Origin of the sequence: Rhizobium sp. AN73 (assembly GCF_030757975.1) — a bacterium.
Lineage (GTDB): Bacteria > Pseudomonadota > Alphaproteobacteria > Rhizobiales > Rhizobiaceae > Agrobacterium > Agrobacterium arsenijevicii.
The window spans coordinates 626143-680842 of sequence record NZ_JARWME010000002.1 but is presented as its reverse complement, the minus strand read 5'-3'; the positions used below and the strand labels follow the sequence as shown (position 1 = coordinate 680842).

Below are 54700 nucleotides of genomic sequence, written 5' to 3'. Positions count from 1 at the left end.
CGTCACAGCGGCACCACGCAGAGAAGACAACAGAACGCGACGCAGCGCGTTGCCGAGGGTGAGGCCGAAACCACGTTCCAGCGGCTCGGCAACGAGCGTTGCCTTGGTGCGGCTGGACGAGGTGAACTCGACCTTGTTCGGCTTGATAAGTTCCTGCCAGTTCTTCTGAATCATCTTTAAACCTTCCGTTCGCCGCCACCATCCAATCGTGACGGACCGAGCATGAAAACACCGAGAGGAACCCAATTCAGTGGTTCATCGGTGGGTTCTTGAGCGCAAGTCCGTCGATCGAAATCGACGCGCACACGCCAGATACACGAAAATTCCGCCTGACCGAGGGAAAGGCGGAATTTCCGAACCACGGTCGCGTCAGACGCGGCGCTTCTTGCGCGGACGGCAACCGTTGTGCGGGATCGGCGTCACGTCGCGAATGGAGGTGATCATGAAACCGGCAGCCTGCAGAGCGCGAAGTGCAGATTCACGACCCGAACCCGGACCGCAAACTTCAACCTCAAGCGACTTCATGCCGTGTTCCTGAGCCTTCTTCGCGCAATCTTCAGCAGCGATCTGGGCAGCAAACGGGGTCGACTTACGCGAACCCTTGAAGCCCTTGGCACCAGCAGACGACCAGGCAATAGCATTGCCCTGTGCGTCGGTGATGGTGATCATCGTGTTGTTGAAGGTCGAGTTGACGTGCGCGACGCCCGACGTGATATTTTTACGTTCGCGACGGCGAACGCGTGCGGCTTCCTTGGCCATTTTATACCTTTCATTGATCTCTTCACCGCCGTAACACCAGCGGCTACACCGGCGATCGACCCGTTTCCGAGCTTCACGCCAAACTCAGAAAGGCTGGCGCAGACCGCACCAGCCTCCCCTTTCCGGAGAACCGGAAAATTACTTCTTCTTACCAGCGATAGCCTTCGCCGGACCCTTGCGGGTACGGGCGTTGGTGTGCGTGCGCTGACCGCGGACCGGAAGGCCACGACGGTGACGCAGGCCGCGGTAGCAGCCGAGGTCCATCAAACGCTTGATGTTCATCGACGTGTCGCGACGAAGGTCGCCTTCGACCTGATAGTCGCGGTCGATGGCTTCGCGGATCTGAAGAACTTCAGCATCCGTCAGCTGATGAACGCGCTTGTCAGCCGGAAGACCGACCTTGTCCATGATTTCCTGCGCGAATTTCGGACCAATCCCGTGAATATAGGTCAGCGCAATAACAACGCGCTTTGCAGTCGGGATGTTGACGCCAGCGATACGTGCCACGTCTTTTCTCCTTGGTTCCAGTTGCCATCCGGCAAGTGGTGATTCCATTCGAGCGGCCGAAACCGCCAGTTCAAAATTGATGTCCGCGACAAGTCAAAACGACTGAACCCGGATCTCCCTTCCCTCAGGGAAATCCGCGCCAGTCGCTTGGGATGTCGCGAGTTGGCGCGGTGTTTAACGGAATCAGCGCAAAAAAGCAACCGGCTCCGCCAAGATTCTTTTGCGATCCAAAGGATCTGTTAAACCAGAAGAGCGGACATCCAGCGAAAACCGTTTAAAGCTTCCGCCACCCCGCTCCAGCCGTCAGGCCGAGGCTTTCTCGAGAATGCCTTCAATGGCCGCGGTAACGGCATCGACATCCGCCATGCCGTCCAGCGTCACAAGCTCGCCCTGCTCGCTGTAATAGTGCGACAACGGTGCGGTCTTCTCGCGATATTCCGTCAGCCGCTTGCGGAAGGCTTCCGGATTGTCGTCAGAGCGAACCGTGCCACCGGCAGCGATGGTCTCTGCGACGCGGTTTTCGATTCGGCGAATCAACGCCTCTTCGTCGACCTTGAGTTCAATGACGGCATCAAGGGCAATATTCTTCTTGCGCATGTTCTCGGCAAGCGCCTTGGCTTGCGGAACGGTGCGTGGATAGCCGTCGAGAATAAAGCCCTTGGCACAGTTCGGTGCTTCGATGCTTTCAGAAACGATCTGATTGACGATATCGTCGGAAACAAGCCCACCGGCGTCCATGACGGCCTTGGCGCGCTTGCCGATTTCGGTGCCCGCGCTAACCGCAGCGCGAAGCATGTCACCGGTGGAAAGCTGCGGGATCCCGTACTTGTCAGTCAGGCGCTTGGCCTGGGTTCCCTTGCCCGCACCCGGCGGACCCAAAAATATCAGTCTCATCGTCCCCTCTTTCCTCCACGCAACTTCGACTTCTTGATCAGCCCTTCATACTGCTGAGCGATCAGGTGACCCTGGATCTGCGCAACCGTGTCCAGAGTTACACTGACAACGATCAAAAGCGAAGTACCACCAAGGGCTAATGGAATGCCCGTACGTGCGATAAGTGTCTCAGGAAGGATACACACGAAGACCAGATAAACGGCGCCGACCACGGTGATGCGGGTCAGAACGTAATCGATGTACTCCGCGGTGCGCTCGCCCGGACGAATGCCCGGAATGAAGCCGCCGTGCTTCTTGAGGTTATCGGCCGTGTCCTTCGGATTGAAGACGATAGCCGTGTAGAAAAACGCGAAGAACGCGATGAGCAGGCCGTAGAGAGCCATGAACAGCGGCTGCCCATGCTGCAGCGACGCGATGATCGAGGTTGCCCAGCCCGGCAGATTGGTGTTTCCGGCAAAACCGGCAGCCGTCGCGGGCAAAAGCAGCAGCGAGGATGCGAAGATCGCGGGAATGACACCGGCCGTGTTGAGCTTCAGAGGCAGATGCGAGGTATCGCCCTGGAACATCCGGTTGCCGACCTGGCGCTTCGGATATTGTATCAGCAGACGGCGCTGGGCGCGTTCCACAAAGACGATGAGGGCGATGACGCCGATTGCCACGATGACGACCATGAGGATGAGCGTCGTCGACAGCGCACCGGTGCGGCCGAGTTCCAGCGTACCCGCAAGCGCCTTGGGCAGACCTGCTGCAATGCCAGCGAAGATGATGAGCGAAATACCGTTGCCGATACCGCGCGACGTGATCTGTTCGCCGAGCCACATCAGGAACATCGTGCCGCCGAGCAGCGTGATGACGGTGGAAATACGGAAGAACAGGCCCGGATCGACCACAAGGCCGTTGCCGCTTTCAAGACCGACAGCGATGCCGTAGGCCTGAAGCGTGCCGAGCAGTACCGTGCCGTAGCGCGTGTACTGGTTGATGATCTTGCGACCGGCTTCGCCTTCCTTCTTCAACGCTTCGAGCGATGGCACGACCGAGGTCATGAGCTGCACGATGATCGAAGCGGAGATGTAAGGCATGATGCCGAGGGCGAAGATCGCCATACGCTCGACAGCGCCACCCGCAAACATGTTGAAAAGACCGAGAATACCGTTGGCCTGGCCACGGAAGGCCTGCGCATAGGCTTCTGGGTTCAGACCCGGAAGCGGAATGTGGGTGCCAAGACGGTAAACGAGAAGTGCGGCAAGAGTAAACCAGAGACGCTTTTTCAGATCCTCCGCCTTAGCGAAGGTCGAAAAATTCAGGTTCGAAGCCAGTTGTTCCGCTGCTGAAGCCATAAATTTCTCCGAATGACCCTTGCCGGCCAGTGAAAACCGGCCAATGCGGAAAGGTCTAAAAATACCGGTTCAAAAACGGGCTTCGGACGAACACGGCTTTGCGCCGCCATCATGCCTCACCCTGTTTTTTTATGTCCTATCCCCTCCCCTACGGAAGTTCAAGAACTGTGAGGCTCTCCCTGCAGCACTTTGTGCCGCATGTGGCGCGCATAACAGCTGCACCGCGAAGAGTTTGCCATGATGCCTCCATAAATCGATTTAAATCGAGAGCACCATAAGCCAGGGAGCGCAAACGCCCGGAGCGACTATGCCCCGGGCGTCTGAAGTCTATATATTACTCGGAAGCTTCAGCTGCAACCGCGAGAAGCTTGATAGTGCTACCAGCCTTCTCAATCTTTTCGAGTGCGGGCTTGGAAGCGCCGGCAACTTCGAAAGCGACCTTGGTCGTCAGTTCGCCGTCAGCGAGAATGCGAACGCCGTCCTTGGTGCGACGGATAACGCCAGCAGCCTTGAGGGCGGCAGCATCGATCGTTGCGGAAGCGTCGAGCTTCTTGGCGTCGATGGCGACCTGAATGCGGCCGAGCGATACAACAGCAAATTCGGAAGCGAAAATGTTGTTGAAACCGCGCTTCGGCAGACGACGGTAGATTGGCATCTGACCGCCTTCAAAACCGTTGATGGCGACGCCCGAACGAGCCTTCTGACCCTTCACACCGCGACCACCGGTCTTGCCCTTGCCAGAACCGATACCGCGACCTACGCGGATACGGTCCTTGGAGGAGCCTTCGTTGTCTCTGATTTCATTGAGTTTCATGATAGGTTACTCCGTCTCACTTCTCGTCAACGACGCGAACGAGATGCTGGACCGCACGGATCATGCCGCGAACCGCAGGAGTATCTTCCAGGGTGCGCTGACGGTGCATCTTGTTGAGACCCAGACCGACCAGCGTCTGACGCTGGATTGCCGGGCGGCGGATAGGGCTGCCGATCTGTTCGACCGTAACAGTCTTATTGGCTTCAGTAGTCTTCTTGGCCATGATCCAGCTCCTTATTCTTCAGAAGCGTTGCCGGAAGCGGCACGGCGAGACTGAAGGGTAGCATACTTCAGACCGCGCTGTGCAGCGATGTCCTTCGGATGAACCTGATGCTTCAGAGCGTCGAACGTTGCGCGAACCATGTTGTACGGGTTCGAAGAACCGGTCGACTTGGCAACAACGTCATGAACGCCCAGCGTTTCGAAAACAGCGCGCATCGGACCACCGGCGATGATACCGGTACCGGCCTTGGCCGAACGCAGCAGAACCTTGCCTGCGCCGTGACGGCCGTTGACGTCGTGATGCAGCGTGCGACCATCGCGCAGCGGAACGAAGATCAGATCGCGCTTTGCGCTCTCGGTTGCCTTACGGATGGCTTCCGGAACTTCGCGAGCCTTGCCGTGACCGAAGCCAACGCGACCCTTCTGGTCGCCAACGACGACGAGAGCGGCGAAGCCGAAGCGACGACCACCCTTAACAACCTTTGCAACGCGGTTGATCGCGACCAGCTTGTCGACGAATTCGCTATCGCGTTCTTCACGGTTCTGGCGATCGTCGCGAGAACCTCTTTTTTCCTGTGCCATTGTCCTTGTCCTTTTTCTTTTACGGGTGGAACGGCAAACGAAAAGACCACCGGCCTCGATGAAGAGACCCGCATGGCCCGGTGAAATTCCGCCCGGATCATTGTCCGGGCGGAAAAAAATCAGAAGTTCAGACCGCCTTCGCGGGCAGCTTCTGCCACAGCCTTGATACGGCCGTGATAGATGAACGCGCCACGGTCGAATACGACATCCTTGACGCCAGCCTTGACGCCACGCTCAGCGACGAGCTTGCCTACGACAGCTGCTGCTGCAACGTCGGCGCCGGTCTTGAGCGAGCCGCGCAGATCGGCTTCGAGCGTGGAGGCAGACGCAAGCGTCTTGCCAGCAACGTCATCGATGATCTGAGCGTAGATGTTCTTCGACGAGCGATGAACCGACAGGCGCGGGCGGCCATTGGCAACCGCCTTGATCTGGCGGCGCACACGGCTCGCGCGACGTGCAAGTGCTTCTTTCCTGCTAGCCATTTCGCGTGATCCTTACTTCTTCTTGCCTTCTTTGCGGACGATACGCTCTTCAGCGTACTTCACGCCCTTGCCCTTGTAGGGCTCGGGACCACGGTATTCGCGGATTTCCGCGGCAACCTGGCCAACCTGCTGCTTGTTGATGCCGGAAACGATGATTTCCGTCGGCTTCGGAACGGCAATGGTGATGCCGACCGGAGGCTCGTAAACAACATCGTGGCTGAAACCGAGAGCCAGCTGCAGGTTCTTGCCCTGCAGGGCTGCACGATAACCAACGCCGTTGATTTCGAGCTTGCGTTCGTAGCCGTCCTTAACACCCTTGAAGATGTTCTCGATCATCGTGCGGGACATGCCCCACTTGGAACGAGCTTCCTTGGTGTTGTTGGCCGGCGTTACGGAAACGCCATTATCTTCGAGTTTCAGCTGAATATCGTCATTAGCGACGAAAAACAGTTCACCCTTCGGGCCCTTAGCAGTGACCTTCTGGCCGTCGACGTTGGCCGTAACACCTGCTGGAACCTGAACGGGCTTTTTACCGATACGAGACATTGTTCAATCCTGTCTGTTCGTTATGGAGATCCGTGCTCGGGCCTTAGAAGACCGAGCAAAGAACCTCGCCACCAACGTTCTGTTCGCGAGCTTGGTGATCGGCCATCACGCCCTTCGGGGTCGAAAGGATGGTGATGCCGAGGCCGTTCGCGACCTGCGGAATGGACTTTACCGAGACATAAACTCGGCGGCCCGGCTTGGAAACGCGGCCGATCTCACGGATCACGGACGCGCCTTCGTAGTACTTCAGTTCGATCGTGAATTCGGCCTTGCCGTTTTCGAAATCGACCTTGGAATAACCGCGAATGTAGCCTTCAGCCTGCAGCACGTCGAGAACGCGTGCGCGGAGGCTGGAAGCAGGCGTGCTTACCGAAGACTTACGGCGAGCAGCACCATTGCGGATGCGGGTGAGCATATCACCCAAAGGATCAGTCATGGTCATGTGCCCGTCTCCTTACCAGCTCGACTTGACAATGCCCGGCACCTTGCCGGAATTGCCCAGCTCACGAAGCGCGATACGCGACATCTTGAGTTTGCGATAGAACGCGCGCGGACGGCCCGTTACTTCGCAGCGGTTGCGGATACGCGTCTTCGAGCCGTCACGCGGCAGCGAAGCGAGCTTCAGAGTGGCCTTGAACCGGTCTTCAATCGGAAGAGACTGGTTCATCACGATCGCCTTGAGTGCAGCACGCTTGGTAGCCTGCTGGGCGACCGACTTGCGGCGGCGCTTGTTCTTTTCAACTGCGCTTGTTTTCGCCATATCGGAGTTCCTTTTCTACGCTCGTCGTTACGGTTAGTGACGGAACGGGAAGTTGAACTCTGTAAGCAGAGCCCGAGCTTCGTCGTCCGACGTCGCCGTCGTGCAAACGATGATGTCCATGCCCCACATCTGATCAACCTTATCGTAGTTGATCTCAGGGAACACAATGTGTTCCTTGATGCCCATGGCGAAGTTGCCACGGCCGTCAAAGCTCTTCGGGTTCAGACCCCGGAAGTCGCGAACGCGCGGCAGCGCGATGTTGACCAGGCGATCAAGGAATTCATACATGCGTGCGCCACGAAGGGTAACCTTCGCACCGATCGGCATGCCTTCGCGAACCTTGAAACCAGCGATCGAGTTGCGAGCGCGGGTAACAACCGGCTTCTGGCCGGCAATCGCAGCCAGGTCACCGGCAGCGATGGTTGGCTTCTTGGAGTCGGCAGTTGCCTCGCCAACACCCATGTTGATCACGATCTTTTCAAGCTTCGGGATCATCATCACGTTGGCGTAGGAGAACTTCTCCTGCATGGCGCCACGGATACGGGAAACGTACTCCGTCTTGAGACGCGGCTCGTACTTATCAGCCATCGATCACTTCTCCCGAACGCTTGGCCACGCGGACCTTCTTGCCGTCTACAACAGTGAAGCCAACGCGGGTCGGCTTGCCATCCTTATCGACGATGGCAATGTTGGAGATGTGCAAGGACGCTTCCTTGTTGATGATGCCAGCTTCCTGAGCCTGGGTCTGGCGCTGGTGACGCTTCACCATGTTAACGCCACGCACAACGGCCCGATCTTCTTTCGGCATAACCTGGATTACTTCGCCGGTACGGCCCTTGTCCTTACCGGTCAATACGACAACGTTGTCGCCTTTACGAATTTTCTGCATCGCATACGCTCCTTACAGTACTTCCGGAGCCAGCGAGATGATCTTCATGTGGTTCTTGGCGCGAAGTTCGCGCGGAACCGGTCCGAAGATACGGGTGCCGATGGGCTCTTTTTTGTTGTCGATAAGAACGGCTGCGTTGTTATCGAAACGGATGACGCTGCCGTCAGCGCGACGGATGTCCTTGGCGGTGCGAACGACAACCGCCTTCATCACATCGCCCTTCTTGACGCGGCCGCGCGGAATAGCTTCCTTGATGGAAACGACAATAATGTCGCCAACAGAAGCATACTTGCGCTTCGAGCCGCCCAGCACCTTGATGCACATGACACGACGTGCGCCGGAATTATCCGCCACGTCGAGGTTTGTTTGCATCTGAATCATGTCAGGTCGCCTTCTTGTTGTTACCAGAACGGTTGGGCAAACTCTCCCGAGTGAGCCCCCTGCCCCAGCTTATGAATGTCTCTTTTTTTGCGCGGAAATGTCGTGACAGGGTGGTTTCCCGAAGGACCTTCCGTGCGCATCAAAGCAAAAGACGCTCGATTCACGAGCGTCCTTGCGGTGCTTCATACAGGATTTCGCGCCAAGTACAAGAGACCTGGCGCGATTCTGATGAAATTAAGCCTGGGCGGAAACGACCGTCCAGCGCTTGTCCTTGGAGATCGGTGCGCATTCCTCGATGGAAACGACATCGCCGACCTTATACTGATTGTTTTCGTCGTGTGCCTTGTACTTCTTCGAACGGCGAACGGTCTTCTGGAGCAGCGGGTGAGCGAATCGGCGCTCAACCCGGACTACAACAGTCTTCTCGTTCTTGTCGGACACTACGACGCCCTGCAGAATGCGTTTCGGCATATTATTTTTCCTTAGGCCTTGGCTTCTGCCGCCTTCTGGCGGGCAATGGTTTTAACGCGGGCGATGTCCTTGCGGACTTCGTTGATGCGCGAGGACTTCTCCAGCTGGCCAGTCGCCTTCTGGAAGCGCAGGTTGAACTGCTCCTTCTTCAGATCGGCGAGCTTGTCCTTGAGCTGGTCGGCGCTGAGGCCGCGAACTTCATCGGCTTTCATGTGCCTTGCTCCTTACTCTGCGATGCGCTGTACGAAGCGCGTCTTGACCGAGAGCTTGGCAGCGCCGAGACGAAGCGCCTCGCGGGCGATCTCCTCGGACACACCGTCGATCTCGAACATCATACGACCGGGCTTGACCTTGCATGCCCAGTATTCGACCGAACCCTTGCCCTTACCCATACGAACTTCGGTCGGCTTTGCCGTTACCGGAACGTCAGGGAATACGCGGATCCACACACGACCTGCGCGCTTCATGTAACGCGTGATCGCGCGGCGGGCCGCTTCGATCTCGCGTGCGTTCACGCGGTTCGGTTCCTGCGACTTCAAGCCGAATTCACCGAATGCCAGGTCAAAGCCGCCCTTGGCGACGCCCTTGATGCGTCCCTTGAACTGCTTACGGTACTTAGTACGCTTTGGCTGCAACATTTTCTTACTTCTCCGAGCTTATCTTTCGCCAGCGTCAATCAAGCGTTTTCGCGACGACGATCGGGACGATCGCCACGCTCACGGCTTGCAGGGCCCTGAGCATCGCCTTCGAGACCACGACGTTCAGAAGCCATCGGATCGTGCTCAAGGATTTCGCCCTTGAAGATCCAGACCTTGATGCCGCAAATGCCGAAAGCCGTTTCCGCTTCAGCCGTGCCGTAGTCGATGTCCGCACGCAGAGTGTGCAGCGGAACGCGGCCTTCGCGGTACCATTCGGTACGAGCGATTTCTGCGCCACCGAGACGGCCACCGCAGGTGATCTTGATGCCTTCGGCGCCAAGACGCATTGCGGACTGTACCGAACGCTTCATCGCACGGCGGAAAGCCACGCGGCGCTCGAGCTGCTGGGCGATCGACTGAGCGACGAGAGTCGCGTCGATTTCCGGCTTGCGCACTTCAACGATGTTGAGGTGCGTTTCGGAGTTGGTCATCTCGGAAAGCTTCTTGCGAAGCTTCTCGATGTCCGCGCCCTTCTTGCCGATGATCAGACCCGGACGAGCCGAATGGATCGTAACGCGGCACTTCTTGTGCGGACGCTCGATGACCACCTTGGCGATACCGGCCTGCTTGAGTTCCTTGATCAGGTAAGCCCGGATCTTCAGGTCTTCATGCAGAAGCTTGCCGTATTCAGCGGTGTCAGCGTACCAGCGGCTATCCCAGGTACGGTTGATGCCGAGGCGGAAGCCGATCGGATTGATTTTCTGACCCATTATGCGGCCTCCCCTTTTTCCTCAACTTCACGAACAACGATCGTGAGGTGAGAGAACGGCTTTTCAATGCGGGATGCACGACCACGGCCACGAGCGTGGAAACGCTTCATGGTGATGGACTTGCCAACATAGGCCTCGGCGACGACGAGAGCGTCGACGTCGAGGTCATGGTTGTTTTCCGCATTGGCAATCGCAGATTCGAGCGTCTTCTTGACGGTCCCTGCGATGCGCTTGCGGGAGAATTCGAGCTCGGCGAGAGCGCGATCCACCTTCTTGCCACGGATAAGAGCGGCAACCAGGTTCAGTTTCTGGGGGCTGACGCGGAGCGTACGGGCAATGGCCTGAGCCTCATTGTCCTTCAGCCGGCGTTCGGTCTTAGCCTTCGCCATGATTACTTCCTCTTTGCCTTCTTGTCCGCGCCGTGACCGTAATAGGTACGGGTGGGAGAGAATTCACCGAACTTGTGTCCGACCATGTCTTCATTGACAGAGACGGGCACATGCTTGCTGCCGTTGTACACGCCAAACGTCAGTCCGACGAACTGCGGCAGGATCGTGGAGCGACGGCTCCAGATCTTGATTACTTCATTGCGTCCGCTTTCGCGCACCTTCTCAGCCTTAGTGAGAAGATAGCCGTCAACAAACGGACCTTTCCAAACTGAACGAGCCACTTGAGACTTCTCCTCTTACTTCTTGCGCTGATGGCGCGAACGCATGATGAACTTGTCGGTCGACTTGTTCGAACGGGTGCGCTTGCCCTTCGTGGGTTTACCCCACGGAGTAACCGGGTGACGACCACCCGACGTGCGACCTTCACCACCACCGTGCGGGTGGTCGACCGGGTTCATGACGACGCCGCGAACGTGCGGACGCTTGCCACGCCAACGCGAACGACCGGCCTTGCCGTCGTTGGTGTTGCCGTGATCCGAGTTCGAAACAGCGCCGATCGATGCGAGGCAGGAGCCGTGCACCAGACGCTGTTCGCCCGAGTTGAGACGCAGGATAGCCATACCGGCATCGCGGCCGACGAGCTGGACGTACGTACCGGCGGAGCGGGCAATCTGACCGCCTTTACCCGGCTTCATCTCGACGTTGTGGATGATCGAACCAACCGGAATGTACTGAAGCGGCATGGTGTTGCCGGGCTTCACGTCCACTGCCTTGTCGGAGGCGATTACCTTGTCACCGGCAGCAAGACGCTGTGGCGCGAGAATGTAAGCCTGTTCGCCGTCGGTATACGTAACCAGCGCGATGAACGCGGTGCGGTTGGGGTCGTATTCCAGACGCTCAACGGTGCCTTCCACGTCGAACTTGCGACGCTTGAAGTCCACCAAACGGTAGGTCCGCTTGTGACCACCACCCTGGAACCGGACGGTGATCCGGCCCTGGTTGTTGCGGCCACCCTTGGAGCTGAGGCCCTGGGTGAGAGCCTTTACCGGCTTGCCCTTGTAGAGCGAAGCGCGGTCCACGATAACCAGCTGACGCTGGCTCGGCGTGGTCGGATTGAAACTTTTCAATGCCATATTCTTGTTCCCTTTTGGGTCTTTGCCCGCTTGGGCCTAACCTTTAGAGTCCGGTGGACACGTCGATGGATTGACCTTCGGCGAGCGTAACGACGGCTTTCTTGACGTCTTTCAGCTTACCGGCGAACCCACGGAAACGACGGGTCTTACCCTTGCGGATAAGCGTGTTCACAGCCGTGACTTTGACGCCGAAGAGAGCTTCCACGGCAGCCTTGATTTCAGGCTTGGAAGCGCTTTTGGCGACGTTGAATACGACCTGGTTCTGTTCGGATACCAGCGTCGACTTTTCCGTGATCGAAGGAGATACGATCACATCGTAGTGGCGAAGATCCGTCATTTGAACCGCTCCTCCAGAGCCTCTACAGCAGCCTTGGAAAGCACGAGCTTGCCACGACGCAGGATGTCGTAAACATTGATGCCCTGAACCGGCAGAACGTCCACATTCGGGATGTTCTGAGCTGCGAGCTTGAAGTTGCCATCAAGTTCTGCGCCACCGATAACGAGAGCGTTGGTCAGGCCAAGCGAAGCGAAGCTGCCCAGCAGAGCCTTGGTCTTTGCTTCGGACGCGACGAGCTGATCGACGATGATCAGTTCTTCAGCCTTCAGCTTTGCAGACAGGGCGTGACGCAGAGCAAGCGCGCGAACCTTCTTGGGAAGGTCGTGTGCGTGGCTGCGAACGACCGGGCCGTGGGCCTTGCCGCCGCCGCGGAACTGCGGTGCGCGAGCCGAATGGTGACGAGCGCGGCCCGTACCCTTCTGCTTGTACATCTTCGCACCGGTACGGGAAACTTCCGCACGGGTCTTGGTTTTGTGAGTTCCCTGCTGCTTCTTAGCAAGCTGCCAGCGAACCATACGGGCCAGGATATCCTGACGGGGATCGAGGCCGAAAATCTCGTCCGACAGAGAAACCTTGCCGGCGTCTTTTCCCTCGAGGGTCTTGACGTTCAATTCCATGATAAGGCTCCCTTACTTCGCGGCCGACTTGACGGCGTCGCGGACGATGATCCAGGCGCCCTTGGAACCGGGAACTGCACCCTTGACAAGGATCAGGCCACGGTCTTCATCGGTCGAAACGACTTCGAGGTTCTGGGTCGTAACGCGCGTCTGGCCCATATGACCAGCCATGCGCTTGCCCTTCCACACGCGGCCCGGATCCTGGTTGTTACCAGTCGAACCGTGCGCACGGTGCGATACGGAGTTACCGTGCGAAGCGCGGCCACCACCGAAGTTGTGACGCTTCATAGCACCGGCAAAACCTTTACCGATCGTGGTACCTGTCACGTCGACCAGCTGGCCGGCCTGAAAATGAGTTGCGGTCAGTGTTGCACCGATATCGATCAGGTTCTCGGGGGAAACCCGGAACTCGACGAGCTTTGCTTTCGGTTCGACATTGGCAGCGGCAAAATGACCGCGGAGTGCCTTCGTCGTGTTTTTGACCTTGGACTGGCCGGCACCGAGCTGAACTGCGGTGTAGCCATTCTTGTCTTCCGTGCGCTGGGAAACGACTTGTACGTTATCCATCCGCAATACTGTTACGGGAATATGTTCACCAGCGTCGTTGTAGACGCGGGTCATACCCACTTTCTGTGCAATCACACCTGAACGCATTGGTTCATCCTCTTGCGAGCCTTGAAGGGAGAACCCTTTTTGGCCTTTGTTAAGGAGTGCCCTTCGACATCTCACGATGTTTCCGGTCTCCGGATTGGAAGCCGTTGGATTTCTCCACGTACCTTCCTTGTTATATGGCCCTCACTTGGATGAGGTCAGGCCAGTCTTAGAGCTTGATTTCCACGTCAACGCCGGCAGCGAGGTCGAGCTTCATCAAAGCATCAACAGTCTGCGGGGTGGGGTCAACGATATCGAGAAGACGCTTGTGCGTCCGCATTTCGAACTGTTCACGGCTCTTCTTGTCAACGTGAGGAGAGCGGTTGACGGTAAACTTTTCGATGCGGGTAGGCAGCGGAACCGGGCCGCGAACGCTGGCGCCGGTGCGCTTTGCGGTCGACACGATTTCACGGGTAGAGGCATCGAGGATCCGGTGATCGAACGCCTTGAGGCGGATACGGATATTCTGGCCGTTCATTCGTCTTGTCCTTGTTCTTTGTTATTCGTTTCCGCACGCGGAAACACATGAACTTCTATTGATCGTGGCGCCGCAGATTTTCAAAAATCGAGAGGGATGCGCGTCACACCCCAATCATTTCAGTAGTCTGTATTGCTAAAACACCGCGCTCCGCAATTGCTTGCGAATCCAGCGGGTGAGTGTGAGTGCGCGTTTACGCGCTTTCACCGAATTTTTCAAGCACTAAAAATGCAACGCCGCCAGGCTTTTTTACGAAAAGCCCGGCGGCGGTGTCTGTAACACCGCCGCCGGTCTGAATTTTAACGTCGCGAAATTACTCGACGATCGAGGCCACGATGCCGGCGCCGACGGTACGGCCGCCTTCGCGGATAGCGAAACGCAGCTTTTCTTCCATCGCGATCGGAACGATCAGCTCGACTTCAACCGTGACGTTGTCGCCAGGCATAACCATTTCCGTGCCTTCAGGAAGCGACACGATGCCGGTCACGTCAGTCGTACGGAAGTAGAACTGCGGACGGTAGTTCGTGAAGAACGGCGTATGACGGCCGCCTTCTTCCTTCGTCAGGATGTAGGCTTCTGCCATGAACTTCTTGTGCGGCTTGACCGAACCCGGCTTGCACAGGATCTGACCACGCTCAACGCCGTCACGGGTAACGCCGCGAACGAGTGCACCGATGTTGTCGCCAGCCTGGCCCTGATCGAGCAGCTTGCGGAACATTTCAACGCCGGTAACCGTCGTCTTCGAGGTCGGACGAATGCCGACGATTTCGACTTCTTCACCAACCTTGACGATACCGCGCTCAACGCGACCCGTCACAACCGTACCACGGCCGGAGATCGAGAACACGTCTTCGATCGGCATCAGGAACGGCTGGTCGATCGGACGCTCAGGCGTCGGGATGTAGGCGTCAACAGCGGCCATCAGCTCGCGGATTGCGTCTTCACCGATCTTCTTGTCAGAATCTTCAAGAGCGGCAAGTGCCGAACCCTTGACGATCGGAATGTCGTCGCCCGGGAAGTCGTAGGACGACAGAAGTTCGCGAACTTCCAGTTCGACGAGCTCGAGAAGCTCGGCGTCGTCAACCTGGTCGACCTTGTTGAGGAACACGACGATTGCCGGAACGCCAACCTGGCGAGCGAGCAGGATGTGCTCGCGGGTCTGCGGCATCGGGCCGTCAGCAGCGGAGCAAACCAGGATCGCGCCGTCCATCTGGGCAGCACCGGTGATCATGTTCTTCACGTAGTCGGCGTGGCCGGGGCAGTCGACGTGCGCGTAGTGACGGGCAGGCGTTTCGTATTCGACGTGAGCCGTCGAGATCGTGATGCCGCGAGCCTTTTCTTCGGGTGCAGCGTCGATCTGGTCATACGCCTTGAACTCGCCGAAATACTTCGTGATCGCAGCAGTCAACGACGTCTTGCCGTGGTCGACGTGACCGATCGTGCCAATGTTGACGTGCGGCTTATTGCGCTCAAATTTGCTCTTTGCCATTAGTGGCTCTCCATTCTTGTCCCTTGACGGGAATAATCTTCAAATCTCTGATGGGGCGTACCCCGATCACTTCTGACCGGAGTACTTTGCCTGGATTTCCTGCGCCACGTTAGACGGAACCGGCGAATAGTGATCGAACGTCATCGAGTACTGTGCGCGGCCCTGCGACATGGAGCGCAGGTTGTCGACGTACTTGAACATGTTCGCGAGCGGAACGTGTGCGCTGATCACGATGGTGATGCCACGCGATTCCTGACCCTGGATCTGACCGCGACGCGAGTTCAGATCGCCGATCACGTCACCGACGTAATCTTCAGGGGTCACGACTTCGACCTTCATCATCGGCTCGAGAAGCTGTGCACCAGCCTTCTTTGCTGCTTCACGGAAGCAGGCACGCGATGCGATTTCGAACGCCAGAACCGAGGAGTCAACGTCGTGGTATGCGCCGTCGATCAGCGTCGCCTTGACACCAAGCATCGGGAAGCCAGCGAGCGGACCGGAAGACAGAACGCTTTCGATACCCTTCTGAACGCCCGGGATGTATTCCTTCGGAACAGCACCACCGACGATCTTGGATTCGAACTTGAATTCTTCGCCTTCAGGGTTCGGTTCGAAGATGATCTTCACGCGAGCGAACTGACCGGTACCACCGGACTGCTTCTTGTGCGTGTAGTCTTCTTCGTGCTGACGCGTGATGGTTTCGCGGTAGGCAACCTGCGGAGCACCGACGGTAGCTTCAACCTTGAACTCGCGACGCATACGGTCAACGAGGATGTCGAGGTGAAGTTCACCCATGCCTGCGATGATCGTCTGACCAGACTCTTCATCCGTCTTGACGCGGAACGAAGGATCTTCAGCAGCCAGACGGTTGAGCGCGAGGCCCATCTTTTCCTGGTCGCCCTTGGTCTTCGGCTCGATCGCGATCTGGATGACCGGCTCGGGGAATTCCATGCGCTCGAGGATAACCGGCTTCAGCGGATCGCAGAGCGTATCGCCAGTGGTGGTTTCCTTGAGGCCAGCCAGAGCAACGATGTCGCCGGCAAAGGCTTCTTCGATGTCTTCACGGCTGTTGGAATGCATCTGCAGCATACGGCCGACGCGCTCGCGCTTGTCCTTGACCGTGTTGATGACCGACGTACCCTTTTCGAGCTTGCCGGAGTAGATGCGGGCGAAGGTCAGCGAACCAACGAAGGGGTCGTTCATGATCTTGAACGCGAGCATGGAAAGCGGCTCGCTGTCGTCGGCATGACGCTCGATCTCGGCTTCGGTCTTGAAGTCGATGCCCTTGATCGCCGGAATGTCCAGCGGCGAAGGCAGGTAGTCGACGACGGCGTCGAGAAGCGGCTGAACGCCCTTGTTCTTGAACGCGGTACCGCAGAACATCGGGTGGAACTTCACGTCGATGGTGCCGCGGCGAACGAGCGCACGGATCTTGTCGTTGTCGGGCATGATGCCGTTCAGGTAGTCTTCCATCGCCTGTTCGTCGACTTCAACAACCGTCTCGATCAGCTTTTCGCGATATTCGTCAGCCTTGGCCTTCATATCTTCCGGAATTTCAACGACGTCCCACTGAGCGCCGAGCGATTCGTCGCGCCAGATGAGAGCATTCATCTCGATCAGGTCGATAACGCCCTTGAACTCGGTCTCAGCGCCGATCGGCAGCTGCATGACAACGGCGATGGCGCCGAGACGGGTCTTGATCATTTCTACCGAGCGGTAGAAGTCAGCACCGGTCTTGTCCATCTTGTTGCAGAAGATCATACGCGGAACGTTGTACTTCTCAGCCTGGCGCCAGACGGTTTCCGTCTGCGGCTCTACACCGGCGTTGGCGTCGAGCAGAGCGATGGCACCATCGAGAACGCGCAGCGAACGCTCGACTTCAATGGTGAAGTCGACGTGGCCGGGGGTGTCGATGATGTTGAAACGGCGCATCTTGCCGTCGCGACCCTTCCAGAAGGTCGTGGTTGCAGCGGAGGTGATAGTGATACCACGCTCCTGCTCCTGCTCCATCCAGTCCATCGTGGCAGCGCCATCATGGACTTCACCGATCTTGTGCGACTTACCGGTGTAATAAAGAATACGCTCGGTGGTCGTGGTCTTGCCGGCGTCGATGTGCGCCATGATACCGAAATTGCGGTAGTCTTCGATTTTATATTCGCGAGCCATAATGGACTGCCTTTCGATATGCGACCGTTTAAGATTACCAGCGGTAATGCGAGAATGCGCGGTTTGCGTCGGCCATCTTGTGCGTGTCTTCACGCTTCTTGACAGCAGAACCGCGGTTGTTCGCAGCGTCCATGAGTTCGCCGGAAAGGCGATCGACCATGGTCGTTTCGTTGCGCTTGCGAGCAGCAGTGATCAGCCAGCGGATGGCGAGAGCCTGGCGGCGCTCCGGACGAACGTCGACCGGGACCTGATACGTGGCACCGCCAACGCGACGCGAACGTACTTCAACGTGCGGAGCAACGTTGTCGAGGGCGGAGTGGAACACGCCGAGCGGCTCCTGCTTCGTCTTGCCCTGAACGACGTCGAACGCGCCGTAAACGATGCTTTCCGCAACAGACTTCTTGCCGTGAAGCATGATGGCATTCATGAACTTGGTGACGACCAGATCGCCGAACTTCGGGTCCGGGTTGATCTCACGCTTTTCTGCACTATGGCGACGGGACATATTCTTTGTCTCTCAATGTTATTGACGCTAAACCACGCGGAGAACCTCGCGCAGCGCCTGATTGTTGTTGCCGAAAATTACTTCGGACGCTTCGCACCGTACTTCGAACGGCGCTGCTTGCGGTTCTTGACGCCCTGGGTATCGAGAACACCGCGGATGATGTGGTAACGCACGCCCGGCAAGTCCTTTACGCGGCCGCCGCGGATCATGACCACGGAGTGTTCCTGAAGGTTGTGACCTTCGCCCGGAATGTAGCCGATGACTTCGAAGCCGTTGGTGAGGCGGATCTTGGCAACCTTACGCAGAGCCGAGTTCGGCTTCTTCGGGGTCGTCGTGTAAACGCGGGTGCAAACGCCACGCTTCTGCGGGTTTTCCTGAAGTGCAGGAACCTTGTTGCGCTTTACCTGTGCCTGGCGAGGCTTGCGGATCAGCTGGTTTACGGTAGGCATATAACCATCCCTTGCAAAAACTACTTTAGCCACCCTCACGGGTGGCGGCTATGCCGTTTCCGGCGACGAAGCACGCATATATCCTCATGCGCAAAACGTGGCCCGATCCGTTTTCACGGATGGACCACCAAGAGCAGAGGACGCCGGATGAGGCGTCTTGCGTGCAACATTCGTGTCTTCTACGTGCAATGAAGCTTCAATTGAGATGATGTTCGGGAAAAACGTTTCCGAACGGCCAGCACAGATAGAGGCTCCGATGGCGGGCGTACTACTGTTTTAGCCAGCTTTCGTCAAGGGCGAATTCACATTTTGCGCTGGCACCCGCGGCCACAAAGCCTGCGCACGGGCCATTTCCCCCTCCTTCTAACATAAGTCATCGCCGACAGCAGCAATTTTGACCTCCGACCTTTGGCTTTTCACAAAATCCGTCTATTGATTCCCTCAAGCGGGCCGGAGCTGGCCCCGCCGCGCGCAAGACCGATTCCGGCCGGCCCGCATACTCCACAACGACATATCAAGGAACCGCGTCATGACCACCCTCCCCGACAACGACAACGGACGCGACGAGCCGATGGTCTTCATCGTCATCGGCAAGGCTTACGAGCACGACAATTCCGAAGGCATCGACATCCACGTCATCCTGCGGGCGCCGGATGACGACACCGCCGTGCGCGAAACGCTGAACGCGCTTTCCGAGGAAGGCTTCATCGAAGCCGACCTCGACCAGATCGGCATGCTGACCGAAGTTCCGGATGAAGAACCGCATGCTTCCGCCTATCAGGGCGCGCTCGAAGGCGAAGTCGCCATCATCCGTTTCGCCTGAGGCATGGCCCTCCAAGGCGGCGAAGCGCATCGTCGCCGACATAATGACACCCGACCTCGCAAGGGCGGGTGTCTTCCCTGGCTCGATCCCACTACAGAAACCCGCTGTATCGGTCGCCCGTTCGCGCCTGACCCCTTTGGCGAAACTTTCAATATATTAAGTCACTCATAGAATATATACTTTGGATACAATAGTATTATTTGCATTTCCATTGAATAACTCAAAGATATAATATTATAGTAGTCCAGACGCATGATTCCGGTGGCGGGTTGGATAATATATCTTCGGCAGACATTATCGATGACATCTACGAGGCAGCGCTTTTCCCTGACCGTTGGGCGAAGGTCATAGCCGCAATCGGCCACCGGCTCGATTTCTGGGGCGGTGCCCTTACCTGGGGCAAGGGCGCGGATGAAGCCTGGCTCTATACGGCCAATTTCCAGGAGTTGATGCAAGCCTTCATGAAGGGTGGCTGGAACCACCGCAATGACCGCCTCACCCGCGCTGTCCGCGAGGGGCAGTTTTCCTTCGTGCACGATTTCGATGTTTTCACCCATAACGAATGGGCCGGGCTGCCGATCGTGCGTGATTTCCTCATGCCGCGCGGACTGGGATATGGGGTGGCGACGCAGGTCGCGCCACCGGACCACCCTGAGATGACGGTGTTGTTCGAACGCAAGCTCGACAGCGGCATCATCGGACCGGAGACGATGGCGGCGCTCGCCTGGCTGAGGCCGCATATCGCCCGTAGCCTCACCCTCGCGACAGGGCTGCAACGCCAGAAGGCCAATGCCATGACACTTGGCCTCAACGCCATCGGCGCGCCGGCGGCAGTGCTCCAGGCGAGCGGACGTGTTCTTTCCACCAACACTCTGTTTGAGACGACCAGAAAGTGTATTTCCACCAGCGCCCGCGACAGGATCTTGATCTTTGACGAGAGACTAAACCGGCTGCTCTACAAGGCGCTCGCCGGGGGCGGCGTCAGTTCCTTCCCCCTGCCGCCCTGCGAAGACAGGGCCTGCATCCTTCATGTCATACCGCTGCGCAAGGACGCACTGGATTTATCCCCGAACGGCAGCGCCATCGTACTGATATCGCAACCGTCGGACACTGTTGCCGACGCCACGTCGCTCCTGAAGGGGCTGTACGATCTCACCAAGGGTGAGGCCCGCGTCGCTCAGGAAATCCTGAAAGGCCTTTCGCTTCCCTCCGTGGCGAAGCAACTCCAGATCTCCCATGAAACGGTTCGCAGCAACGCCAAGTCTATCTATGCAAAGACCGGCAGCACCGGCCAGACCGATCTCGTTCGCCGGCTTTCCGTTTTGACGCGCTACACCATCGGCGAACAGGGCTGAGCCCCGCAAAGCGGCAGGTAATCTGAAAGACCCGCCCCCCTTGAACCATCCCGAAACAAAAAACGCCCGGATTGCTCCGGGCGTTTTACTGAACTTTGGCGGGGCTTCGTAAAGCCCCTGCCCTTTAGCTGACCTTATTCGGCCGGAGCCGGATCCGTCATGTCCTGCAGCATCTGTGTTGCAGAGCCAGCACCCGTACCCTTGCGGCGTTCCTCGAGGATGAGGTCGTCGCGCGAGGTGGCGATGCGGCGGATCTGCGTCATGGTGCCGCCGGTACCGGCCGGGATGAGGCGGCCGACGATGACGTTTTCCTTGAGGCCCTGCAGCGTGTCCGTCTTGCCGGCGATCGCAGCTTCCGTGAGAACCTTGGTGGTTTCCTGGAACGATGCGGCCGAGATGAAGGACGGCGTCTGCAGCGACGCCTTGGTGATGCCGAGAAGAACCGGATCACCGTAAGCGGGCTTCTTGCCTTCTTCGATCAGGCGGTCGTTGTTGTCGTCAAGCTCGATACGATCGACATTGTCGCCAACGATGTAGTGGCTGTCGCCCGCATCGGTGATCTCAACCTTCTGCAGCATCTGGCGAACGATCACTTCGATGTGCTTGTCGTTGATCACAACGCCCTGCAGTCGGTAGACTTCCTGGATTTCGTTCACGAGGTAGGAAGCCAAAGCCTCCACGCCCTTGATCGCCAGAATGTCGTGCGGTGCCGGGTTGCCGTCGAGAATGTATTCGCCCTTCTCGATGTAGTCGCCTTCCTGAAGATGGAAGGGCTTGCCCTTCGGGATCAGGTATTCGACCGGCTCGACGCCGTCTTCCGCAGGCTCGATCATCACGCGACGCTTGTTCTTGTAGTCGCGACCGAGGCGGATCGTACCATCGATCTCGGCGATGACGGCGTGATCCTTCGGACGACGTGCTTCGAACAGTTCGGCAACGCGCGGCAGACCACCGGTGATGTCCTTGGTCTTGGCGCTTTCCAGCGGCGAACGCGCAAGCACGTCACCCTGGAAGACCTTCGAACCAGGCTCGACCGACAGGATCGCATCCACGGAAAGGTGGAAGCGAGCTTCGCCACCGCGGCTAAGCTTGGCAACAGCGCCCGAAGCATCCTTGATGATGATCGCAGGCTTGAGGTCCGAACCACGCGGCGTCGAACGCCAGTCGATAACCTGGCGCTTGGTGATGCCGGTGGATTCGTCGGTGGCTTCCAGAACGGAGAGACCGTCGACGAGATCCTCGAAGTGAACGGTACCTTCCACTTCCGTCATCATCGGACGGGTGTAGGGGTCCCACTCTGCAAGACGCTGGCCGCGTTTTACCTTGTCGCCGTCGTCAACGAAGATCTTCGAACCGTAAGCGACACGCTGCGAGGAACGTTCCACGCCGCGCTCATCAAGGATCGTAACCGACATGTTACGGCCCATGGCGATGAGAACGCCATCGGAGTTCCGCAGGATGTTGCGGTTCTTGATCTGGATCGTGCCTTCATACGAAGCTTCCAGGAACGACTGGTCGACCACGTTTGCCGTACCGCCAAGGTGGAAGGTACGCATGGTGAGCTGCGTGCCCGGTTCACCGATCGACTGTGCGGCGATGACGCCAACGGCTTCGCCCATGTTGACCGGAGTACCGCGAGCAAGGTCACGACCGTAGCAGACGCCGCAAACGCCGACCTGCACTTCGCAGGTCAGTGCCGAGCGGATACGGACGGACTGGATGCCAGCCTTCTCGATGATGGCAACGTCGGCTTCGTCGATCAACGTTCTGGCCTTGACGATGTTCTCGCCAGTGACCGGGTTGTCGATATCGTCCAGAGCCGTACGGCCGAGGATACGTGCGCCGAGCGAGGCAACGACCTGACCGGCATCGACTATGGCGGTCATGGTGAGGCCCTTGTCGGTGCCGCAATCCACGGAGTTGACGATGCAATCCTGTGCCACGTCGACGAGACGGCGGGTAAGGTAACCCGAGTTCGCCGTCTTCAAGGCGGTGTCTGCGAGACCCTTACGGGCACCGTGGGTCGAGTTGAAGTACTCGTTAACGGTCAGGCCTTCCTTGAAGTTCGAGATGATCGGCGTCTCGATGATTTCGCCCGAAGGCTTGGCCATCAGGCCGCGCATGCCGCCCAGCTGACGCATCTGGTTCGGAGAACCACGGGCGCCGGAGTGGCTCATCATGTAGATGGAGTTCATCGGCTTCTGGCGGCCCGTTTCCGGGTCGAATTCCACAGCCTTGATGCGCGCCATCATTTCTTCGGCGACCTTCTCGGTTGCCTTGCCCCATGCGTCGACAACCTTGTTGTACTTTTCGCCCTGGGTGATGAGACCGTCGTTATACTGCTGTTCGTATTCCTTCACCAAGGCTTCGGTGTCACCGACGATCTTAACCTTGCTGTCCGGAATGACCATGTCGTCCTTGCCGAACGAAATGCCGGCGCGGCAAGCGTGAGCAAAGCCGAGCTGCATGATGCGGTCGCAGAAGATGACCGTGTCTTTCTGGCCACAATGACGGTAGACCGTGTCGATCATCTTGGAGATGTTCTTCTTGGTCATTTCCTGGTTGCAGACGTCGAAAGGCACGTTGACGTTCTTCGGCAGAAGTTCGCCAATCAGCATACGGCCAGGGGTCGTTTCATGGATCTTCGAAACCGGCTTGCCATCGGCATCCACGGTCTTGAAGCGACCACGGATCTTGGCATGCAGCGTCACGACCTTGTTTTCAAGCGCGTGATGCAATTCACCGATGTCCGAGAAGGCCATGCCTTCGCCCGGCTCATTCTGGTTCATGATCGACAGGTAATACAGGCCGAGAACCATGTCCTGCGAAGGAACGATGATCGGATGGCCGTTTGCCGGATGCAGGATGTTGTTGGTCGACATCATCAGCACGCGGGCTTCAAGCTGGGCTTCGAGCGACAGCGGCACGTGAACGGCCATCTGGTCACCGTCGAAGTCGGCGTTGAAGGCCGTGCAGACGAGCGGATGCAGCTGAATTGCCTTGCCTTCGACCAGCATGGGTTCGAAAGCCTGGATACCCAGACGGTGCAGCGTCGGTGCGCGGTTCAGGAGAACCGGATGTTCGCGGATGACCTCGTCGAGGATATCCCAAACTTCCGGCTTTTCCTTTTCAACCAGCTTCTTGGCCTGCTTGACGGTCGAGGAGTAACCCTTGGCGTCGAGGCGGGCGTAGATGAACGGCTTGAACAGCTCGAGCGCCATCTTCTTCGGCAGGCCGCACTGGTGCAGCTTCAGTTCCGGACCGGTCACGATGACCGAACGTCCGGAATAGTCGACGCGCTTGCCGAGAAGGTTCTGGCGGAAGCGGCCCTGCTTGCCCTTCAGCATGTCGGACAGCGACTTCAGCGGGCGCTTGTTGGCACCCGTGATGACGCGACCGCGACGGCCGTTGTCGAACAGCGCATCGACGGATTCCTGCAACATACGCTTTTCGTTGCGGATGATGATACCAGGCGCGCGAAGCTCGATCAGGCGCTTCAGACGGTTGTTACGGTTGATGACGCGGCGATAGAGATCGTTAAGGTCGGACGTCGCGAAACGACCGCCATCCAGCGGAACCAGCGGACGCAGGTCCGGCGGGATAACCGGAACGACCTTCATGATCATCCATTCCGGGCGGTTGCCGGATTCCATGAAGTTCTCAACGATCTTGAGACGCTTCATGTACTTCTTCTGCTTGAGATCCGACGTCGTCTCGGCAAGCTCGGCGCGCAGGTCGCCGGCGATCTTTTCGAGGTTCATCGAAGCCAGCATCTCGTAGATGGCTTCAGCGCCGATCATGGCGGTGAACTGGTCTTCGCCGAATTCGTCAACGGCGATCATGTACTCTTCCTCGGACAGAAGCTGGTTCTGCTTCATCGAGGTGAGGCCCGGTTCGGTGACGATGTAGTTTTCGAAATAGAGAACGCGTTCGACATCCTTCAGCGTCATGTCGAGCAAGGTCGAGATACGCGAGGGAAGCGACTTCAGGAACCAGATATGGGCAACGGGAGCTGCGAGCTCGATATGGCCCATGCGCTCACGGCGAACGCGCGACAGCGTCACTTCAACGCCGCACTTTTCGCAGATGATGCCCTTGTACTTCATGCGCTTGTACTTGCCGCACAGGCACTCGTAGTCCTTGATCGGTCCGAAAATACGCGCGCAGAAAAGACCATCGCGTTCCGGCTTGAACGTACGATAGTTGATGGTTTCCGGCTTCTTGATCTCGCCGTAGGACCACGACAGGATTTTTTCCGGCGAAGCAATCGAAATCCGGATGGAATCGAAATGCTGCGCAGGCACCTGAGGATTGAAAAGATTCATGACCTCTTGGTTCATGCCTTGTCTCCTTGAGAGGCTAGCTGCTGCCCCTGTTTGCATCCGGACCGGCTTCTTCCCGGGTCACCGTCCAGAGCTTTAAATACGGATTAACCGCACAATGCGGCGAAAGTGTCCCTCGGCAACCGCAGGTCGCCGGGGAACCGGCAGGCGCCTAAAAGGCGCCCACCTCTCTCAATTTTATTCCGCTGCGTCGGGCAGCTGATCCTCGGACTGGTTCTCGACCTTCGAGTTCTCCAGTTCGACCGAAAGACCGAGCGACCGCATTTCCTTGACGAGAACGTTGAAGCTCTCGGGGATACCGGCCTCGAAGGTGTCGTCGCCACGGACGATCGCTTCGTAGACCTTGGTGCGGCCCGCCACGTCGTCCGACTTGACGGTAAGCATTTCCTGCAGCGTGTAAGCCGCGCCGTATGCTTCCAGTGCCCAGACTTCCATTTCCCCGAAGCGCTGTCCGCCGAACTGCGCCTTGCCGCCCAGCGGCTGCTGGGTAACGAGCGAGTAAGGACCGATCGAGCGAGCGTGGATCTTGTCGTCAACAAGGTGGTTCAGCTTGATCATGTACATGTAGCCGACGGTGACCTGGCGGTCGAACTGCTCACCGGTACGACCGTCATAAAGAACGGACTGACCGGATTCCTGCAGACCTGCCCTCTTCAGCATCGCGGCAACGTCTGGCTCATGCGCACCGTCGAAGACCGGGGTCGCGATGGAAACACCGCGCTTGGCTTCTTCGGCAAGCTTGACCAGCGACGCATCGTCAAAGCGCTGTACCTCATCATGCGATTCACTCGCATAGATTTCGGTAAGCTCCGTGCGAAGCTCGCTGATGTCCAGCGTCTTGTGATACTCTTCGAGCATCTCGCCGATCTTCTTGCCCATACCAGCGCATGCCCATGCGAGGTGGGTTTCGAGGATCTGGCCGACGTTCATGCGCGAAGGCACGCCAAGCGGGTTCAAGCAGATGTCGACATGCGTGCCGTCTTCGAGGAACGGCATGTCTTCGACCGGAACGATACGCGAGACGACGCCCTTGTTACCGTGACGGCCGGCCATCTTGTCGCCCGGCTGGATCTTGCGCTTCACAGCAACAAAGACCTTGACCATCTTCATGACGCCCGGAGGCATTTCATCGCCGCGCTGGACCTTTTCGACCTTGTCCATGAAGCGCTGTTCAAGGCGCGACTTGGATTCGTCGTACTGGCCGCGAAGCGCTTCCAGTTCGGACTGAGCCTTTTCGTCCTCGACCGCGAACATCCACCACTGCGAGCGGGGATATTCGGAGACGACGGCGTTGGAAAGCTCGACGCCCTTCTTGAAGCCCTTCGGACCGGCGATGGAAACATGACCACGCAACATGTCGATCAGGCGGCCGTAGACGTTACGGTCAAGAATTGCCTGTTCGTCGTCGCGGTCCTTCGCCAGACGTTCGATCTCTTCGCGCTCGATTGCCATCGCGCGCTCGTCCTTCTCCACACCGTGACGGTTGAAGACGCGGACTTCCACAACGGTACCAAACGTGCCCGGAGGCATACGCATGGAGGTGTCGCGAACGTCGGAAGCCTTTTCACCGAAGATGGCGCGCAGAAGCTTTTCTTCCGGCGTCATCGGGCTTTCGCCCTTCGGCGTGATCTTGCCGACGAGGATGTCGCCCGGCTGAACTTCCGCACCGATGTAAACGATACCGGCTTCGTCGAGGTTCTTCAGCGCTTCTTCCGAAACGTTCGGAATGTCGCGCGTGATTTCTTCCGGACCAAGCTTCGTATCACGCGCCATCACTTCGAATTCTTCGATGTGGATGGAGGTGAACACGTCGTCGGAAACGATACGTTCCGACATCAGGATCGAGTCTTCGTAGTTGTAGCCGTTCCAGGGCATGAACGCGACGAGCGCGTTGCGGCCAAGTGCCAGATCGCCGAGGTCGGTCGACGGGCCGTCCGCGATGATGTCGCTCTTGGAGATGACATCGCCGACGGAGACCAGCGGACGCTGGTTGACGCAGGTGTTCTGGTTCGAACGCTGGAACTTCTGCAGACGGTAGATATCGACGCCCGACTTGCCGGCATCGAGTTCTTCCGTAGCACGGATAACGATACGGGTCGCATCCACCTGGTCGACAACACCGCCGCGGCGAGCCGCGATGGCAGCGCCGGAGTCACGGGCAACGATCGGTTCCATGCCTGTGCCGACGAACGGCGCTTCCGCCCGCAGAAGCGGAACGGCCTGACGCTGCATGTTCGAGCCCATGAGAGCGCGGTTGGCGTCGTCGTTTTCCAGGAACGGAATGAGAGCCGCCGCAACCGAAACGAGCTGCTTCGGCGAAACGTCCATCAGGTTGATGTTGTCGCGCGGTGCGAGCATAACTTCGCCCGAGTGACGGCAAACGACGAACTCTTCAGTGAAGGCGCCTTCGCCATCGAGTTCAGCATTGGCCTGTGCGACGTAGTACTTGGCCTCTTCCATGGCGGAGAGGTAGATAACGTCGGTCGTCACCTTGCCGTCGATGATCTTGCGGTACGGGCTTTCGATGAAGCCGTACTTGTTGACGCGGGCAAAGGTGGCAAGCGAGTTGATCAGACCGATGTTCGGGCCTTCCGGCGTTTCGATCGGGCAAATACGGCCGTAGTGGGTCGGGTGAACGTCGCGGACTTCGAAGCCGGCGCGCTCACGGGTCAGACCACCCGGTCCAAGAGCCGAAAGACGGCGCTTGTGGGTGATTTCCGAAAGCGGGTTCACCTGGTCCATGAACTGCGACAGCTGCGAGGAACCGAAGAATTCGCGAACAGCAGCAGCTGCCGGCTTCGCGTTGATCAGGTCCTGCGGCATCACGGTGTCGATTTCGATCGAGGACATACGTTCCTTGATCGCACGTTCCATGCGCAGAAGGCCGAGGCGGTACTGGTTTTCCATCAGCTCGCCGACCGAACGTACACGGCGGTTGCCGAGGTTGTCGATGTCGTCGATTTCGCCCTTGCCGTCGCGCAGTTCGACCAGCATCTTGACGACAGCGAGGATGTCTTCCTTGCGCAGCGTGCGCACGGTGTCTTCCGCGTCGAGGTCGAGACGCATGTTCATCTTCACGCGGCCAACAGCCGAAAGATCGTAACGTTCGGCATCGAAGAACAGCGAGTTGAACATCGCTTCAGCCGAATCCATGGTCGGCGGCTCACCCGGACGCATGACGCGGTAGATGTCGAACAGTGCTTCCTGGCGGTTCTGGTTCTTGTCCGCATGCAGCGTGTTGCGGATATAGGCGCCAACATTGACGTGGTCGATGTTGAGGACCGGAATCTCGTCAAAGCCGGACTGCAGAATGAGGCCGAGCGTCTTCTCGTCGATTTCGTCGCCGGCTTCGAGATAGATCTCACCCGTCGAGTAGTTGACGATGTCTTCGGCAAGGAAGTTGCCGTAGAGGTCTTCGTCAGTCGCCTTCAGTGCCTTCAGGCCCTTGTCGACGAGCTGGCGGATAAGACGCGGGGTCAGCTTCTTGCCACCTTCGACAACGACTTCGCCGGTATCGGCGTCGATCATGTCGGTGATGACCTTGGCATTCTTCAGCGTTTCAGGCTGGAACGGAATGCGCCAGCCATCGCCGGAGCGCTCGTAGGAAGCCTTTGTGTAGAAGGTCGACAGGATTTCTTCGCCATCCATGCCAAGCGCCATCAGGAGCGAGGTCACGGGCAGCTTGCGGCGGCGGTCGATACGCGCGTAGACGATGTCCTTGGCGTCGAACTCGATGTCGAGCCAGGAACCGCGATACGGAATCACGCGGGCAGCGAACAGAAGCTTGCCGGAAGAATGGCTCTTGCCCTTGTCGTGGTCGAAGAATACGCCCGGCGAACGGTGCATCTGCGAAACGATGACGCGCTCTGTACCGTTGACGATGAACGTGCCGTTATTGGTCATGAGCGGCATGTCGCCCATGTAGACGGACTGTTCCTTGATGTCCTTAATGGACTTCGCGCCTGTATCCTCGTCGATATCGAATACGATGAGGCGCAGCGTCACTTTCAGCGGCGCTGCGTAGGTCAGATCGCGCTGACGGCATTCCTCGACGTCGAACTTCGGCGCTTCGAATTCGTAGGATACGAATTCGAGCATGGACGCGCCGGAAAAATCGGTGATCGGGAATACGGATTTGAATACGGCATTCAATCCCTCGTCGGGACGGCCACCCTTGGGCTCGTCAACCATGAGAAACTGGTCATACGAAGCCTTCTGAACCTCAATGAGGTTCGGCATTTCCGCTACTTCTGGAATTTTGCCGAAAAACTTGCGTACGCGCCTGCGACCGTTAAACGAAATGGTCTGAGCCATCGTCGCTCCTTTAAAATTGCATCCGGGCCTGCAACGGACGGGAACCGATGGCCAGTCGATCCCGTCAAGCAATGGGTATCATCAATCTCGTTCCACATCCCGGATCGATCAGGCCGGATTGCCTAGATGAGCCGGTTCGGAACCATTCTCTTGAAGAACCCATTACCCAAAAGCCATTTTCACGCGGCTTTTGGGTAATAAGTTGGATAACGAGGACAGACGGGGAAGGCTGAGACAGCCTCCCCCGCAAGCAATCGCAAGATTACTTAACGTCGACCTTGGCGCCTGCGTCTTCAAGCTTCTTCTTGAGATCAGCAGCTTCAGCCTTGGAAACAGCTTCCTTGACAGCCTTCGGTGCGCCTTCAACGAGGTCCTTAGCTTCCTTCAGGCCGAGACCCGTGATAGCGCGGACTTCCTTGATGACGTTGATCTTGTTGGCGCCAGCGTCAACCAGGACAACGTCAAATTCAGTCTTTTCTTCTTCAACAACAGCAGCAGCACCGCCAGCAGCAGCAGCAACAGCTACCGGAGCAGCAGCGGAAACGCCCCACTTTTCTTCAAGAAGCTTGGACAGTTCTGCAGCTTCCAGAACGGTCAATGCGGAGAGGTCGTCTACGATCTTTGCGAGATCAGTCATGTTTCAGTTCCTTTAATTCGGTTCGAACCGGTTAGAATATTTACAGCGAAAAACCGCCTTAAGCGGCTTCGTCCTTCTTGGCGTAAGCCGAAAACACGCGTGCAAGCTGGCTTGCAGGTGCTGCGACAACCGTAGCGACGCGAGTTGCCGGGGCATTGAGAAGGCCCAGCAGCTTTGCGCGAAGCTCGTCCAGCGAAGGCAGGGTCGCAAGCGACTTGACTGCTTCGGCGTTGAGCGTGGTTGCGCCCATGGAACCGCCGAGAACAACGACTTTATCGTTGGTCTTCGCGAAATCCATGACGACTTTCGGAGCGATCATAGGGTCGACGCTGTATGCAATCAGCGTCTGGCCCTTGAAGAGATTTGTCATCCCTTCCGACTCCGTGCCCTGAAGAGCGATCTTGGCCAGGCGGTTCTTCGCGACCTTGACGGTGCCTCCGGCAGCGCGCATTTTCGAACGGAAGTCGTTCATTTGCGCAACGGTGACACCAGCATAGTGGGCCACGACAACCGAACCGGAAGCCTTGAAGACTTCGTTCAGCTCCGTGACGAATTCGCGTTTTTCCGCTCTTTCCACTGTCTGTCTCCAGTAGACGGGGCCACATAAGTGTGAACCCGTCGGGTTTGCCTTTGCCCCAAGGGACCTTTTTACAAAGATCCCGAGCGACGCTCGAGGATCCTGTCCCCCGCTCTGTCGCCGCAAACGGCTTCAGGCACAGGCACACCAGGTTCGAACCGGACAGTCAGACATCTGCGATGCCTCAAATCCAGCCTCACCCGTCTCATGCAGGTTGAATGATTAAGGCCAAACCCCGAAGGACATGGCCACCCGCAATCTCGGACAGGAGTTCCGGGTTTCCCCGGAAATCTCCGGCTCCCTGAGAGCCGGAAATTCTTTTATTCACACTCCCCCAAGGGAGCGCGAGAATTGATTAAGCCGAAACCGACGAAGGGTCGATCTTGACGCCCGGACCCATGGTCGAGGAAATGGCAACGCGCTTGACGTAGTTGCCCTTGGCACCCGTCGGCTTTGCCTTGATGACCGCATCGGCGAAAGCCTTGATGTTTTCTTCAAGAGCCTTGGCGTCGAACGAAGCCTTGCCAATGCCAGCGTGTACGATACCGGCCTTTTCGACGCGGAACTCGACAGCGCCGCCCTTGGACGCCTTGACGGCGCCGGCAACATCCATCGTCACCGTACCGACCTTCGGGTTCGGCATCATGCCACGCGGGCCGAGTACCTTGCCGAGACGGCCGACGAGCGGCATCATGTCCGGGGTCGCGATGCAACGATCGAAGTCGATCTTGCCGCCCTGAACGATTTCAACCAGTTCTTCCGCACCAACAACGTCAGCGCCAGCAGCCGTGGCTTCATCAGCCTTGGCGCCACGGGCGAAAACGGCGACGCGAACGTCACGGCCCGTGCCGTTCGGCAGGTTGACAACGCCGCGAACCATCTGGTCCGCATGACGCGGGTCAACGCCGAGGTTCATCGAAACTTCAACGGTTTCGTCAAACTTGGCGATTGCACGTTCCTTGACCATCGAAATGGCGTCGGTGAGAACGTAGAGCTTGTTGGGATCCACGCCTTCGCGGATCTTCTGAATACGCTTTGCTACCTTGGCCATGATCAACCTACCACTTCCAGGCCCATGGCGCGGGCAGAGCCCTCAACCATTGCCATTGCGCCTTCGATATCGGCAGCATTCAGATCCTTCATCTTGGCTTCAGCGATCGTCTTGACCTGAGCCTTAGTGATGGAACCAACCGAAGCACCCTTGCCGGGCGTCTTGGAGCCAGCGGTGATCTTTGCTTCCTTCTTCAACCAATAGGTCATCGGCGGCTGCTTCATGACGAAGGTGAAGGACTTGTCCTGGTAATAGGTGATGACGACCGGGATCGGCATACCCTTTTCCATTTCCTGCGTGGCGGCATTGAACGCCTTGCAGAATTCCATGATGTTGATGCCACGCTGACCAAGTGCAGGACCGATCGGCGGGGACGGATTAGCCGACCCTGCCTTCACCTGCAGCTTGAGCTGGCCCATAACTTTCTTAGCCATTTCTCTCTGCCTTTCAATTCAAACCGGTTTCCCGGTCTCTCTTGGGCCGGATCTCTCCGGCGGCTGCGGTTGCGTGGTGCAGCGCCCTGCCCCGGCTATGGGAGCCCGTTTGCCTTCCACGCGATTGGGGTTTCACCCCTCCAGTCAGACCTTCTCGACCTGACTGTATTCCAGCTCGACCGGCGTAGCGCGGCCGAAAATCGAAACTTCCACCTTCAGGCGCGAACGCTCTTCGTCGACATCCTGAACAACGCCGTTGAACGACGCGAACGGACCATCGGAAACGCGAACCTGTTCGCCGATCTCGAACGAAACCGAAGACTTCGGACGCTCGACACCTTCCTGAACCTGACCGAGAATACGATCAGCTTCATAATCCGGAATCGGAACAGGCTTATTGTCCGAACCGAGGAAGCCGGTCACCTTCGGCGTGTTCTTGATGAGGTGATAGGCCTCATCCGTCAGGTTGGCGCGCACCAGCACGTAACCCGGAAAGAACTTGCGCTCGCTGTCGACCTTACGGCCACGACGCACCTCGACAACCTTTTCGGTCGGCACGAGGATTTTCTCGAAAAGATGAGAAAGACCCTTCTGACGGGCCTTCTCTTCGATCGACTCAGCGACCTTCTTTTCGAAATTCGAATATGCGTGAACGATATACCAGCGCGCTGCCATTTTTTTTATTCTCCGTTCAATCCGTTACCGGCCGACGTTCAGCACGAGGCTAAGCACCCAGCCGATGAGCTGGTCAGCAGCAAAGAAGAACAGAGCCGCAAAAATGACCATCACCAGCACCATTGCCGTCGAAATCATGGTCTCGCGGCGAGACGGCCATGTGATTTTAGACGCTTCGGCGCGAACCTGCTGCAGAAACGTAAACGGATTGGTTTTGGATGCCATTGACTGCCCACGCAATTACGGCGCGTAAAGCCGAACTAATCAGCCCCACGCACCGCGTGTCTGTTTTGACCTTACATAAACGTCGATTCCCCTTTTAACAAGAGGAAATCGACATTCGGCGAAATTCGCCGGAAAACCGGCACCCATCTGCCATGCAGCGATGACCGCGCTTGCGAATGGAAAGTGGCAGGGGCAGTAAGGCTCGAACTTACGACCTGCGGTTTTGGAGACCGCCGCTCTACCAACTGAGCTATACCCCTTTAACACCGTAGACGACCAAGAAAATCACTTGGCCGCTTCGGTATGCGTTCCTTTAAGGCGCACGGAAAAGAATGGCAAGTCTGTTTTTTGTTTTTTCACATAGTCTGGCAAAATACGCCGACACCACGCCTGCCCCGCCACCGCACACTCCTTATTTCCTTGATCTTCCACACACACTTTGCAGGAAAGCCCATGAGTATTTATCTCGTCCGCCACGGCCAGACCGAATTTAACGCCGCCCGCCGCTGGCAAGGTCAGGTCGATCGCCCCTGACGGAACTTGGGCGGCAACAGGCGATGCGCATGGGACAGAGACTCGCCGCGTTGACCAGAACCGATGAGGTGCATATTTTCTCAAGTCCGCTCGGGCGGGCAAGGCAGACCTGCGAGATCGTCGCGGGCGAGATCGGCATGATCGACGGCATCACCCTCGATCCCGGCCTGATGGAAATCGGCATGGGCGCATGGGACGGCCTGACGGATTACGAGATCGATCAGGAATATCCCGGCATGCGCGACGGGCTGGATCAGCACGAATGGTTTTTTCACGCACCCGGTGGCGAAACCTTCGAAAGAATGACGGGCCGTGTGGCCCGCAGTCTGGAGACGATCAGGCAGAGGCAGGCCCGCGATGCGATCGTCATCTGCCACGGCATAACGAGCCGTATATTGCGCGGCGTTTATGCGAACCTTTCGAAAGAAGTAGCACTGCGCCTCGATGTGCCACAGGACGCGTTCTTCCATCTGAACGACGGCGACATCGTGCGGATCGACTGCTGAGCCTTTTCGCGCAACAAAAAAACCCCGCTGTCTCCAGCGGGGTTTTCCTCAAGCCCTTGCGGGTTTGAAATTACTCGACGATCGAGGCCACGATGCCGGCGCCGACGGTACGGCCGCCTTCGCGGATAGCGAAACGCAGCTTTTCTTCCATCGCGATCGGAACGATCAGCTCGACTTCAACCGTGACGTTGTCGCCAGGCATAACCATTTCCGTGCCTTCAGGAAGCGACACGATGCCGGTCACGTCAGTCGTACGGAAGTAGAACTGCGGACGGTAGTTCGTGAAGAACGGCGTATGACGGCCGCCTTCTTCCTTCGTCAGGATGTAGGCTTCTGCCATGAACTTCTTGTGCGGCTTGACCGAACCCGGCTTGCACAGGATCTGACCACGCTCAACGCCGTCACGGGTAACGCCGCGAACGAGTGCACCGATGTTGTCGCCAGCCTGGCCCTGATCGAGCAGCTTGCGGAACATTTCAACGCCGGTAACCGTCGTCTTCGAGGTCGGACGAATGCCGACGATTTCGACTTCTTCACCAACCTTGACGATACCGCGCTCAACGCGACCCGTCACAACCGTACCACGGCCGGAGATCGAGAACACGTCTTCGATCGGCATCAGGAACGGCTGGTCGATCGGACGCTCAGGCGTCGGGATGTAGGCGTCAACAGCGGCCATCAGCTCGCGGATTGCGTCTTCACCGATCTTCTTGTCAGAATCTTCAAGAGCGGCAAGTGCCGAACCCTTGACGATCGGAATGTCGTCGCCCGGGAAGTCGTAGGACGACAGAAGTTCGCGAACTTCCAGTTCGACGAGCTCGAGAAGCTCGGCGTCGTCAACCTGGTCGACCTTGTTGAGGAACACGACGATTGCCGGAACGCCAACCTGGCGAGCGAGCAGGATGTGCTCGCGGGTCTGCGGCATCGGGCCGTCAGCAGCGGAGCAAACCAGGATCGCGCCGTCCATCTGGGCAGCACCGGTGATCATGTTCTTCACGTAGTCGGCGTGGCCGGGGCAGTCGACGTGCGCGTAGTGACGGGCAGGCGTTTCGTATTCGACGTGAGCCGTCGAGATCGTGATGCCGCGAGCCTTTTCTTCGGGTGCAGCGTCGATCTGGTCATACGCCTTGAACTCGCCGAAATACTTCGTGATCGCAGCAGTCAACGACGTCTTGCCGTGGTCGACGTGACCGATCGTGCCAATGTTGACGTGCGGCTTATTGCGCTCAAACTTGCTCTTTGCCATGTGAATTGCTTCCTGTGAACGTGAAGTAGTTTTCCCGGCGAACCGGTTTGGTGTCGCCGTTTAAGGCTTTGTAAGCGAATGCGCAAGACTTAATTGTTAAAGCGCAGTCGCGCACGCTCATAGCGTGCCTCAAGGCGCCTATATGGGGTGTTTCTTGCGATATTCAAAGCCGGTCCAGCCTTTCGGCGGACGGGTGGGAAGACACATGGACGGCCCCCTGCCCTTGCCCCCTATTCGCACAATCGGATCACTTAACAAGCTTTTTCTTCATCACAACTTCTTTACCTCGACCGGCATCATGGCTTAAGGAAATTTCATCCCGGGGGGAGACGGGCGAGCGGGACGATGCGCCGGGCGCACCACCTCATGCCACATATTGATCAGCCGCGCGCTCCCGCGCGACCTTATATCCGTTTCAGGACCATTCCATGGAAATCTTCACAGCCGCCGGCTTTACGGCATTCATGCAAGTCATCGCGATCGATCTTGTTCTCGCAGGTGACAATGCCATCGTCATCGGCCTTGCCGCCGCAGGCCTTCCCGCCCATCTTCGCCGCAAGGCGATCCTGGTCGGTATCATCGCCGCCACCGTTCTGCGTATCGGTTTTGCCGCCGTCACCGTGCAGCTGCTTTCCATCGTCGGGCTGCAACTGTTCGGCGGGCTTCTGCTTGCCTGGGTGTGCTGGAAGATGTGGTCCGAACTGCGCGAGGCAGCAGGTTCCATCGAAGACGAAGTGACAGACGAAGAAGCTGACCTCACCAAGGGTCACAAGACCTTCTTTCAGGCCGCGACCCAGATCGTCATCGCCGATGTGTCCATGTCGCTGGATAACGTCCTCGCCGTCGCCGGCGCTGCGCAGGATCATGTGACGGTGCTGATCATCGGCCTCGTCGTTTCGATCGCTCTTATGGGATTGGCCGCCAATTACGTCGCCAAGCTGCTGCACCGCTATCGCTGGATTTCCTATCTCGGCCTGATGGTCATCATCTATGTGGCGCTCAACATGCTCTACCACGGCGTGATCGAAGTCCTGCCCTACATCAAGCCCTATTTCGGCTAGGACCGACTGTCGCATTCCCTTCCCGAAAGGCCTGGAAACGAAAGTTTCCGGGCCTTTTTTCTGACGTGCGGACGCCAAGGCCCCCTCACCCGCACAGCACCGCAGACGCGCCCGGAATACGGAACGGCACACGGGGGAATCAGGTGCGGCCCCCGCTGCAACATTCGGATAAGACAGGGAAATCATGATTTTTCGCCTGTGGGTTTTGGCAATTGAGGTAAGCCACGGGCAAGCCTAGTGAGCTAGTTAATAAGTCATAAAAATAAAAAGAAAGGTAAAGCTGCCAATGGCTTATGACTGGAGCGGCGGTCGTACCCGCCGCCTTCGCCGGATGAAGCTGGGCGCTGTTGCAAGCTCTCTCATCCTGCTGGCACTTTTGACAGCGCTCGTTCTAGGCTGAACGCGCTGCGCGCAATCCAACGCTGAACGGCGGCATGGCAAGGTTTCCTAAAACCGCCCTGCCGCCGCCCCTTCAGGACCGCCGCCCTAAACATATGAAATTCGCAGGAATATCAGCTGCATCTCGCGGTTATGCCGCCCAATATGCGTCACCGCATATTCATCTCGGCCCCAAAACTGCGGCAATGCCTATCGAAACAGCCAATAAATGATGCCAAGAACCATCGTCCACATCAGCAATGATATGGCGAGTATGGCGAGGTAGTTTCGAAATCGTCTGGTCATCCGCCCACATTACCGGCCGGCCACCACGGGAAGGCCGTAACCGTTTGATTGCTGGATGCGGATCGAACCGCAAGATCAACTCTTTCTATCAAGATGCCGAATCGCAAACCATTCGCAGATTTTACCCGCCCGAAAGCGGGGTTGCGGACCCCGCCGAACATAAGCCGACGATGGATTTGCAGAGCACACGAAGACGCCTCACGTCCTTCCTGGACATGATTCAAACACGCTCCGGCTGGCCGAATCGACACGTCGCGCCTTCCGATATGGTTGCGGATGACGCGCCGTTGTTGGGGCAACGGCGATCAGCCGCCACCCCAAAAAACTCGCCTCAGCTCTTCAACGCAGTGTTGCACAGGCTCCAGTAACCGCCGCCCTTCTGAATCCACTTCAGATCGCCGAGCGTGCCGTCATCCTTGTTTTTATGATAGGAGTCGACGCAGGTCTTCAGGCGGGCCTTGCCAGGAGTCTCGCTTGAATATTTCTTATCGACAGCACTCGGAAAAACGACGCCCTTCGGGGCTTTCATCGTTGCTTTCGCGGGTTCTTTGTCGGTTGTGGCCGCGACTTGCTTGTCGTCGGCAGCACTTTCGGCAGCTGCATCGCTACCGCAGAACTTGGCGCGATAGTCATTCCACTTGACGTCCTTCGCGGACCCGTCGGTTTTCGCCGCCTGGTACTTCACGCTGCACTCTTTCATGGTGAGTGCGGCTGCGGGGGAGACAAACGCCGCCGATGCGAGCAGCGCTAAGGATGAGAGAATTACAACCTTGTTAATCATTGAAGACTCCCGTTTGCATGATTGCCGGCAGACTATCCGACCGGACTTTCCGCTTGTCAACGAGCAGTGCGATAAGGACCAAGGGTTTGAACGCATTGCAACATAAGGCGGCTAAGGCTTTAATCGTGGCGCGGATGAAAATATTCGCCTGATCACTCGTCTTCCGGAATAAAGCCGCCTGTCTGGCGTTTCCAGAGCCGCGCGAACAATCCGCCCCGTTCGACCAGTTCCTCGGGTCGTCCCTCCTCAATGATCCGGCCGTGATCCAGCACGATGATCCGGTCCATTCTGGCGATCGTGGAAAGCCGATGCGCGATCGCGATCACCGTTTTGCCCTCCATCACAAGGTTGAGCTTGTCCTGAATGGCCGCCTCGGATTCGCTGTCCAAAGCGGACGTCGCCTCGTCGAGTATCAGGATGGGAGCGTCTTTCAACAGCACGCGCGCAATGGCAACACGCTGGCGTTGTCCGCCCGAGAGCTTGATGCCGCGATCTCCGACAAAGGCCTGATATCCCCTGCGCCCTTCGCTGTCGGCGAGATCGGCAATGAAGGCGTCGGCCCTCGCCACTTTCGACACCTGCTCTATGTCTTCCTGCGTCGCCTCCGGCCGCCCGTAGCGGATATTGTCGCCAACCGAGCGATGCAGCAGCGCGACATCCTGGGCAATCACCCCGATATTGCGGCGCAGGCTCGCCTGCGTGACATCGCGAATATCCTGACCGTCGATGCGAATGGCGCCATCCTGAATGTCGTAGAAACGCAGGAGCAGGTTGACCAGCGTCGTCTTTCCCGCGCCCGACAAACCCACAAGCCCGACCTTCTCCCCTGCCCGGACGGTGAGCGACAGATCATCCACCACCGGTTTGCCGGACTTGTAGGCGAAGCGGATATTGTCGAAATGTATTTCTCCACGCGAAACGGTCAGGTCTGTGGCATCCGCTCTGTCGGTAATGGTCGGCGGCGTCGTCATGACAGGCATGGCGTCCTTGATCGTGCCTATCGCCTGAAATATCTGCTGGCCCATCTGCAAAAAGGTGAATGTGTGCCCGGAGAGCCGTTGCAGAATATAGACGGCACCGACAAATTCCCCGACCGTGATGAAGCCCTTCACCAGACCGGAAAAACCGACCGACAGGATCGCCAGCCATAGCGCCATGTTGAGCGCAACGACGACCAGTTCCGACATGCGGTAGACTCGCTGTTCCTTATGCTGGGTGTGGACGGACTTGTTCAGGATACGACGGATAGCTCCCGCCTCGCTGTCTTCGGCGGCGAACTGCTTGATCATCTGCATATTGCTGTAGAGATCGGTGATCGCGCCGGAGACAAGGCTTCGCTGTTTTGCCGACCGCCGCGACCGCTCCGTGAAGACAGGCGCCAGTTTGACGGCGAGAATCACATTCAGCACGATCCAGATCAACACCGGCAACGCGAGCTGCCAGGAGAGCGTCCAGAGCAAAACGAGCGAACCAACCATTTGCAGCAGGAAGCGCGGTCCGAGTTGAAACGCGTTGATGATCTGCTGCTGAACGGCCGACGACACCTGCGAGAGGCGCGAAGCCACCTGCCCGGCATAAAGCTCATGGAAAAATGCAAGATCCTGCCGCTCCACCGCCTTGTGGCCCTGCCACTGGATGGCGACCGGCATCGCGATGCCGAGCGTATGCGAGTTCAGCGTGTTGAGAAGAAACGACGCGATCGGCATGGCCGGGAAGATCAGCACGCCGAGGATTGCGAGCAGCAGCCATTCGTTGCGCAGAAATGCCTCCGCTCCCTGCGCGGTCACGCCATCGACGATAACGGACAATCCCCAGATGATCGACAGATTGATGGCCTCCACGGCCATGGACGACAGGGCGAGAGCGATGAGGACGCCGCGAAACATCGAAATGAAATGCAGCAGCACCGCGACCGGGCCTTTCGAGGGCAGCGGCCGGAAGGGAATGTCGAGCGGCCGTATCAGCGTCTCGAAAGGGCGAAATATCGTATCTGAAATCGACATGGGCCTCTCGGATCACAACTTGGTATCGACGGGGAGGAATCAGCTACGCACGCAGCATGGAACCACGGGCAGCTCCCGACCTCAATTGCAAACAATGGGAGGTGTTACCCTTCGCACCTGAATGCAAAGTTCGTCGTCTGCCGAAATACCTCGCGCGAATGGCAACTTCTCGCAGGCTGCGCCGTTTCAATCCTGTCTTCAACCGAAAGGCATTTCTTATGAAACACGTTCTTCTTGCCGGCACTGTGCTTCTCATGATCGCAGGCCAAACCTATGCGCAACAGCCGCCCGCTCCGCCTCCTCCCGCAGGCACCGCTGAAGCCGACAAGCGACCCGATGCACCGCCGCCGCCACCCCCGAAACCAAGGGGACCTGAGGAAGATGGGCCGCACGGCAGGATGCCGCCGCCTCCGCCACCACCTAAGGGCGCTCACTTCCACATCGAAGAAGGTGAGGTAAAGGTCGACGTCAAATGTGCAGATGACGAACCGATGAAAGCCTGCGCCGATATTCTGATGCAGATCATCGACAGGCTCGACCAGTAGAGCGCGTTCGGAGCGTATAAGCAAAGGGGCGGCTCAGGAAAGCCGCCCTGTCAGCCAGCGTTCTTGACCTGAAGTCCGTCAGCGCGGAAATGATGGCATGGCAAGCAGAGACGGTTGAAAGAATCATTTGCCGTTACGGGGGCCGGAATTCAGCGAAGAGCGAAGTGATCACGCGACCAAATGACGCCAGAATGCGAACATAGGTGCAAAACTCTTTGAATTTTCAATGGAAAAACGGCTAAAGGCCCTGCAGGCAAGCTGGAGCGGGTAGCGGGAATCGAACCCGCGTATTCAGCTTGGAAGGCTGCTGCTCTACCATTGAGCTATACCCGCGGTGGTGATTTCGATCCGTGCAGAATGGTGGAGGGAGTTGGATTTGAACCAACGTAGGCGTAGCCAACGGATTTACAGTCCGTCCCCTTTAACCACTCGGGCATCCCTCCAGCTTTCTGCTAGGATCGAGCGACCAAGCTCTTCAGATTTCGCTGCGGCGAAGCGCCGTTGCGTCGTCTGTGGCGCGTATATGACGGCCTCGTTCGTTTCTGTCAACACGCCGTTTCACGAATTTTCGGGAAAAAAATTCAAACCTCTTTGCAGGCCTGTGGATTATCGCGGGGGCTGGTGCGCGTCGCGTCCCGGAGATATAAGGCGCCATGAGCAAAGACGATCCAAACGACAAATCCACCCGCGACACGCACTACGCCACCCTGCGCCGTGCCGTACGCGATGCCAAACGCGAGCGGGGCGAAATTCCGACCCCGCAACAGCCGAAGCGCCGGAACCGTGGCGCAGACGACTGGAAGCCGCCGCAGCTTGCGCCGGATCAGGTCCATCTTTACGGCCTGCATACCGTCCGTGCGGCGCTTTCCAATCCCGAACGGCAACTCATCAAGCTGTCGGTTACCCTGAATGCCTTTGCGCGTCTGGATATCGGCGAAGCGGATGCCCAGCCCTTCCCGGTCGAGATTGTCTCGCCGCAGGATATCGACAAGGTGCTCGGCCCCGAGGCGATCCATCAGGGTGTGATGCTGGAAACCAGGCCGCTTCCAGTCAAGAAGCTCGACGCGCTGAAGAAAAGCCCGCTGATCCTCGTGCTCGATCAGGTCACCGACCCGCACAATGTCGGCGCCATCATGCGCTCGGCGGTCGCCTTCAATGCCGGCGCAGTCATCACCACCATCCGCCACAGCCCGACTGAGTCAGGCGTATTGGCGAAATCCGCATCCGGAGCGCTGGAACTCATCCCCTATATCCAGATCACCAATCTGGCCGATACGCTGGGCGAGCTGCACAAGCTCGGCTTTTTCTCGGTCGGCCTGGATTCGGAAGGCCCCGCCCCGATCGAGCAGACCTTCAGCGGCGCAAAAATCGCGCTGGTGCTGGGAGCCGAAGGCAAGGGATTGCGTCAGAAGACCCGTGAAACCGTCTCGGCGCTTGCCCGTCTCGACATGCCGGGCGAGATCAAATCGCTCAATGTATCGAATGCGGCGGCCATCGCCCTTTATGCAACGCAGCAATTTCTGGGCAAAGCGTCGTCCTGACGCTTGACCTTCCTTGCGAAATCACAAAGCGCAACGCATGCTGCGCCTTTGACATTCGCAAGGAGCAAATCCCGACATGACCGACCTGCCCATCAAACCGACCGGCGAGCTGACGCTGCGGACGCTCGCCATGCCGGCCGATGCCAATCCGGCCGGTGATATTTTCGGCGGCTGGGTCATGTCCCAGATGGACTTGGCCAGCGGCATCCGTGCCGCGGAGCGGTCCCGCTGTCGCGTGGTCACGGCGGCGGTCAAGGAAATGGCCTTCGAACTGCCGGTAAAGATCGGCGACACGCTGTCCATCTATACCGATATCGCCCGTCTCGGCCGCACCTCCATTACACTCACGGTCGAGGCCTGGGCACAGCGGTCGCGTTACGACAAGCTGGAAAAAGTCACCGCCGGCACCTTCATCATGGTGGCGATGGACGAAAACGGGCAGCCGACGCCCATTCCTCCGGCGGAGTAAGGCGCTATGGAGGCCGCCGTCAACGCCGCGGAAGCCTATTCGCATATCCGTGCCGTCATGGGCATGGTGGTCGGCCTCAGCCTCGCACGCCTGCTGACCGGCCTTGCCGGTTTCGTGCAGCATCCCAAAAAGAACGTATCTATCTGCTGCATATCGGCTGGGTGGCGTTCCTGTTTCTGATGCTGGTACATTTCTGGTGGTGGGAACATCGGCTTTCCGCCACCGGCCACACCCTCGGCTTCGGCGCGTTCCTGTTCCTCATCCTGTTCTGCTCGCTGTTCTATTTCCTGTGTGTGCTGCTGTTCCCCACGGACATGAAGGAATACAAGGGATACGAGGACTATTTCTTTTCGCGCAAAAGCTGGTTCTTCGCGTTTCTCGCCGCACTTTTCGTCACCGATGTCGGCGATACGCTGCTGAAGGGGCAGGACTACCTCTCCTCGCTGGGCGCAGAATATCTCATCCGTACAGCTATTTACGTCATTCTGTTCACGCTGGCGGCTTTCATCAGCAATCGCCGCTTTCACAGGTTCCTGGTGGTTTTTGCGCTGATCTACCAGATCGCCTGGATTTTCCGCACCTACGACCTGCTGGCCTGAACAACGTCATTCCGGCGCCGGATGACAAGGAAAAAAGGCCGCGTCTTTCGCCATCGTGTCGCGGTGACACGGCCCGATAATTATGGCATTTCGCTGAAATGGGATTCATTCGCAGGATAATGCAGGACAGAAGTTCGGCTGGCGCCATCGCCACGCTGGCGGTCCTGCTTTTTCTGCTGCAGGGCCTCGTGAATGGCCTGACCAGCGGCAACATGGCCTCAGCCGCGCTGGCGACCGGTGAGATCATCTGTTCCAGCCACATGCCAGAAGGCGATTCGGGCAAACAGAACCCGGCCTCCAACCCTGCCGGCAAGCTCGCCGACAATTGCTGCGGCACGCTCTGCCGTCTGGCATCCACCACCATTGCCGCTCTCCCAGTCACTCCCGTCGAGCGCGCGGACAGGATCGTCCCGGCGGTCGAAGTCGACTTTCTGGACCGCGACACGGCATTGCCGCCGCCACCACCCAATCTGGAATCGCACCCACGCGCCCCGCCTCCCTCTCTGCAAATTTGAAGTGCGATCCGGCCCTGCCGGAAAATCAACTTTTCTGCGGAGACATCCATGTCCGTTACGACCTCTTTCGAGGGCGAGAGCGCGCCTGCGCAATCCTCGTCCGTCAACCTGTATCGCGCCGTATGGCGCTGGCACTTCTACGCCGGCCTTTTTGTGCTGCCCTTTCTGATATCGCTGGCCGTCACCGGCGCGCTCTATCTCTTCCGGGACGAATTCGACAATCTCATTCATTCGGACCTGAAGCGCATCGAAGTGGTGCAGAACGTGCCGAAAGCACTCCCCCTCCGATATTCTCGCCGCAGCGGTTGCGGCCGTGCCCGGCACTGCGGTGAAATACACCACGCCAAGCGATCCGGGCGCCTCAACGGAAGTTACCGTCAGTACCGCCGATGGGAAACGCGCCGTCTACGTCAACACCTATACCGGGCAGGTTGCCGGTTCCCTGCCGGATCGCGGCACCGTCATGTGGACGATCCGATACCTGCACAGCCTGAAATATTTCGGCACCTATACCCGCTATCTGATCGAGATCGCCGCGGGCTGGTCCATCCTGCTCGTCGCCACCGGTATCTATCTGTGGTGGCCGCGCAAGCAAACCGGCGGTGTCATCACCGTGCGCGGCACGCCGAAAAAGCGGGTCTTCTGGCGCGATACCCATGCCGTCACCGGCATTTTCGTCGGCTTTTTCATCGTATTCCTCGCAGTCACCGGAATGCCCTGGTCGGGCGTGTGGGGCGCCAAGGTCAACGAATGGGCAAACGGCAGCAATTTCGGATATCCGGCAGGTGTGCGTACCGATGTTCCGATGTCCGGCGAACATCTCGACCACGTAGCCAAGACCAGCTGGTCGCTGGAGCAGGCGAAAGTCCCGGAATCGACCGCATCCACCAACGGGGAACCAATCGGAATAGATGCGGCCATCGCGCATTTCGACGGGCTCGGTCTTGCCGCTGGTTATGCCGTCACGCTGCCGACCAAACCGACGGGCGTTTATAGCGGCTCCGTCTATCCCGACGATCTAGCGAAACAACGCGTCGTCCATCTCGATCAATATAGCGGCAAACCGCTGATCGACATGAGCTATGCCGATTACGGTCCGCTTGGAAAGGCGCTGGAATGGGGGATCAACGTGCATATGGGCCAGCAATTCGGCCTCGCCAACCAGATCGTGTTGCTGGCAGCCTGTGTCGGCATCGTCCTGCTTGCCGTTTCCGCCGGCATCATGTGGTGGAAACGACGCCCCAGAGGTTCGCTCGGCGTGCCACCATTGCCGCAGGATAAACGCGTCTTGCGCGGCCTGCTGGCCCTGCTCGCCATCGGCGGCATCCTGTTCCCGCTGGTTGGCGCAAGCCTGCTGGTCATGCTTGTTCTGGATCTGATCGTGCAGTCCCGCCAGCGGCCAGGCGCGGCCTGACAAAAAAACGGCCGGGAGAATATCCCCCGGCCGTGTCCTTCTGAATTCCGGGCGTTTTGGCAGAAGCCTGCCCTAGAACATCGTATTGTTGTTTGCAGCCTTTTCCGGAACCGGCTGGATCACGTCCCAATGTTCGGTGATCTTGCCGTCAGTGACCCTGAAGATATCGACGATGGCGGCTCCGCGAGCACCCTCTTTATCTGTGGAATGGATGTGCAGATAAACCAGATCGCCATCCGTGGCGCTGCGCACGATCCGGGATTTCGCCTGCGGGTTTTCCTTGAAGAAGCCGGTGAAGTAGTCGACGAACGGCTTCTTGCCGTCAGGCACCATCGGATTGTGCTGCTTGTAGCTGTCGACGATGACGGCAGCGCCCTTTTCCACCTCGTGCTTGTTGAAGACGGTGTCGTAAAACTCGATCACCAGCTTGCGATTGGCTTCTTCCTGAGCCAGATCGCGTTTTGCGGTTTCCGCCAGAACCGGCGCGGCCACCAGAGCAGGCGCAAGCGCGAGAACGGCGATGGCAAGACGACGTGTTACGAAATTCATAGGTGATACCTCTCAATAACCGACGGTGAAACGCTGGCGGGAATGCTGCGGCTTCTCGATTTCATCGACAAGCGCGATTGCGTAGTCCTCAAAGGAAATGCGGCTGCCTTCAGCATTGCTGAGAAGCTCATCCTTGCCGAGACGGAATTTGCCGGTTCTTTCCCCCGGCACAAATTCGGCCGATGGCGACAGGAATGTCCAGTCGAGCTGTTTTTCCCCTCTCAGGCGGTCCAGAAATTCCGCGCCCTTGGTCGCTTCGGCCTTGTAGGCGGTCGGGAAATCCGGCAGGTCGACAACGCGCTGGCCCGGTGCGATTTCAAGGCTGCCCGCACCACCCACCACGAGATAACGGGGAACGCCGGAGGCACGCACGGCCTCGATCAGCGTGACGGGATCGCTGGCAGTGAAGTGCACCGCACTGATCACGGCATCGTGACCTTTAAGCAGCTCCGAAAGCCCTGCCTGATCGAAAACATCGCCCTGTTTTGCCACCACGTTCGGCAGGTTGGCGATCTTTTCAGGGCTGCGGGCGATCGCCGTCACCTTGTGGCCCCGGTCAGAAAGCTCCTTCAGAATACGGGATCCGGCATTGCCGGAGGCTCCGATGAGCGCGATTTTAGCCATGGCTTCTTCCTTTGTCGGCATCGTTATCGGTCTAGATAATAGACCGCTAATGAAAGCTATGATATCGCAACCCCGGCCGCAAGAAGTCAGCCGCCGCTGATCAGGTCACACGGCGATGACCTGAAGGGGTAAGAAATTGGAAAAGGCGAGGCAAATGCCAGATATGCAAACCAAAGAAATCTTCGTCTTCGACCAGCCCTGCCCCATCCGCGATGTGCTGGATCGCATCGGCGATCAATGGAGCCTGCTGGTTCTGGAAGCGCTTCAGGGCGGCATGCTGCGTTTCAACGAATTGAACCGCAAGATCGACGATATTTCCAAGCAGATGTTGTCGCGCACGCTGAAACGTCTTGAGGAAGACGGTTTCATCCGCCGCACGCTTTATGCGCAGGTGCCGCCGCGCGTGGAATACGAACTGACCAATCTTGGCCGCTCGTTCCTGGTGCCGATGCAATTGCTGGTGCAATGGGCCGATGAGAACCATGTCCGCATCTGCAAGGCGCGGCTGGATTACTCCGGAAACGATCAGCGTAGCTGACCGTCAAGCCGGCACGGATCCGCAAGGACGCGGCATCTAATCCAGCCGGTAAACCTTGCAGACCAACCCCTCCGGCTGCCGATAGGTTCTGAAGCCTATGGCCTCATAATAGTTCTGCCCTAGTTCGTTGTCAGCGCCGATGCTGGCATCGATATTTTTCAGGCCGCGATCCACAGCCGCTTTTCGCGTGGCGGCGAAGAGGGCGGAGCCGACACCCCTTCGCGCCGCGTGGGGGCTGACATGGGTGCCGATAATGCCCCAGCCTTCCGCCACGCCGTAAGGATTGTCCGCCTGCGCATAACGCAGCGACTGGAACCCCAGAATGCGACCGTCCTCGTCCTCGGCGACCGAACACTCGATGCGGTCCGCGTGCTGGATATAATTCTCCAGCACCGTGGCAACGTCTGTCGGCGCTTTTCGAAGGCCGGCGGCGAATATCTCGTTCTGAACCGCCGCCATTCCCGCCGCATCGCCAACTTTTGCAGGCCGTATTTTCATCGATACATCACCTTCTGTTGCGATTAGTCGGCTACACGCGGTCTCATTCTTTGGGGGTTCAGGACCGGAAGATGAAGGACGCGCCGAAAGCGATGAGCGCAAAACCGATCACATGGTTGATCGTGATGCTTTCCTTCAGCCAGAAGACCGAGAAAAGTGCAAAGACCGCGAGCGTGATGACTTCCTGAATGGTCTTGAGCTGCGCCGTCGAATAAACCTCCGACCCCATGCGGTTTGCGGGAACGGCGAGAACATATTCGAAGAAGGCAATACCCCAGCTTGCGACAATCGCAAGGAAGAGAGCGCTACCCTTGTGCTTGAGATGCCCATACCAGGCGAAAGTCATGAAAACATTGGAAAGGACGAGCATCAGGACAGGCCAGATGTGGGCAGGGCTGATCGAGAACGGCATGATTGTTCCTGGAAGATGAAGGGAGGGATGTCACAAAAGGCAGTCTGAAAACGCAACCGTCATTTTTGTATTTGCTTTAACTTACCGTCGTATGAAACGGAACAGGTTTCTATCAAACTGTATTCGGCCGCTATGCAACGTATCCGGCCAAATTTTGTTCCCCGCGCTTCGTTGCCTTTTTGTACTCATTTTTTCGTAGCCTCCCCTTCCCTTTGCGCGTGACTCCCTCCATATTTCGCGCATGGCAAGATCACCGAAAAATCCCGCGCCCTCGAATTCCGGCTTCGAGGAAGCCCCGCAATCGTCGTTCGAAGGCGCGCCGCTCAGCGGCAGCGTCGCCGACTGGGTGAAGCAGCTCGAGGCGGAAGCGGAAGCGGGCTCGGTGGAAACCCAGCGCGAGGTCGCCTCGAAAGCAGGCAAGCACCGCAAGAAGATCGAGATCGAGGCCCGCAAGGAAGCGGAAAAGGCAGCCACGAAGACGGCCAAGAACACCACCGCGTCCAAAACTTCGCGCGGCGTTTCCATCGGCGCATCGAGCGATCCGAAAACCCGTGCCGCTGCGGGTCTCAACCCCGTTGCAGGCATGGACGTCTCTCTGGAGGAGGCCGCCAACCTCGCACCGGGTGCCGTCACCGCCACGGTCGAGGCGCTATCGGCGCTGATCGAAAGCGGCAATCCGCTGTTCAAGGACGGCAAGATGTGGACGCCGCACCGGCCCGCCCGTCCGCCGAAATCCGAAGGCGGCGTTACCATCCGCATGGACTCGGAGTACCAGCCCGCCGGCGACCAGCCGACGGCTATCGCCGATCTCGTGGAAGGCATCAATTCCGGCGAGCGCAGCCAGGTCCTGCTCGGCGTCACCGGCTCCGGCAAGACCTTCACCATGGCCAAGGTGATCGAGGCGACGCAGCGCCCGGCCGTCATCCTTGCTCCCAACAAGACGCTGGCTGCGCAGCTCTATTCCGAGTTCAAGAACTTCTTCCCCGACAATGCGGTAGAGTATTTCGTCTCCTACTACGATTATTACCAGCCGGAAGCCTATGTGCCGCGCTCCGACACTTTCATCGAGAAAGAATCCTCGATCAACGAACAGATCGACCGGATGCGCCACTCCGCCACCCGCTCGCTTTTGGAACGCGACGACTGCATCATCGTCGCCTCGGTTTCCTGCATCTACGGTATCGGCTCGGTGGAAACCTACACCGCCATGACCTTCCAGATGCAGGTGGGCGACCGGCTGGACCAGCGCCAGCTTCTGGCCGACCTCGTGGCCCAGCAATACAAGCGCCGCGACATGGATTTCCAGCGCGGCTCGTTCCGCGTGCGCGGCGATACCATCGAAATCTTCCCCGCCCACCTTGAGGATGCCGCCTGGCGTATCTCGATGTTCGGCGACGAGATCGATTCCATCACCGAATTCGACCCGCTGACCGGCCAGAAAACCGGCGAGCTGCAATCCGTCAAGATCTACGCCAATTCGCACTATGTCACCCCGCGCCCGACGCTGAACGGCGCGATCAAGTCGATCAAGGAAGAGCTGAAGGTCCGCCTCGCCGAACTGGAGAAGGCAGGACGTCTGCTGGAAGCCCAGCGGCTGGAGCAGCGCACCCGCTACGATATCGAGATGCTGGAAGCGACCGGCTCCTGCGCCGGTATCGAAAACTATTCGCGTTATCTCACCGGTCGCAATCCCGGCGAGCCGCCGCCGACGCTGTTCGAATATATCCCTGATAATGCGCTGCTTTTTATTGACGAAAGCCACGTATCGGTTAGCCAGATCGGTGGCATGTATCGCGGCGACTTCAGGCGCAAGGCGACGCTGGCCGAATATGGCTTCCGCCTTCCCTCCTGCATGGATAACCGCCCGTTGCGCTTTGAGGAATGGGATGCGATGCGGCCGCTGACGGTCGCGGTTTCGGCCACCCCTGGCTCGTGGGAAATGGAACAGGCCGGCGGCGTCTTCGCCGAACAGGTCATCCGCCCGACAGGACTCATCGATCCGCCGGTCGAGGTGCGCTCCGCGCGCAGCCAGGTGGACGATGTTCTCGGCGAAATTCGCGAGACCGCCGCTAAGGGTTACCGCACGCTCTGCACCGTGCTGACCAAGCGCATGGCTGAAGACCTGACCGAATATTTGCACGAACAGGGCGTTCGCGTGCGTTACATGCACTCGGATATCGACACGCTGGAACGCATCGAGATCATCCGCGACCTGCGCCTTGGTGCCTTCGATGTGCTTGTCGGTATCAACCTTCTGCGCGAAGGCCTCGATATTCCCGAATGCGGTTTCGTCGCGATCCTCGATGCCGACAAGGAAGGCTTCCTGCGTTCGGAAACTTCGCTGATCCAGACCATCGGCCGCGCCGCCCGTAACGTCGACGGCAAGGTAATCCTCTATGCCGACAATATCACCGGCTCGATGAAGCGGGCGATGGAGGAAACCTCCCGCCGCCGCGAAAAGCAGGTGGCCTATAACGCCGAGCACGGTATCACGCCGGAATCGGTCAAGGCGAAGATCTCCGATATTCTTGATTCAGTTTATGAGCGCGATCACGTAAGGGCAGATATATCAGGCGCTTCCGGCAAGGGCTTCGCCGACGGCGGCCATCTCGTCGGCAACAATCTGCAGTCCCATCTCAACGCGCTGGAAAAATCCATGCGCGATGCCGCAGCCGATCTGGACTTCGAGAAGGCCGCCCGCCTGCGCGACGAAATCAAACGCCTCAAGGCCGCCGAACTCGCCACCATGGACGACCCGATGGCGAAGGAAGAGGCTCGCACCATCGAAGGCGGCGGAAAAAACAACAGGCGCAGCCACTTGTCGATCTCCCCTTCTGAGGGTGAGATGTCTGGCAGGACAGAGGGCGGTGCCGCTACCGGTGAAAAATCCCTCTTCGCGAAACCCTCGCTCGACGAAATGGGGCCCAGCGCCGACGCGGGCAAGCCGCTGTTCCGCAGGAACACGCTGGACGAGATGACCGTGGGTCGCACCGAAAAGCCCGTGCGTGGTGAAATTCCCGGCAAGCCCGAGGAACCCGGCAAACGTTTCCCGTCGCTGCCGGAAGGCCAGACCGAGCGAGGCAAGGACGATCCGAGACCCCTCGTGCGCGGCAAGGTCGGCGCGGGTTCCTATGAGGATCCGGCAGATGAGAAGCGCAAAAGCCGGACGAAGGGAAAGACGGGTCGGCCGGGGCGCTAACGCGCCCCAGGCGTTATTCAGCGCCATGCATGGCTATCTCGAAATATGGCCGGAGCACTCGCGCGCCCCGGCAACGGCGATCAGCTTTCGCACTGTCTGATCCGCGCCGCGACCTGGCCCGCACCAAACACTTTCGTCAGATCCGCATCCACGGTCATGGCAATGTAGTCTTCATTTTCCGCAGGCTTGATGTAAGTCGAGAAATAGACCGGGCCGGTCGGGAGAACGCCTGTGACACAGGCGCGCAATATCTCGATCTCCGTACTCCCCCTGATGCGCGGCCCCTCGATGCGGGAAAGGCGCACCTTCTCCTGCAATGTTGCAAGCCTTGAAACCTCCTCAGGCTTTATTCTCCACACGCTTGTGGCGGTTCCCGCCCGCTTTTCCGCGTGGAACTGCGCGCGGGCGGCGGCGTCCTTATCCTCGATCAACGCAAACGTCTCGACAATCTCGCCCTTTACGCCGTCAGTAACGCTGCGAATAATCATCACCGCATCACCGGAACCCAATGACAGATGGGCAGGAAGCTGCAGCCCTACACGCACATGCTCGAAATTCATCGTCAGAAAGTCGAGCCGCATCAGCTTGGGAATACTCGAGATGGGCGTGGTCATGCAGCCGGTAAGGAGAAAAAGTAAAATAAGCGAGCGTGTGAAACGCGATAATATCAATGTCACCATGTTTTAAATCCGAAATTATCAAATGTGCGCAATGGCCTTGGCGGGAACAATCCTTTCCGGACCTGACACCGTCATACCGGTCCGCAGATGTGAGGGAGTGACATTGCAGCAGCGTTACGTCTTCCGGAACTCACGGTTCCCTTGAACGTTGACCGCCCTTATGGAATGGCAAGCAGCATGGAGACACGGCATGCATCTCAGAAATCTGGCGCTCTCATACCTTTTCCTCTCCTGTACCCCGAGCTTTGCCGGCCAGATCGAGGATGCCACATTCCACAGTGCCGCCCTGAACGCGCCACTTCCCGTCAACATCTACCGCCCGGATGGCTCGCCGCCGGAAAACGGCTGGCCGGTGCTATATCTCCTGCATGGCCATGATGGTGACCAGAACAGTTGGCGCGATCTCGGCAATATCGAGAAGACGCTGGACACACTCATCGAGGCAGGTGCCATCCGCCCGCTGGTCGTCGTCATGCCCGGCGTCAAGAACAGCTGGTACGTGGATTCCGCCGCCGTTGGCGGTCCCGGCGATTATGAAACGGCCTTGACCGGCGACCTGCGCCACCATGTCGAAAAAACGCTACCGGTGCGGAAGGATCGCGAAGGCCGGGCCATTGCCGGCCTCTCCATGGGCGGTTTCGGTGCATTGCATCTCGCCTATGGCCACGAGGACCTCTATGGCGCGGTGGCCAGCCTGTCCGGCGCAATCTGGCAGAACGTGCCGACCTCCGATCTCGACAAGACACCCGCCGAACTCAAGCTCATTCAAGACAGCGCCTTCTTCCATCGCGTCGACCGCAACACCGTGACCAGCGGCATCGTTCTGCCCTCGACCGGCGATCACTTCTCCGGCGCCTTCGGCACGCCCTTCGATGCGAGACTTTTCAATGAAAAGAACGTCTTCACCCTCGTCGCGCAGCACGTTGCCGAAAGCGAGGATTTGCCCGCGACCTATCTGACGGTCGGCGATGACGACGGTTTCTTCCTCTGGCGCGGCGCCATCGCCCTGCACGAAACGCTTCAGGCCGACCATCGCAAATCCGAATTGCGGGTGACCGACGGTGATCATGTCTGGTCGGTGTGGAAAGTTTCGATTATCGACGCGTTGAAGTTCATCGACAGCGAATGGGATAAGACAACGGATGTCGCGAAGGATTGACGCATCGGCGCCAATCTCCCCCGGATCGCCCGGCCTAAGTCTTCGTCCGCTTTTTCCCGGTCTTGCCCGCCACATTCAACGCCACCGCAGCCCGGATCAGCGCCACCAGCGCATCCTCGTCCACCATATCGCCCTCGTGAAAGTCGATCGCCCGTCGCGTATTGCCCTCAAGGCTCGAATTGAACAGGCCCGCCGGGTCGTCCAGCGATGCGCCCTTGGCAAACGTCATCTTCACCGCGTTCTTGTAGGTTTCGCCGGTGCAGAGGATGCCGGCATGCTCCCAGACGGGAACGCCGCGCCATTTCACCTCTTCCGTCACCTCGGGATCGGCTCTTTTGATCTGCGCCCGGATGCGCGCGAGCGTGTCTCCCCGCCAGTCGCCAAGTTCCGCGATCATGCGGTCGATGACGACCGAAGGTGCGGTCTCCTCCGCATCTTTGTCCATCATGTTTTTTGCCATAACATCCTCCCGATTTTACCACGCCCGCGCTCCCGGCGTCAGCATAGACCAAATTTTCATGTCATCCCACGCGGAACCAAATCCGCCCCTCGCCGTTTCTTCCCCGAACGCAATGTTCAGCATACAAAGGGAAGAAACTTCATGAAAATCAATGTCATCGCACTCGCTGCGGCAGCAGCGCTCTCTTCTTCTATGGCATTTGCCCAGACGGCAACCACCGCCCCTGCTGTCGGCGCAGATGCCACTTTGTCGGGTCCGGGCATCACCATGGGCACCAAGGCCACTGGCCCGCTAAAGTTCGTGAACGTCCAGAAAACCGATCTCACCGCCTCCCAGCTCGACGGTCTGGATATCTATAACGCCCAGAACGAAAACATCGGCGAGATCGAGGATGTCGTCATCGGCGATGGCAAATCGGTGATCGGCCTTGTCGCCAGCGTCGGCGGCTTCCTCGGCATCGACAAGAGCTATGTGGTGCTCGATCCGGCCTCCGTCGCTGTCCACAACGACAACGGCACCTGGAAGGCCTATGTCGACACCACCAAGGAAGCGCTGCAAAACGCACCAAAGCTCGATTACAACAAGCTGAACGACTGATCTCCCCTCCAGTCCAAAGCTTGGCCCCCCGCGCACCGTCGCGGGGGTTTTCATGCGTGGAATGCCCCGGCAACGTGCCCTCACGGCCCTTGCCTAGCGGCCCACCTCTCGCCTATCTTCGGCGCGCAACACCAAGGATCGATGCGTGCCCGCCAACACTTCCTCTTCCCTCGCCGCCAGCGCCGCCATGATACTGCTGAGCGCCCTTCCGCTTTCAGCACAGACGGCCGGCTGGAAACCCGCCGAGCAGATAAAAACCTATGCCATCACAGGTGATACCGGCGGAGCGCTCTACCAGTCCATCGGCGAGCGAGGCCCGACCGCAGGTGTACAGGCAATCGCCCACACCACCTTCAAGCTGACATGGCGGCGGGATTATCGCCCGCAGCCGGATGGCGCCTGCGTGCTGGCCACCGCCAAGCCCAACCTCACCATCATCTATACCTGGCCGAAAGCGCCCGCCAAATTGCCGCCCGCTGTCGCCGCCAGTTGGAAGAGCTTCATTTCCGGCGTGGAAACCCATGAGCGCGTGCATGGCGAACACATCCTCGACATGGTGAGGAAGATCGAGGCCTTCAGCACGGGTCTGAGGGCGGAAAACGATCCGAAATGCCAGCAGGTGCGTGTGGTTCTGCAGCAGCGGCTGGGTGAGCTTTCCAACGAGCAGCGCCAGCGCGGACGCGATTTCGACCGAGACGAGCTTTCCCCCGGCGGCCGGGTGCATCAGCTCATTCTGGCTCTTGCCAACGGCCCCTGAGCACCCGCAGAGAAGGCGGCTACTCCGCCGCCTCGCCTTTCAGCAACGGCGCGGAGAGCGTTATGCTCTCCAGCTCATAGGAATAACCTTCCAGCATTGTATAGGCCTGCTCAATCGCCTCGATCTGGGATTCCGCATTGCGGATGGCTTCGGCGATGGACTGGCTGCGGGCGCGCAGCATGGAACTCAGCACGTCGGTCTCCGGCTTCCTGCCCAGCCGGTCCATATGTTTGCGGACACGCGTACGGTGCCGTTCCAGCTCGAGAATATGGAACCGGCTTTTCAGAATATCGTCAGTCAGCTTGCGGCGCATGGCAGCCACGGGATCGAAACTGCCGGGCTCGCGCTCGTCCAGAATGAATTCGTTGACCAGCGTTTCCAGCATCAGCAACCCTTTGAGATCCTTGGCGTCGGCCAGCTGCGGATCGTAACCGGTATCGTCGAACACCTTGCGGCGCACCGGATCCTTCAAAAGCTCGTAAGCCGTTTGCAGGCGCGCGAATTGGTCGGTATCGCCGCCGCTGTCGGGGTGGGCGGCCTTGGCGACCTTGCGGTAAGCCAATTTGATCGCCGCCTCGTCGGCATCGCGCTCCACGCCAAGCAAAACATAGGGATCGATCACAAAAACA

61 protein-coding genes, 3 tRNA genes and 3 pseudogenes (1 of these 67 cut by a window edge) are annotated in these 54700 nt (G+C 58.3%); 15 read left to right on the top strand and 52 right to left on the bottom strand.

The annotated features are described in order from the left end of the window. The 30 genes from RBH10_RS13295 to rpsL all read right to left on the bottom strand — a co-directional run. Nucleotides 1-174, bottom strand: partial view of a DNA-directed RNA polymerase subunit alpha gene (locus RBH10_RS13295; RefSeq protein WP_045017096.1) — the 5' end (the start) only. It extends 837 nt beyond the left edge of the window; the window shows 174 of its 1011 coding nt (coding positions 1-174); the start codon lies at nt 172-174; the stop codon falls past the left edge of the window. 195 nt (nt 175-369) lie between these two features. Then, the gene (gene rpsK, locus RBH10_RS13290; protein ID WP_003495225.1) at nt 370-759 is read right to left on the bottom strand and encodes a 30S ribosomal protein S11; all 390 of its coding nucleotides are present in this window, start codon (nt 757-759) and stop codon (nt 370-372) included. Between the two features lie 138 nt (nt 760-897). Then, a complete protein-coding gene (gene rpsM / locus RBH10_RS13285) occupies nt 898-1266 on the bottom strand; it encodes a 30S ribosomal protein S13 (RefSeq protein WP_003507791.1) in 369 nt (122 codons plus the stop codon). A 303-nt stretch (nt 1267-1569) separates the two neighbouring features. Beyond that, nucleotides 1570-2160, bottom strand: a complete 591-nt coding sequence (locus tag RBH10_RS13280) for an adenylate kinase (RefSeq protein ID WP_045017092.1) — start codon at nt 2158-2160, stop codon at nt 1570-1572. Beyond that, nucleotides 2157-3497: a preprotein translocase subunit SecY gene (gene secY / locus RBH10_RS13275; protein WP_003516124.1), complete on the bottom strand. Its 1341-nt coding sequence runs from the start codon at nt 3495-3497 to the stop codon at nt 2157-2159. Before secY ends, RBH10_RS13280 begins: the two co-directional genes overlap by 4 nt. Before the next feature lie 334 nt (nt 3498-3831). Further along, a complete protein-coding gene (gene rplO, locus RBH10_RS13270) occupies nt 3832-4311 on the bottom strand; it encodes a 50S ribosomal protein L15 (protein ID WP_045017090.1) in 480 nt (159 codons plus the stop codon). A 16-nt stretch (nt 4312-4327) separates the two neighbouring features. Further along, nucleotides 4328-4534 carry a 50S ribosomal protein L30 gene (gene rpmD, locus RBH10_RS13265; protein ID WP_045017089.1) on the bottom strand — a complete coding sequence of 69 codons (207 nt, stop codon included), beginning with the start codon at nt 4532-4534 and terminating at the stop codon, nt 4328-4330. Between the two features lie 11 nt (nt 4535-4545). Continuing rightward, entirely contained in the window at nt 4546-5115 is a 570-nt protein-coding gene (gene rpsE / locus RBH10_RS13260; RefSeq protein WP_003516126.1) for a 30S ribosomal protein S5, read from the bottom strand. Between the two features lie 119 nt (nt 5116-5234). Then, nucleotides 5235-5597 carry a 50S ribosomal protein L18 gene (rplR, locus tag RBH10_RS13255; RefSeq protein ID WP_003516127.1) on the bottom strand — a complete coding sequence of 121 codons (363 nt, stop codon included), beginning with the start codon at nt 5595-5597 and terminating at the stop codon, nt 5235-5237. Between the two features lie 12 nt (nt 5598-5609). After that, nucleotides 5610-6143, bottom strand: coding sequence for a 50S ribosomal protein L6 (rplF, locus tag RBH10_RS13250; RefSeq protein ID WP_003516129.1), 534 nt, complete (start codon nt 6141-6143; stop codon nt 5610-5612). A gap of 43 nt (nt 6144-6186) precedes the next feature. Beyond that, nucleotides 6187-6585 (bottom strand): 30S ribosomal protein S8, encoded by a 399-nt coding sequence (rpsH, locus tag RBH10_RS13245; RefSeq protein WP_003516131.1) that lies wholly within the window; start codon nt 6583-6585, stop codon nt 6187-6189. A gap of 12 nt (nt 6586-6597) precedes the next feature. Further along, nucleotides 6598-6903, bottom strand: a complete 306-nt coding sequence (gene rpsN / locus RBH10_RS13240; protein ID WP_003495202.1) for a 30S ribosomal protein S14 — start codon at nt 6901-6903, stop codon at nt 6598-6600. Nucleotides 6904-6936: 33 nt separating this feature from the next. After that, nucleotides 6937-7491, bottom strand: coding sequence for a 50S ribosomal protein L5 (gene rplE / locus RBH10_RS13235; RefSeq protein ID WP_003495201.1), 555 nt, complete (start codon nt 7489-7491; stop codon nt 6937-6939). Beyond that, nucleotides 7484-7792 (bottom strand): 50S ribosomal protein L24, encoded by a 309-nt coding sequence (rplX, locus tag RBH10_RS13230; RefSeq protein WP_045017086.1) that lies wholly within the window; start codon nt 7790-7792, stop codon nt 7484-7486. Before rplX ends, rplE begins: the two co-directional genes overlap by 8 nt. 12 nt (nt 7793-7804) lie before the next feature. After that, nucleotides 7805-8173: a 50S ribosomal protein L14 gene (rplN, locus tag RBH10_RS13225; protein WP_003495199.1), complete on the bottom strand. Its 369-nt coding sequence runs from the start codon at nt 8171-8173 to the stop codon at nt 7805-7807. A gap of 234 nt (nt 8174-8407) precedes the next feature. After that, on the bottom strand, nt 8408-8644 hold the full coding sequence (gene rpsQ, locus RBH10_RS13220; RefSeq protein ID WP_003495195.1) for a 30S ribosomal protein S17: 237 nt from the start codon (nt 8642-8644) through the stop codon (nt 8408-8410). An 11-nt stretch (nt 8645-8655) separates the two neighbouring features. After that, nucleotides 8656-8856 (bottom strand): 50S ribosomal protein L29, encoded by a 201-nt coding sequence (gene rpmC / locus RBH10_RS13215; RefSeq protein ID WP_003495193.1) that lies wholly within the window; start codon nt 8854-8856, stop codon nt 8656-8658. Nucleotides 8857-8868: 12 nt separating this feature from the next. Beyond that, on the bottom strand, nt 8869-9282 hold the full coding sequence (gene rplP / locus RBH10_RS13210) for a 50S ribosomal protein L16 (RefSeq protein ID WP_003516136.1): 414 nt from the start codon (nt 9280-9282) through the stop codon (nt 8869-8871). A gap of 38 nt (nt 9283-9320) precedes the next feature. Further along, nucleotides 9321-10052: a 30S ribosomal protein S3 gene (gene rpsC / locus RBH10_RS13205; RefSeq protein WP_003516138.1), complete on the bottom strand. Its 732-nt coding sequence runs from the start codon at nt 10050-10052 to the stop codon at nt 9321-9323. Continuing rightward, nucleotides 10052-10441 (bottom strand): 50S ribosomal protein L22, encoded by a 390-nt coding sequence (rplV, locus tag RBH10_RS13200; RefSeq protein ID WP_003495184.1) that lies wholly within the window; start codon nt 10439-10441, stop codon nt 10052-10054. Before rplV ends, rpsC begins: the two co-directional genes overlap by 1 nt. 2 nt (nt 10442-10443) lie before the next feature. Further along, a complete protein-coding gene (gene rpsS, locus RBH10_RS13195) occupies nt 10444-10722 on the bottom strand; it encodes a 30S ribosomal protein S19 (protein ID WP_003507772.1) in 279 nt (92 codons plus the stop codon). A gap of 15 nt (nt 10723-10737) precedes the next feature. After that, entirely contained in the window at nt 10738-11574 is an 837-nt protein-coding gene (gene rplB / locus RBH10_RS13190; protein ID WP_003516146.1) for a 50S ribosomal protein L2, read from the bottom strand. 43 nt (nt 11575-11617) lie between these two features. Further along, on the bottom strand, nt 11618-11911 hold the full coding sequence (locus RBH10_RS13185) for a 50S ribosomal protein L23 (RefSeq protein ID WP_003495178.1): 294 nt from the start codon (nt 11909-11911) through the stop codon (nt 11618-11620). After that, nucleotides 11908-12528, bottom strand: a complete 621-nt coding sequence (gene rplD, locus RBH10_RS13180) for a 50S ribosomal protein L4 (protein ID WP_045017071.1) — start codon at nt 12526-12528, stop codon at nt 11908-11910. Before rplD ends, RBH10_RS13185 begins: the two co-directional genes overlap by 4 nt. Nucleotides 12529-12540: 12 nt before the next feature. Continuing rightward, nucleotides 12541-13182: a 50S ribosomal protein L3 gene (rplC, locus tag RBH10_RS13175; RefSeq protein WP_003516149.1), complete on the bottom strand. Its 642-nt coding sequence runs from the start codon at nt 13180-13182 to the stop codon at nt 12541-12543. Nucleotides 13183-13348: 166 nt separating this feature from the next. Beyond that, nucleotides 13349-13657, bottom strand: a complete 309-nt coding sequence (gene rpsJ, locus RBH10_RS13170; protein ID WP_003507767.1) for a 30S ribosomal protein S10 — start codon at nt 13655-13657, stop codon at nt 13349-13351. 313 nt (nt 13658-13970) lie between these two features. Continuing rightward, entirely contained in the window at nt 13971-15146 is a 1176-nt protein-coding gene (tuf, locus tag RBH10_RS13165) for an elongation factor Tu (protein WP_174373528.1), read from the bottom strand. A gap of 66 nt (nt 15147-15212) precedes the next feature. Beyond that, entirely contained in the window at nt 15213-17312 is a 2100-nt protein-coding gene (gene fusA, locus RBH10_RS13160; RefSeq protein ID WP_045017067.1) for an elongation factor G, read from the bottom strand. A 34-nt stretch (nt 17313-17346) separates the two neighbouring features. After that, nucleotides 17347-17817 carry a 30S ribosomal protein S7 gene (rpsG, locus tag RBH10_RS13155; RefSeq protein ID WP_003507761.1) on the bottom strand — a complete coding sequence of 157 codons (471 nt, stop codon included), beginning with the start codon at nt 17815-17817 and terminating at the stop codon, nt 17347-17349. Nucleotides 17818-17894: 77 nt separating this feature from the next. After that, the gene (gene rpsL, locus RBH10_RS13150; protein ID WP_003507760.1) at nt 17895-18266 is read right to left on the bottom strand and encodes a 30S ribosomal protein S12; all 372 of its coding nucleotides are present in this window, start codon (nt 18264-18266) and stop codon (nt 17895-17897) included. A 529-nt stretch (nt 18267-18795) separates the two neighbouring features. Between rpsL and RBH10_RS13145 the strand changes: the two genes are divergently transcribed. Together RBH10_RS13145 and RBH10_RS13140 are read left to right on the top strand one after the other, a co-directional pair. After that, nucleotides 18796-19089, top strand: a complete 294-nt coding sequence (locus RBH10_RS13145) for a hypothetical protein (protein WP_045017066.1) — start codon at nt 18796-18798, stop codon at nt 19087-19089. Between the two features lie 269 nt (nt 19090-19358). Further along, complete coding sequence (locus RBH10_RS13140; protein ID WP_281036899.1) at nt 19359-20444, top strand: helix-turn-helix transcriptional regulator; 1086 nt, start codon at nt 19359-19361, stop codon at nt 20442-20444. A 134-nt stretch (nt 20445-20578) separates the two neighbouring features. Here RBH10_RS13140 and rpoC read toward each other — a convergent pair whose 3' ends face one another. From rpoC to RBH10_RS13090, 10 genes are all read right to left on the bottom strand, one after another. Continuing rightward, nucleotides 20579-24784: a DNA-directed RNA polymerase subunit beta' gene (rpoC, locus tag RBH10_RS13135; protein ID WP_045017064.1), complete on the bottom strand. Its 4206-nt coding sequence runs from the start codon at nt 24782-24784 to the stop codon at nt 20579-20581. A 180-nt stretch (nt 24785-24964) separates the two neighbouring features. Then, on the bottom strand, nt 24965-29101 hold the full coding sequence (gene rpoB / locus RBH10_RS13130; protein ID WP_045017063.1) for a DNA-directed RNA polymerase subunit beta: 4137 nt from the start codon (nt 29099-29101) through the stop codon (nt 24965-24967). A 262-nt stretch (nt 29102-29363) separates the two neighbouring features. Then, on the bottom strand, nt 29364-29738 hold the full coding sequence (rplL, locus tag RBH10_RS13125; RefSeq protein ID WP_045017062.1) for a 50S ribosomal protein L7/L12: 375 nt from the start codon (nt 29736-29738) through the stop codon (nt 29364-29366). Between the two features lie 58 nt (nt 29739-29796). Continuing rightward, nucleotides 29797-30315, bottom strand: a complete 519-nt coding sequence (rplJ, locus tag RBH10_RS13120; RefSeq protein ID WP_003507705.1) for a 50S ribosomal protein L10 — start codon at nt 30313-30315, stop codon at nt 29797-29799. 355 nt (nt 30316-30670) lie between these two features. Beyond that, nucleotides 30671-31366, bottom strand: a complete 696-nt coding sequence (rplA, locus tag RBH10_RS13115; protein ID WP_045017060.1) for a 50S ribosomal protein L1 — start codon at nt 31364-31366, stop codon at nt 30671-30673. 2 nt (nt 31367-31368) lie between these two features. Beyond that, the gene (gene rplK / locus RBH10_RS13110) at nt 31369-31800 is read right to left on the bottom strand and encodes a 50S ribosomal protein L11 (protein WP_045017058.1); all 432 of its coding nucleotides are present in this window, start codon (nt 31798-31800) and stop codon (nt 31369-31371) included. A 144-nt stretch (nt 31801-31944) separates the two neighbouring features. Then, nucleotides 31945-32475 carry a transcription termination/antitermination protein NusG gene (gene nusG, locus RBH10_RS13105; RefSeq protein WP_045017056.1) on the bottom strand — a complete coding sequence of 177 codons (531 nt, stop codon included), beginning with the start codon at nt 32473-32475 and terminating at the stop codon, nt 31945-31947. Nucleotides 32476-32499: 24 nt separating this feature from the next. Beyond that, nucleotides 32500-32700: a preprotein translocase subunit SecE gene (gene secE, locus RBH10_RS13100; RefSeq protein WP_003507689.1), complete on the bottom strand. Its 201-nt coding sequence runs from the start codon at nt 32698-32700 to the stop codon at nt 32500-32502. Between the two features lie 184 nt (nt 32701-32884). Next, nucleotides 32885-32960: transfer RNA gene (locus RBH10_RS13095), tRNA-Trp, on the bottom strand. 25 nt (nt 32961-32985) lie between these two features. Beyond that, nucleotides 32986-33213 (bottom strand): hypothetical protein, encoded by a 228-nt coding sequence (locus RBH10_RS13090; protein ID WP_306180642.1) that lies wholly within the window; start codon nt 33211-33213, stop codon nt 32986-32988. Between RBH10_RS13090 and RBH10_RS13085 the strand changes: the two are divergent. Beyond that, a pseudogene (locus tag RBH10_RS13085) lies at nt 33154-33740 on the top strand (histidine phosphatase family protein). The gene RBH10_RS13090 and the pseudogene RBH10_RS13085 sit on opposite strands and share 60 nt — an antisense overlap. 70 nt (nt 33741-33810) lie before the next feature. Here RBH10_RS13085 and tuf (RBH10_RS13080) read toward each other — a convergent pair. Then, a complete protein-coding gene (gene tuf / locus RBH10_RS13080; RefSeq protein ID WP_174373528.1) occupies nt 33811-34986 on the bottom strand; it encodes an elongation factor Tu in 1176 nt (391 codons plus the stop codon). A 428-nt stretch (nt 34987-35414) separates the two neighbouring features. On the opposite strand from tuf (RBH10_RS13080), the gene RBH10_RS13075 reads away from it, so the two are divergent. Beyond that, on the top strand, nt 35415-36047 hold the full coding sequence (locus tag RBH10_RS13075; RefSeq protein WP_045017049.1) for a TerC family protein: 633 nt from the start codon (nt 35415-35417) through the stop codon (nt 36045-36047). Nucleotides 36048-37062: 1015 nt separating this feature from the next. Here RBH10_RS13075 and RBH10_RS13070 read toward each other — a convergent pair. Both RBH10_RS13070 and RBH10_RS13065 read right to left on the bottom strand, forming a co-directional pair. Next, on the bottom strand, nt 37063-37512 hold the full coding sequence (locus RBH10_RS13070) for a hypothetical protein (RefSeq protein ID WP_045017046.1): 450 nt from the start codon (nt 37510-37512) through the stop codon (nt 37063-37065). A 152-nt stretch (nt 37513-37664) separates the two neighbouring features. Then, nucleotides 37665-39515 carry an ABC transporter ATP-binding protein gene (locus RBH10_RS13065; protein ID WP_281036901.1) on the bottom strand — a complete coding sequence of 617 codons (1851 nt, stop codon included), beginning with the start codon at nt 39513-39515 and terminating at the stop codon, nt 37665-37667. A 218-nt stretch (nt 39516-39733) separates the two neighbouring features. On the opposite strand from RBH10_RS13065, the gene RBH10_RS13060 reads away from it, so the two are divergent. Further along, complete coding sequence (locus RBH10_RS13060) at nt 39734-40060, top strand: hypothetical protein (protein WP_281036902.1); 327 nt, start codon at nt 39734-39736, stop codon at nt 40058-40060. A gap of 259 nt (nt 40061-40319) precedes the next feature. Here the strand turns inward: RBH10_RS13060 and RBH10_RS13055 are convergent. Both RBH10_RS13055 and RBH10_RS13050 read right to left on the bottom strand, forming a co-directional pair. Beyond that, nucleotides 40320-40393 (bottom strand) — tRNA-Gly (locus RBH10_RS13055). Nucleotides 40394-40418: 25 nt separating this feature from the next. Continuing rightward, nucleotides 40419-40503, bottom strand: a tRNA-Tyr gene (locus tag RBH10_RS13050). Nucleotides 40504-40713: 210 nt separating this feature from the next. Here RBH10_RS13050 and rlmB point away from each other — a divergent pair. The 5 genes and pseudogenes from rlmB to RBH10_RS13025 all read left to right on the top strand — a co-directional run bounded on the left by rlmB (nt 40714) and on the right by RBH10_RS13025 (nt 44598). Then, a complete protein-coding gene (rlmB, locus tag RBH10_RS13045; protein ID WP_281036903.1) occupies nt 40714-41601 on the top strand; it encodes a 23S rRNA (guanosine(2251)-2'-O)-methyltransferase RlmB in 888 nt (295 codons plus the stop codon). A 76-nt stretch (nt 41602-41677) separates the two neighbouring features. Next, on the top strand, nt 41678-42070 hold the full coding sequence (locus RBH10_RS13040; protein ID WP_038491466.1) for an acyl-CoA thioesterase: 393 nt from the start codon (nt 41678-41680) through the stop codon (nt 42068-42070). A gap of 6 nt (nt 42071-42076) precedes the next feature. Next, a pseudogene (locus RBH10_RS13035) lies at nt 42077-42669 on the top strand (hypothetical protein). A gap of 98 nt (nt 42670-42767) precedes the next feature. Then, complete coding sequence (locus RBH10_RS13030; RefSeq protein ID WP_281036904.1) at nt 42768-43184, top strand: DUF2946 family protein; 417 nt, start codon at nt 42768-42770, stop codon at nt 43182-43184. 48 nt (nt 43185-43232) lie between these two features. Next, nucleotides 43233-44598: pseudogene (locus RBH10_RS13025) on the top strand (PepSY-associated TM helix domain-containing protein). Between the two features lie 72 nt (nt 44599-44670). On the opposite strand, the gene RBH10_RS13020 reads toward RBH10_RS13025, so the two are convergent. Next, on the bottom strand, nt 44671-45147 hold the full coding sequence (locus tag RBH10_RS13020) for a nuclear transport factor 2 family protein (RefSeq protein WP_281036906.1): 477 nt from the start codon (nt 45145-45147) through the stop codon (nt 44671-44673). Nucleotides 45148-45159: 12 nt separating this feature from the next. Continuing rightward, a complete protein-coding gene (locus tag RBH10_RS13015) occupies nt 45160-45771 on the bottom strand; it encodes an NAD(P)-dependent oxidoreductase (RefSeq protein ID WP_281036907.1) in 612 nt (203 codons plus the stop codon). A gap of 154 nt (nt 45772-45925) precedes the next feature. Here RBH10_RS13015 and RBH10_RS13010 point away from each other — a divergent pair, with 154 nt between their 5' ends. Continuing rightward, nucleotides 45926-46309 (top strand): helix-turn-helix domain-containing protein, encoded by a 384-nt coding sequence (locus RBH10_RS13010; protein ID WP_045017030.1) that lies wholly within the window; start codon nt 45926-45928, stop codon nt 46307-46309. Between the two features lie 36 nt (nt 46310-46345). On the opposite strand, the gene RBH10_RS13005 is transcribed toward RBH10_RS13010, so the two are convergent. After that, nucleotides 46346-46807, bottom strand: a complete 462-nt coding sequence (locus RBH10_RS13005) for a GNAT family N-acetyltransferase (protein ID WP_281036908.1) — start codon at nt 46805-46807, stop codon at nt 46346-46348. Nucleotides 46808-46865: 58 nt separating this feature from the next. Continuing rightward, nucleotides 46866-47219 carry a DMT family protein gene (locus RBH10_RS13000; protein WP_045017026.1) on the bottom strand — a complete coding sequence of 118 codons (354 nt, stop codon included), beginning with the start codon at nt 47217-47219 and terminating at the stop codon, nt 46866-46868. Between the two features lie 241 nt (nt 47220-47460). On the opposite strand from RBH10_RS13000, the gene uvrB reads away from it, so the two are divergent. Then, a complete protein-coding gene (uvrB, locus tag RBH10_RS12995; RefSeq protein ID WP_281036909.1) occupies nt 47461-50418 on the top strand; it encodes an excinuclease ABC subunit UvrB in 2958 nt (985 codons plus the stop codon). 80 nt (nt 50419-50498) lie between these two features. On the opposite strand, the gene RBH10_RS12990 is transcribed toward uvrB, so the two are convergent. Next, complete coding sequence (locus tag RBH10_RS12990; protein WP_281036910.1) at nt 50499-51032, bottom strand: hypothetical protein; 534 nt, start codon at nt 51030-51032, stop codon at nt 50499-50501. A 256-nt stretch (nt 51033-51288) separates the two neighbouring features. On the opposite strand from RBH10_RS12990, the gene RBH10_RS12985 reads away from it, so the two are divergent. Then, on the top strand, nt 51289-52257 hold the full coding sequence (locus tag RBH10_RS12985) for an alpha/beta hydrolase family protein (protein ID WP_281036911.1): 969 nt from the start codon (nt 51289-51291) through the stop codon (nt 52255-52257). 34 nt (nt 52258-52291) lie between these two features. Here RBH10_RS12985 and RBH10_RS12980 read toward each other — a convergent pair whose 3' ends face one another. After that, a complete protein-coding gene (locus RBH10_RS12980) occupies nt 52292-52717 on the bottom strand; it encodes a DUF1801 domain-containing protein (protein WP_281036912.1) in 426 nt (141 codons plus the stop codon). A gap of 141 nt (nt 52718-52858) precedes the next feature. Between RBH10_RS12980 and RBH10_RS12975 the strand changes: the two genes are divergently transcribed. Together RBH10_RS12975 and RBH10_RS12970 are read left to right on the top strand one after the other, a co-directional pair. Next, a complete protein-coding gene (locus RBH10_RS12975) occupies nt 52859-53314 on the top strand; it encodes a PRC-barrel domain-containing protein (protein WP_045017013.1) in 456 nt (151 codons plus the stop codon). 187 nt (nt 53315-53501) lie between these two features. Then, nucleotides 53502-54071: a DUF922 domain-containing Zn-dependent protease gene (locus RBH10_RS12970; protein WP_372339803.1), complete on the top strand. Its 570-nt coding sequence runs from the start codon at nt 53502-53504 to the stop codon at nt 54069-54071. A 19-nt stretch (nt 54072-54090) separates the two neighbouring features. On the opposite strand, the gene RBH10_RS12965 is transcribed toward RBH10_RS12970, so the two are convergent. Then, nucleotides 54091-54693 carry a J domain-containing protein gene (locus tag RBH10_RS12965; RefSeq protein WP_281036914.1) on the bottom strand — a complete coding sequence of 201 codons (603 nt, stop codon included), beginning with the start codon at nt 54691-54693 and terminating at the stop codon, nt 54091-54093. Nucleotides 54694-54700: the final 7 nt, after the last annotated feature.

What these genes read in the sequence shown, in the direction of transcription:
- RBH10_RS13010 (WP_045017030.1), top strand. Translation starts at nt 45,926, where the DNA reads ATGCCAGATATGCAAACCAAAGAAATCTTCGTCTTCGACCAGCCCTGC.
- rplK (WP_045017058.1), bottom strand. Translation starts at nt 31,800, where the DNA reads ATGGCTAAGAAAGTTATGGGCCAGCTCAAGCTGCAGGTGAAGGCAGGG.
- RBH10_RS13000 (WP_045017026.1), bottom strand. Translation starts at nt 47,219, where the DNA reads ATGCCGTTCTCGATCAGCCCTGCCCACATCTGGCCTGTCCTGATGCTC.
- rpsQ (WP_003495195.1), bottom strand. Translation starts at nt 8,644, where the DNA reads ATGCCGAAACGCATTCTGCAGGGCGTCGTAGTGTCCGACAAGAACGAG.
- rplV (WP_003495184.1), bottom strand. Translation starts at nt 10,441, where the DNA reads ATGGCGAAGGCTAAGACCGAACGCCGGCTGAAGGACAATGAGGCTCAG.
- RBH10_RS13145 (WP_045017066.1), top strand. Translation starts at nt 18,796, where the DNA reads ATGACCACCCTCCCCGACAACGACAACGGACGCGACGAGCCGATGGTC.
- RBH10_RS13040 (WP_038491466.1), top strand. Translation starts at nt 41,678, where the DNA reads ATGACCGACCTGCCCATCAAACCGACCGGCGAGCTGACGCTGCGGACG.
- rpsC (WP_003516138.1), bottom strand. Translation starts at nt 10,052, where the DNA reads ATGGGTCAGAAAATCAATCCGATCGGCTTCCGCCTCGGCATCAACCGT.
- rplD (WP_045017071.1), bottom strand. Translation starts at nt 12,528, where the DNA reads ATGGAATTGAACGTCAAGACCCTCGAGGGAAAAGACGCCGGCAAGGTT.
- rpsE (WP_003516126.1), bottom strand. Translation starts at nt 5,115, where the DNA reads ATGGCACAGGAAAAAAGAGGTTCTCGCGACGATCGCCAGAACCGTGAA.
- rlmB (WP_281036903.1), top strand. Translation starts at nt 40,714, where the DNA reads ATGAGCAAAGACGATCCAAACGACAAATCCACCCGCGACACGCACTAC.
- RBH10_RS12990 (WP_281036910.1), bottom strand. Translation starts at nt 51,032, where the DNA reads ATGACCACGCCCATCTCGAGTATTCCCAAGCTGATGCGGCTCGACTTT.
- tuf (WP_174373528.1), bottom strand. Translation starts at nt 15,146, where the DNA reads ATGGCAAAGAGCAAATTTGAGCGCAATAAGCCGCACGTCAACATTGGC.
- rpsL (WP_003507760.1), bottom strand. Translation starts at nt 18,266, where the DNA reads ATGCCTACCGTAAACCAGCTGATCCGCAAGCCTCGCCAGGCACAGGTA.
- rplP (WP_003516136.1), bottom strand. Translation starts at nt 9,282, where the DNA reads ATGTTGCAGCCAAAGCGTACTAAGTACCGTAAGCAGTTCAAGGGACGC.
- RBH10_RS13015 (WP_281036907.1), bottom strand. Translation starts at nt 45,771, where the DNA reads ATGGCTAAAATCGCGCTCATCGGAGCCTCCGGCAATGCCGGATCCCGT.
- RBH10_RS13030 (WP_281036904.1), top strand. Translation starts at nt 42,768, where the DNA reads ATGGGATTCATTCGCAGGATAATGCAGGACAGAAGTTCGGCTGGCGCC.
- tuf (WP_174373528.1), bottom strand. Translation starts at nt 34,986, where the DNA reads ATGGCAAAGAGCAAGTTTGAGCGCAATAAGCCGCACGTCAACATTGGC.
- rpsK (WP_003495225.1), bottom strand. Translation starts at nt 759, where the DNA reads ATGGCCAAGGAAGCCGCACGCGTTCGCCGTCGCGAACGTAAAAATATC.
- rpoB (WP_045017063.1), bottom strand. Translation starts at nt 29,101, where the DNA reads ATGGCTCAGACCATTTCGTTTAACGGTCGCAGGCGCGTACGCAAGTTT.
- RBH10_RS13060 (WP_281036902.1), top strand. Translation starts at nt 39,734, where the DNA reads ATGAAACACGTTCTTCTTGCCGGCACTGTGCTTCTCATGATCGCAGGC.
- nusG (WP_045017056.1), bottom strand. Translation starts at nt 32,475, where the DNA reads ATGGCAGCGCGCTGGTATATCGTTCACGCATATTCGAATTTCGAAAAG.
- rpmC (WP_003495193.1), bottom strand. Translation starts at nt 8,856, where the DNA reads ATGAAAGCCGATGAAGTTCGCGGCCTCAGCGCCGACCAGCTCAAGGAC.
- uvrB (WP_281036909.1), top strand. Translation starts at nt 47,461, where the DNA reads ATGGCAAGATCACCGAAAAATCCCGCGCCCTCGAATTCCGGCTTCGAG.
- rplF (WP_003516129.1), bottom strand. Translation starts at nt 6,143, where the DNA reads ATGTCTCGTATCGGTAAAAAGCCCGTTCAGGTTCCAGCAGGTGTTACG.
- RBH10_RS13065 (WP_281036901.1), bottom strand. Translation starts at nt 39,515, where the DNA reads ATGTCGATTTCAGATACGATATTTCGCCCTTTCGAGACGCTGATACGG.
- secY (WP_003516124.1), bottom strand. Translation starts at nt 3,497, where the DNA reads ATGGCTTCAGCAGCGGAACAACTGGCTTCGAACCTGAATTTTTCGACC.
- rplO (WP_045017090.1), bottom strand. Translation starts at nt 4,311, where the DNA reads ATGAAACTCAATGAAATCAGAGACAACGAAGGCTCCTCCAAGGACCGT.
- rpoC (WP_045017064.1), bottom strand. Translation starts at nt 24,784, where the DNA reads ATGAACCAAGAGGTCATGAATCTTTTCAATCCTCAGGTGCCTGCGCAG.
- RBH10_RS12980 (WP_281036912.1), bottom strand. Translation starts at nt 52,717, where the DNA reads ATGGCAAAAAACATGATGGACAAAGATGCGGAGGAGACCGCACCTTCG.
- RBH10_RS12985 (WP_281036911.1), top strand. Translation starts at nt 51,289, where the DNA reads ATGCATCTCAGAAATCTGGCGCTCTCATACCTTTTCCTCTCCTGTACC.
- RBH10_RS13070 (WP_045017046.1), bottom strand. Translation starts at nt 37,512, where the DNA reads ATGATTAACAAGGTTGTAATTCTCTCATCCTTAGCGCTGCTCGCATCG.
- rplL (WP_045017062.1), bottom strand. Translation starts at nt 29,738, where the DNA reads ATGACTGATCTCGCAAAGATCGTAGACGACCTCTCCGCATTGACCGTT.
- rpsH (WP_003516131.1), bottom strand. Translation starts at nt 6,585, where the DNA reads ATGACCATGACTGATCCTTTGGGTGATATGCTCACCCGCATCCGCAAT.
- RBH10_RS13005 (WP_281036908.1), bottom strand. Translation starts at nt 46,807, where the DNA reads ATGAAAATACGGCCTGCAAAAGTTGGCGATGCGGCGGGAATGGCGGCG.
- RBH10_RS12975 (WP_045017013.1), top strand. Translation starts at nt 52,859, where the DNA reads ATGAAAATCAATGTCATCGCACTCGCTGCGGCAGCAGCGCTCTCTTCT.
- rpsJ (WP_003507767.1), bottom strand. Translation starts at nt 13,657, where the DNA reads ATGAACGGCCAGAATATCCGTATCCGCCTCAAGGCGTTCGATCACCGG.
- rpsN (WP_003495202.1), bottom strand. Translation starts at nt 6,903, where the DNA reads ATGGCGAAAACAAGCGCAGTTGAAAAGAACAAGCGCCGCCGCAAGTCG.
- rplR (WP_003516127.1), bottom strand. Translation starts at nt 5,597, where the DNA reads ATGGCTAGCAGGAAAGAAGCACTTGCACGTCGCGCGAGCCGTGTGCGC.
- rplC (WP_003516149.1), bottom strand. Translation starts at nt 13,182, where the DNA reads ATGCGTTCAGGTGTGATTGCACAGAAAGTGGGTATGACCCGCGTCTAC.
- RBH10_RS13280 (WP_045017092.1), bottom strand. Translation starts at nt 2,160, where the DNA reads ATGAGACTGATATTTTTGGGTCCGCCGGGTGCGGGCAAGGGAACCCAG.
- rplB (WP_003516146.1), bottom strand. Translation starts at nt 11,574, where the DNA reads ATGGCATTGAAAAGTTTCAATCCGACCACGCCGAGCCAGCGTCAGCTG.
- rplN (WP_003495199.1), bottom strand. Translation starts at nt 8,173, where the DNA reads ATGATTCAGATGCAAACAAACCTCGACGTGGCGGATAATTCCGGCGCA.
- rpsG (WP_003507761.1), bottom strand. Translation starts at nt 17,817, where the DNA reads ATGTCCCGTCGCCATAGTGCAGAAAAGCGTGAGATCAACCCGGACCCG.
- RBH10_RS12970 (WP_372339803.1), top strand. Translation starts at nt 53,502, where the DNA reads ATGATACTGCTGAGCGCCCTTCCGCTTTCAGCACAGACGGCCGGCTGG.
- RBH10_RS13075 (WP_045017049.1), top strand. Translation starts at nt 35,415, where the DNA reads ATGGAAATCTTCACAGCCGCCGGCTTTACGGCATTCATGCAAGTCATC.
- RBH10_RS13020 (WP_281036906.1), bottom strand. Translation starts at nt 45,147, where the DNA reads ATGAATTTCGTAACACGTCGTCTTGCCATCGCCGTTCTCGCGCTTGCG.
- rplE (WP_003495201.1), bottom strand. Translation starts at nt 7,491, where the DNA reads ATGGCTGATAAGTACGAGCCGCGTCTCAAGACGGAGTACGTTTCCCGT.
- rplX (WP_045017086.1), bottom strand. Translation starts at nt 7,792, where the DNA reads ATGCAGAAAATTCGTAAAGGCGACAACGTTGTCGTATTGACCGGTAAG.
- secE (WP_003507689.1), bottom strand. Translation starts at nt 32,700, where the DNA reads ATGGCATCCAAAACCAATCCGTTTACGTTTCTGCAGCAGGTTCGCGCC.
- rplA (WP_045017060.1), bottom strand. Translation starts at nt 31,366, where the DNA reads ATGGCCAAGGTAGCAAAGCGTATTCAGAAGATCCGCGAAGGCGTGGAT.
- rpmD (WP_045017089.1), bottom strand. Translation starts at nt 4,534, where the DNA reads ATGGCCAAGAAGACTACTGAAGCCAATAAGACTGTTACGGTCGAACAG.
- fusA (WP_045017067.1), bottom strand. Translation starts at nt 17,312, where the DNA reads ATGGCTCGCGAATATAAAATCGAAGACTACCGCAATTTCGGTATCATG.
- RBH10_RS13185 (WP_003495178.1), bottom strand. Translation starts at nt 11,911, where the DNA reads ATGACGGATCTTCGCCACTACGATGTGATCGTATCTCCTTCGATCACG.